This window comes from Acetobacter senegalensis, from assembly GCF_001580995.1.
Taxonomy (GTDB): domain Bacteria; phylum Pseudomonadota; class Alphaproteobacteria; order Acetobacterales; family Acetobacteraceae; genus Acetobacter; species Acetobacter senegalensis.
In genome coordinates this window covers 1-57,671 of the sequence record NZ_LHZU01000139.1, presented here as the reverse complement: position 1 = coordinate 57,671, position 57,671 = coordinate 1, and the positions used below count along the sequence as shown (strand labels likewise).

Here is a 57,671-nt window from a genome sequence, read left to right as displayed (position 1 = left end):
AAGCCAGTACCCGTGTGCCCTGATCTGCAACCCGCCTGGCCTCCGCATAAGAAGAAAATGCTCCTACCTGCACCATGGATGCCGTTCCGGTTCCAGACATGCCTGTGCTGGAAAAATCTGCTTTCTGCCTAACTGATGGCAGAGCCAGAACATGCGCAGGATGTCCTACGCTACCAGAAGCAGTTTTGGGCGCGACCCCATAAGGCACAAATGCCACCGCAGGCTGAAGACGGGCCGCAGCCTCCCGCCTCTGCTCCGCCAACGCAGCGGCTCGCCCTTCTGTTCCTGCCGGATTGGCAGGAGCCGTAAGAGACGCAGTTACAATCTGTGCCCGATCGGCTTGGGCGGGAAACGCTGCCTGATCTGGCGCAGTCTCTTCAGCAACCAGAACCGGTGCAGCCGTATCAGGCACAGGATCAGGATGCGGAGTATCCCTGTCCATCAGGCAAGGACCTGTTGGATCATAGGCTGCGTTAGGATCACGCAGACAGCCATCGGCTGTACGCGTAAGGTCCGCACGGGCATAGAACGCATCAGGTTCCGTGCTCGTGGCACCAGTCTCACTTGCTGGCACAGGGGCCCATTGCCCTCTTACAGCAACGCCACCGCCCAGATTGGGCGTAATGGCTGCAACGTAATTGACTGTTTCATCCGGCAAGGGGCGGCCTGAATTGAGATAGGCATCTACCCTGTCCGGCCCCGCATTATAGGCAGCCAGAAAACCCGGTGCGCCGTACCGATCATACATCAGACGAATATAAGCCGCTCCTGCCCGAATATTGTCTCGTGGATCGTACGGGTCAGAACCCAGACCGTACTGGCTCTGCATATCCGCATAGGTTGCGGGCATAAGCTGCATCAGCCCCATTGCCCCTGCCCCGGATGTTGTCAAATCTCCATTCAGATACTGCTTTCCACCCGATTCCTGATGCATGACGGCACGAATCCATGTTTCGGGAATAGAAAACCGCCGGGCCGCATCCTGAATATACGGCCCCCATGGATCACTGGCAGGCCCGGGTGGGCGGTACGTTGGAGAAGATGGGCGCGCCACAAAGCCTCTTGAAGCCCACGCTTGAGAAACTGACTGATACAGACTGTAAGACGCCGCATATCCCCGCACAGGCACCACGGTCGCACAGACCAGAAGGGCCAACGCACCTGCTATCCGCCTTTCTTTCGGCGCGCCTGCAATTCCTTTTTTCTCTGTCGGCCTGTGCATTATCATACACCATTTTTTATGTCTGCCTTATGCAGGCTATCTGTGTTGGCTGATCTTTCCGGCAAATTTTCGGCAGCCAGCACGCCATAGCGTCATACTAACCCTGCATGGTGTATCACACAGAAACGTGACGTTACCTTTATTGCATACCAGCCATTATACTGTGCGACCTTCCTCGTGCAGGAAGCAACACTGCCTTGAAGAGACGCTTATGTTTACCCAGCCTCTTGTGCCTGTTGGGAACAATCTTGTTCTCTCTTTTCTTCTTGCTGCCTCGCCTATTATCGTCACGCTTATTTTAATGGGTGTTTTACGCCGCCCGGCATGGCAAGCCACCCTTGGGGGGCTGATTATTGGCCTTGTCATGGCTGTTGCCGTGTGGGGCATTCCGTCATCTCTGGCATTTGCAAGCGTCAGCAATGGCATGGTGTTTTCCATCCTGCCTGTCATGTGGATTGCGCTCAGTGCCCTGTTCCTGTTCAACATTGCCATCCAGACAGGCCGGTTTGATGCCTTTCGCATGTGGATCATCACCCACCTGCCCAATGACAGGCGTATTATGCTGGTTGTTCTGGGCTTCTGCTTCAGCGCGGCACTTGAAGGCGTGGCGGGATTTGGCACGCCGGTCGCCATTACCAGCGCCCTGCTGATCATGCTTGGCTTCCCCGCGCTGGAAGCCCTGACATATGTGCTGATTTTCAATTCCGCGCCGGTCGCCTTTGGCGGGCTGGGCATCCCCATTACGGTTTTGGCGTCCATTACCGGCCTGCCTGCCACCACACTGGGCAGCACCATCGGCCTACAGCTTGCACCGTTTGCGTGCCTGATCCCGTTTTACGTAATGGCGCTTTATGCTGGCTGGCGTTCCGTCAAGCAGTTGTGGCCCGTTCTGCTTGTGGCTGGCGGTAGTTTTGCCGTCACCATGGTGGTTGTCTCTACATGGATCACCTACAGCCTGAGCAACGTGCTGTCTTCCAGCATTTCTCTGGTGGCCACCATTCTGTTCCTCAAATTCTGGCAGCCCGTGCCTGATCCGGCCTACGCCGTTGATGAAGCCTATCTGGCTCAGGCTCCGGCCCAGACAGGACACTGGAGCGGACCACACTGGCAGGGCTGGATTCCGTGGATTGTTGTCGTTCTGGTTGTGATCGTGTGGGATTCCCTCCACATCGCCAAGATTGGGGCGACACCTGTGCACTGGCCGGGGCTGGACCAGCAGGTCTTTATCTCCCTCTATCAAAAACCCTACGCAGCCGTGTGGAACTTTGAGCCTCTGGGCACCGGCACGGCCATTCTGGTTTCTGCGTTGCTGACGGCGCTGATCACCCGCATTTCTCCCCAGAAATTCTGGGCTGCACTAAAAACAACCGCCAGACAGGGGTGGCTGGCAGTTATCACCGTAGCGCTCACCATCGGGTTGGCCTTCCTGATGAATTACTCAGGCATGACCTACACACTCGGTTATGCCGTAGCCTCCACCGGTATCCTCTTTCCCTTTGTTTCCGTTTTTCTGGGATGGATCGCCGTTTTTCTTACGGGGAGCGATACCTCTGGCAACGCGCTCTTTGGCAATCTGCAGGTTGCTGCGGCACACCAGCTTTCTCTGGACCCCGTGCTGTTCGCCTCCGCCAACTCTGCCGGTGGCGTTATGGGTAAAATGATTTCACCCCAGAACATCACCACAGGCGTGGCTGTCACCTCCCTCAAAGGGCAGGAGGGCGTAGTCCTGGCCCGTACCTTCAAGCACAGTATTTTCCTTACGCTGCTGATGGGCCTTGTGGTTGTTTTTCAGCAATACGTTCTGCATTAACGCCTACCTACGGCTGGTAGAACCCAACTAAACAGCACAAAAAAACCGGGCAAAGCCTTGTGGCCATGCCCGGTTTGAAAGTGGCTTCACAGCCCCGGCCCGACAGAAACAAAGGCCATACCTTGCCCCGCCGACCTGTTCCGCCCTCTGCTTTTATTATTCGGCTACCAACGGTTGCAGAATGCGCAAGGAGATCGGTTCAGCTACGCTGTCTTTAATGCTTTCGGCCAATGTCTTGAAATGCGGCGTTTCCATATGGTCCTGCAACGCCTGCCGGCTGGCCCAACGTTCAATAAAGACAAAGGTCTGCGGATCATCCAGATCACGGTTGGGAACGTACTGAATGTTGGTCGCTTCTGCGCGTGACGCCGGAACACAGGCTGCCATGGCGTCCGCCACAATTTTTTCCTGACCCTTCTTGGCCTTGACCACAGCCACGACGGTAATTTCCTGAGACATCGTTTTCCCCTGTTCTTGCAACCTAGTCTGATCATGGCAGGCCAGTTGGCCTGATGGTCCTTTACGGCCCCAGAACCACCTCACCCGCCTTCTTCTGCTGAGATATCAAATACCTATCGGCCAGCTACGCCCTGTATATTACGGGCAAGCCAGCCAGATCACCACCGCACTGTGCTCTCACCAGCTATCCCGTGCGCCGCCCCCGCCGGAATCCCCTCCGCCGGGCCGGAATGGATCAGATGGCCCGCTGCTGCCTCCTCCACCGCCGCCACGACGGCCTCCGCCGCTTTGCAAAAACGCAGAGAGAAGGTTGAGCCCTATATTCAACGCCAGAGACCAACCCGGGCTGGGTTGACGGTTTTCCGGCGGCACATATCCACCCGGATACCGCATGGCCCGCTTTCTGGCGCGGCGCATCATGATGAAGGGCAGCACAACAAACAGGCCAATCACCACAACCAGCCCCACAAGCGCTTCCACCGCATCTGTTGACGGATCAACCTGCGATGCCGCACTCACACTGGCAGGATTGGACGGTTCGGCATGGACCAGAATATCTGCCAGCGCATTCACTATTCCGTTCAGCGCCTGCGCATACTGGCCTGCTTGAAGCGCTGGCCGTGCGGCGCGGAGAATGTCGGAACTCTGAAGGTCCGTCAGAACGCCTTCCAGTCCGTATCCCACTTCTATGCGGGACTGACGGTCTGGAATATCCAGAACAATCAGAACGCCATTATCTTCGCCCTTGCGGCCCAACCCCGTGGCGTGGAAGGCCTCATTCGCATAGCTGTCAATATCATCCACATGCCCCGGCAGAGAGACGGCAATCTGCGGATGACCGGGAAGTGTCTGAGAGAGAGAAAACAGCTTGTGAGTCAACGCCTCCGCATCCTGCGCGGAGAGCACCTGCTGCGGATCATTCACCCATTGGCTTAATGGAGCGGCATCCTGCGCCTGTGCAGGCAGCAAGGACAAAACCCCCGCCACCGAGAGAACGCACAGCACCAGAGCAACGCGAAGCACGCCGCATAGAATACGCACAGGCCGGAGCACGGCATCACGGGATATGGAAACCTGCAACATGGCCTGCGCCCTACTGAACAGCACGGATCAGTGCTTGGAGAAATCAACCACCGGCGGTGTCTGCGCTGCCGGAGAAGCTTCATAATAAACGCGGGTATGGTAGCCCAGAATGCCAGCCAGCAGATTACCGGGGAAACGCGCTACTGTCTGGTTATAGGCCAGAATGGCCTGCTGCAGCCGCTGACGTGCAACGGTAATGCGGTTCTGTGAGCCTTCAAGCTGCACCATCAGGCGGGTAAAATCCTGATTGGCCTGCAACTGGGGAGACTGCTCCACCACAGCGTTGATGGCCTTGATTTCCTGGGCGTTACGGGTCTGAGCCTCCAGAATTTTTTCCTGCAGGGTTTTGTCATCCACAGTGCGCGGATCAATCTTGTTCAGCGCGGTCTCACCCGTGCGGGCCCCCGCATAATCTGTCAGCGTGTCATGCTCATGCGTGGCATAGCCCTTTACCGTATTCACCAGATTGGGAATCAGGTCAGACTGGCGCTGCACTTCGTTCTGCAACTGCCCCATCTGTTCCTGCACGCGCTGATCCGCGCTCATGAACCGGTTATAACTTGTTCCAAATATAAAAATCAGACCGACGATGAGAATCGCGGGAACAAGAAGCTTCTTCATCAAGAAATCCTTTAGAAACAGAGGAGGCGCACCTGATTACGGAGCCATGTAAAGCCCGGTGATGCCCCCATTCCGCTCTTCATTAAGGCAAAAACCGCTCAAACGCCTCCCAATTCTGACTATCCTTGCCTATTGGCCCACCCTGATGCAGGCACACCACAGCGGTTCAGAAGCCAAAAACAGTCCAGGCCCCCTTGGCAGCTTGGAGCGCGCGAGAGACCCCTTTATACTCCGCCGCCATGATTATCATCACCGGTGGCGCCGGTTTCATTGGCTCCTGTCTTCAGGCTGCTCTCGCCAAGCGAGGGCAGGATACTCTTGTTGTGGATTGGCTGGGCTCCGACCTCAAATGGCGGAATCTGGCCCGGCACGCTCCCGCGCGGCTCATTCCCCCCGAAGAGCTTGACGCTTTTCTGGAAACCAACCCCAAAGTGGACGCCGTGTTCCATATGGGAGCGATCAGTGAAACCACCGCGCGGGATGCGGATCTGGTGTGGCGCACCAACATCGCCCTTTCCCGCCGCCTCTGGCACTGGTGTGCGCGCAATAACACCCGCTTCATCTATGCCTCCTCCGCTGCCACCTATGGCGCGGCAGACAGGCCGGAACTGTTTTCGGATGACCCCGCCAAGCTGAACACGCTTGAACCGCTGAACCTGTACGGGTGGTCCAAGCATGTCTTTGACCAACACGTCATGAAAGCACTGAAGCAGCGCGCTCCACGGCCTCCGCAATGGGCGGGGCTGAAGTTCTTCAACGTTTATGGCCCTAACGAATACCACAAAGGCAAGATGATCTCTGTGGTGAAGGTGAAGTATGATGAGGTGATGGCCGGAAACCCAGCCCGCCTGTTCCGCTCTGATCGCCCGGACATTGCCAATGGTGCGCAGGCGCGTGATTTCATCTGGGTGGAAGATGTGGTGAAGGTCATGCTCTGGCTGTATGACAACCCCGCCGTTTGCGGCCTGTTCAACTGCGGCAGCGGCACGGCGCGCACCTATCTGGATCTGGCCCACGCCGTGTGTGATGCGGCAGGCGTTGCCCGCAAGGTGGAGTTCATAGACATGCCGGAAAGTCTGCGCGGACAGTATCAGTCCTACACACAGGCGGACCTTACGCGCCTGCGCGCTGCAGGCTATACGGAGGCGTTTACACCCCTTGGAGAGGGAATCCGCCGGTACGTGCAGGACTATCTGGCCACCGGCAATCCATACCTGTAACGCCTGCCCTTCCTCCTCAGCCCTACTGGATCATCCTCTGCATGCTGCCTGTTCTTCTCTTTCCCCAGTTTGACCCTGTACTGGTGCATCTGGGGCCGCTTACCATCCGCTGGTATGCTCTCTCCTATATTGCAGGCATCGTGCTGGGCATCGCCCTGCTTCGGCGGCTCGTCAGGCTGGCGCCCCGAGCGGGCACAGCAGAACAGGCTGACGATTTTCTAGGGTGGGTCACCCTTGGCGTGCTGTTGGGCGGACGGCTCGGCTATATCCTCTTCTACCAGCCGGGCTATTACCTCACGCATCCTCTCGCCATTCTCAAAGTCTGGCAGGGTGGCATGTCCTTCCATGGTGGAGCACTTGGCGTGATTATCGCGATGGCGCTGTTTACCTGGTACAATCGCATCAATTTTCTTGCCTTTGCTGACCGCGTTACGGTGGCCGTGCCAATCGGGCTGGGGCTGGGCCGGATTGCCAACTTCATCAATGGCGAACTCTGGGGGCGGGAAGCGCCAGCCAGCTTGCCCTGGGCCATGATTTTTCCGGATGCCGGAGGCATTCCCCGCCATCCCTCCGAACTGTATGAAGCGCTGACAGAAGGGCTGCTGCTGTTTCTGGTCATGTTCGCAGCCTCTCGCAAACAGAGCCTGCGCGAACGCCCCGGCTTTCTGGCCGGGCTGTTTCTTGTGGGTTACGGCTGTGCCCGCAGTTTCTGCGAATTTTTCCGTGAACCAGATTCCTTTCTCGGTTTCCTGCCGGGCGGGCTGACCATGGGGCAATTGCTGTGCATTCCCATGATTATCGCTGGTGGTGCGCTGATCATGCATGCCCGCCGCAGCCCCGCTTATGCAGGCTTGCCGCTTACGGATGCTGAAACCGCTGAATCCTGAGACTGCGAACCATGCCTCCCCTCCCCCCCGAAGCCGAACGGCTGGATGTGTTCATGGCGCGCGCCAATGCCCGCTATTACGCAACGCACCCCTTGCTATCGGACTTCATCACTGCGCCTGAAATCTCGCAGGTCTTCGGGGAACTTCTGGGGGCATGGGCCGCCATGGTCTGGGTTAGCATGGGCCGCCCGAACCGCATCATTCTTGCAGAAGCAGGACCCGGGCGCGGCACCTTGATGGCGGATGCCCTGCGGTTGATTTCCAAGCAGGTGCCAGCTTTTGCCCAGTCCCTTGAGGTGCATCTGATTGAAACCTCGCCGCTGATGCGAAAAGCTCAGCAGACCGCCCTGGCACGCTACACGCACCCCACCTGGCATGACACGCTGGAAAGCCTGCCTGACGGACCGATGATCCTGCTGGCCAATGAATTTCTCGATGCCCTCCCCATCCGCCAGTTTGAACACACCCCAAAGGACGGCTGGCAGGAACGCTATGTACAAGGTGCATCGTTCTGCCTGGCTCCCTGCGCCCCACCAGTTCTGCCAGATGGCCGAACATTGGAAGACAACAGCGTGGTGGAGGTTTGTGAACCTGCCCTCGCCGTGGCCCAGATGCTCGGCCAGCGCTTCTGCCACACACCGGGAGCAGCTCTGTTTCTTGATTACGGCCATTCTTCCAGCCTGACCGGAGACTCCTTGCAGGCATTGCGGCATGCTCGGCCGGCCCACCCCCTTGAAGCCGCCGGGGAAGCCGACCTGACCGCCCATGTTGATTTCACAGCTTTTGCCGCACAAGCACGGCAAGCAGGTGCTCAAACTTACGGGGCGGTCACACAAGGGACGTTTTTACGTGCTCTAGGACTGATGGAACGGACCGAACAGCTTGCAACCCATGCCAGCGAGGAAGACGCCGCCATGCTCCGCAGTGGTGCTCAACGCTTGGCGGCACCGGAAAAAATGGGGCACCTTTTCCGCGTTCTGGCGCTCACCAGCCCCACCCTGCCTGCGCCTCCCGGCTTTATGAAAGGACCGGCTGCATGACCTCCGGCATCCGCCCCAGCACCTCTCAGCCTTTTGGCACTAAGCCTTCTCCTTTAACCAGCCCCTTGCTGTCCGGCACGCGGCACGGGTTTTTTACGCGTGAAGGCGGGGTCTCCACCGGCCCCTACGCCAGCCTTAACTGTTCAACCCGCGCGGGGGATGATCCGGCCAATCTGGCGGAAAACCGCCGCCGTGTTGCGCAGTGGATCGGCGTATCCGCAGACAATCTGCTCGGCGTTACGCAGGTTCACGGCAAGCGCGTTATCACGGTAACTGAGCCCTGGCCGTTTGGAGCGGGAGAAGAAGCTGATGCCATGGTCACCACACGCCCGGATGTTGCGCTAGGCACCATAACCGCAGATTGCGCTCCCGTGCTGTTTGCCTCGGCCGATGGCCGTGTGGTGGGGGCTGCCCATGCCGGATGGCGTGGTGCATTGGCCGGAGTTCTTGAAGCAACCCTGAACGCCATGCAGGATCTGGGCGCAACCCCGGCAGACATACGGGCCGTAGTTGGCCCCTGTATTGCACAGGAAAGCTATGAAACAGGCGAGGACATGCACCACGCCATTGTCTCCGCTGACCCACAGGCTGCTCGTTTTTTTGCACCGGGCCAACGCCCTAACCATTACCAGTTTGACCTGGCCGGATGGTGCGTGTTCCGGCTTGAACGTGCAGGCATTGGCCATGCCGTAGCTCTGGGTGTTGATACGATGCGTGATGACAAACGCTTTTTCAGCCATCGGAGACGTACACTGGCTGGTGGCGGGCCTATCGGCCACCAGATTTCCGTTATTGCACCAGGAGTCCTGAACGGATGACATCTTTCTTGCGTCAGACAGCCCTTCCTCTCTCGGCTCTGCTTCTGCTGGCTGGCTGTCTGGATGTCCCTCATCCGTTTTCCAACCCGGGGAAAGAAGCCAAGCAGCTTGCGGCGAATGCTCCGCCTTCCCGCCTGGATATTCCTACCCCTGCGGACTCTCTTCTCCCCAATGATGGCGCGCAGGTGTGGGCCAAGGATCTGGCAACAGAACTGCTGCAACAGACCATTCCCGCCATGGCCCAGCCGGTACGCAAGGGGGACTGGTGGCTAAAAGTGCGGGCGGAAATGCGCGGCGATCAAGTTGTACCTGTTTATATGGTCATGACGCCCAAAAACGAGATCCGCGCGACGCAGGAAGGCGCACCTGTGCCCGCGCAACAATGGTCAACAGCCGATGCCCAGATGCTGAACCTTGTGGCAGCGGATGCCGCCCCCCGCATTGCTTCTGTTTTGACCGGCATTCAGGCGGACGACATGGAAAAAGACCCGCATAGCCTGAAGCATCGTGCCGCACGGGTTTATTTTACCGGAGTTACCGGCGCACCGGGGGATGGTGATATCTCCCTCTCCCGCGCGTTCGCCGCATCCTTCCGCAATACGCCAGACACGTTGCAGAACTCACCTGAAAATGCGGATTTCACGGTGAAGGGACACGTCAAGCTCACACCTGGCCCCACAGGCACCACAGGCCACCCGCAAGATCACATTGAGATTGTGTGGCAGGTTCTGGATAAAGCAGGCAAGGAAGCCGGTGCCGCCACCCAGTTGCATGATATTGATGCTCATTCTCTAGACCAGTATTGGGGCGATGTCGCGGTTGTGGCCGCGCAGGAAGCCGCGGCTGCGGTGGACCAGATTATTGACCGCTATTCAGGCAGGGAAAACGCGCCCTTGCCAGCAGGAACTCCAAAATCCAAAAATCAGGACAAGAAATAAGACTCTCACTCGTCACGGTCGAACTGTGGAGCATAAAGCCGCCACCATGCTCCACAGGTGGCGTTCCCGGCAGTTTGCCCTCATCAAGGCTGCCGTTGCTGCCCCCTCGCCCTTGGCAAGCGATATTTCCTGTCCGGCATCTCCCCTTGCTCCGCTTGAGCCATGCTCCATTCCCAAAAAATGGAATAAGTCATCGGGTCGGTCCACTTGATCGGTGCAGGGCCATAAAAAAGCCTGTCAGGTGATCTGACAGGCTTTTCAAGAAGTCTGACCTAAAAGGTAGGTATCTCTTTAAACACCGTAAGGGGCGTTGGCTTTTCGCTCTGCCTCTCTTCTTCAAACCGGCCCGAGAAAGTTCAGGACCGGGAAGACGGAGAAACCACCACACACCCGCTTAGACGACGACACGCCGCAACCGCATCTTCATGCGAAAGATTTGTGAGCCGCGCGCGATAAAGACGGCTTTTGTTCACCTGCACCGCCGCTACCTGCGCCTTGGCCCCAGAGAGCGAGGCGTTTGCACGCGTTCTCGCCTGCCCTGTGGCCTGCTGAGCCATGGATGCTGACCCGAATGCGCCCACCTGAATGGCCCAGTCCCGCGCCGCGACTGTACGGGCTTTGCGGGTCAGCAAAGGAGCCGGTTCGGCCATGGCTGGCGTGACCAGATGAAAATTATGGCTGCTTTGCTGGGCAGAAGGCGCCGGCGTAGAAGCTGCTACGCGCACAACATGCGCTGGGACCGCCTCTTCCTGCTCAGGGTCCGCAATGGGGTTATCGACAGGTTCGGAAGAATCGACCGCCTGAGCCACCTGAACCGGCTCGGACTCTGTTGCGGCTGCGCCCGCTCCCAGCCGTTTGGCCCATGCGGCGCTTACATCATTCCGGGCAGTGGCTGCTGCAATGCTGGACCCCGAATGCCCAACTGGATGCCAGTCCGCCCCATAGGAAGGCGTTACAGGCGGATTACCATCACTGGCGGCTTCAGCCACCTGTACTGGCTGCGTGCTGGCAGCACTTCCACCCTGTCGGCGGGCCCATGCCGTGCGCACGGCACTTGTTTCAGGATTGGTCTGCACAGGCTGATAGGCAAGGGCCATGGAATCGTGGCTGGCGACCAGAATATCTGCCTGAGACCGATTGGACGGAGAAATCCCGACAATCTTGCGCCCGATGGAGGCCACATAATTGCGGGTCTCACGCGGCAGAGTGCGGTTGCGCGTCAAAAAATCTTCAAGCCGCCCCGGTCCCGCATTGTAGGCGGCCAGAAAACCGGGAGACCCGTAGATATCATACATCTGCCGCAGATAAGCCGTTCCCGCCATGATGTTGTCATGCGGTTCATAGGGGTCATCCCCCAGATTGTAGGCGTAACGCATTTCATCATAGGTGGGCGGCATCAACTGCATCAGCCCCATGGCACCGGGAACCGATGTAACAAACTGACCGTTATGGAACAGGCGACCTCCTGATTCCTGCTGCATTACAGCCCGAACCCAGGCTTCCGGCACGTCAAACCGTTTGGCGGCCTCCTGAATATACGGCCCCCACGGGTCTTCCGGCGGCCCGGGCGGCGCATAATAGGACCGTGCATGCGCCCGGTATTGGGCAGCTTCCTCGGCTACTGGCATGGACGGAGCATCACCAGGGCGAGGCTGGCCCGCGCACGCCGCCAGCAAGGCCAGAAGCCCAAGTGCTGGAGATGTGCTGAGAACACGACGCAGCATTCTGCCACTGCGCCGGGCCAGAAAAGCGCCGGAACAGAAAGATGGCCTGGATGTCATGGATTATATCCGCCCTGCCTGAAAGACGAGGAGCACCGGCCGACCCGGAAACCCTCCTGAAAGTGTTTGGAAAAAATCTTTTTTAAATGTTTATAACGCCATTCTTTTCCATGCAACACGTCATGCGCACAGAGCATAGGGCGTAAGAGCCGAGAGTTGCAGGCACAAGCCTGATCGGATAGGCGAGAAGGCATGATGGTCAGTTCCTCCCCCCCTGAGCAGACATTCGGAGCAGATCTTTCTGCCCCTGCCCCACACAACTCTGGAGAACCGGAGAAATGGGGCGTGAAAAAATCCCGCATTCTGCTTGCCTGCCAGGATATCGCAGATGCATGTGCTCTGTGGCGTCTGGCAACAACGCTGGGGTGGCTGGATGTCCGGCTGCAATATAGCGGCTCAACCTTCGGGCCTTTCTGGCTCACGCTTACAACAGCGGTTATGGTTGGTGCCATGGGGGTTATCTATTCCCAGCTTTTTCATCTAAACATTCACGATTACCTGCCCTACATCTCAATTTCGCTGATTCTGTGGCAGAATGGGCTCTCCACACTTATTCAGGAAAGCTGCAATACGTTCACCAACGCAGCCAATACACTGCGCTCTGTCACAATGCCGTATACCGTGCAGGCTTTGCGCACCACCATCCGCTGCGGCATCATGTTCAGCTATACTGTTGTTGTGCCGGTGGGGGTCTTCATCATGATGGGGGTCTGGCCGGGTGTCACCATGCTCCTTTCCCTCCCGGCCCTTGCCTTATGGCTTCTGGACTGTGTGGCGTTCTGCCTGCTTCTGGGCTCAGTCTGCGCACGCTTTCGGGATATTCCACCTATTGTGGGCAGCCTTCTTCAGATCCTGTTTTACGTGACACCCATCATTTGGGAGCCCAAGCAGATTGGCGCTGCAGCATGGTGGCTTTATCTGAACCCCTTCTATTCGCTGCTGGAAATCGTGCGCAGGCCCTTTCTGGGTCAGCTGCCTAGCGGAATGGCATGGATAATCGCCCTTGCCGCCAGCGTGCTGCTGTGCCTGCTGGCACTGTTCACATTCTCCCGCTCCCGCAACAGGCTGGCATTCTGGGTATGAGCACATCTCCTCTTGAGGCGCGGCGCGTACCCCGCGGCACATCCCGCATTGATATTGATCACCTCTCCCTTGATTTTCCCATTTTTCATGGGGGAGCACGTTCCCTCAAGAAAATGCTGTTCAAGCGGGGCAAGTCCATTCTGAACCACGCCACCGGCCCCCGTACCGGCGGCCAGGTGCAGATGAGGCCAGGGGAAAGCGGCACGGTTTACGTGCAGGCGCTGGAAGATGTCTCACTGCATATCCGCGCAGGGGAACGCGTGGGGCTGATTGGCCATAACGGGGCCGGAAAATCCACCCTGCTGCGTGTTCTGGCCAGCATCTACATGCCCGATGCCCCGAATGTGCACATTCACGGTCAGGTTGCGGCTCTGCTGGATGTCAATTCCGGAATGAATCAGGAACTGACAGGGCGGGAGAACATCACCCTGATGGGCCGCCACAAGGGGATGACAACCGCGCAGATCAAACAGTTGGAGCAGGATGTAGAAGCCTTTGCCCAACTTGAAACCTTTCTGGATCTGCCGGTTCGCCTTTATTCCACCGGCATGCGCATTCGGCTGGGGTTTGGGATTGCCACCACCATGACCCCGCAAATCCTGCTGATGGATGAATGGTTCATGGCAGGCGATGCCCATTTTCAGAAACGGGCTGAAGAACGTCTCGCCACCGTGGTAAACGGCACCGATATTCTGGTCATCACCTCCCATGCGCTGGATGTGCTGGAAAAATGGTGTACCCGGCTGGTGTGGATGGAAGCAGGCCGCATCCATATGGATGGTCCGACCCAAGACGTCATGCAGGCTTATCGCGCGTCTGCCGCCCCTCCAGCCTGAAAGACGGGTTTGATGCTACTCCTGAAACCTCTGATTATTTATCTAGCAGCAGGTTTTGCCGAAATTGCCGGATGTTTTGCCGTCTGGCTGTGGCTCAAGGAAGGCCGTTCAGTCTGGCTTCTGGTTCCGGGGCTGTTGAGCCTTATCCTGTTTGCCACACTGCTCACCCGTATTGAGTCAGACAGCGCAGGCCGCGCCTATGCCGCTTACGGCGGTGTCTATATCACCGCTTCCCTGCTGTGGATGCGGCTGGTGGAAGGCAGAAGCCCAGACAGGTGGGAAATACTGGGTGCGCTGATCTGCCTGGGGGGCGCCCTGATGATCCTTCTGGCTCCACGCAGCGCGTAACGCTCTCTCTGCCCACGCTTTTCAAATTTGAACGCTTTTCCGGACACTTGACCTGCTGAGACTTCTTGCCTCTGCACACCTGTTCGCCACCTTACCGAGATGGAAGCCCCGTCGGCCGGAGGAGTGAGGGCCTCTTTTGTCCTCTCGTGGTGGCCATTTAAAAAATCAGCATGTGAGAACAGGCAGGTGTGCTTTGAGCCAAAGGGTAAGCTTGAAGGCACGATACAGGGCCATCGAAACGGAATTCCAACGTATTCAGCCTCAGCCCCTCCCGTGCCTAAACAATGCGCCGTTCAAAACAACCTCCGTCCCTAAAATGCAGTAACCTGACGACCGCGACAGGCAAGAAAAAACCCTGCCTGACAAAGTCAGACAGGGTTCCAAAATGCAGTCATTGCACCTGTGCAGGCACGCCTGTTGTTACATGCTCATGACATAAAACAGAGAAGCTGCAATCGCGATGGTAATGGGCAATGTGAAAATCCACGCCAGCGCAATTTTGGTCAGCATGGCCGGGTTGATGCCGCTTCCTGAACCTATCATGGTGCCAGCAATACCAGCCGTGATGATGTGCGTGGTTGATACGGGCAGGCCAGTATAACCAGCCGTGGCGATCAGACCTGCACCCACCAGTTCTGCCGAAGCGCCCTGTGCCGGTGTAAGATGGGTGTTGCCAATTTTCTCACCCAACGTATGCACGATGCGCTTGTAGCCGATCATCGTGCCCAGACCGAGGCACAGCGCGCTGAGCAGACGCACCCACCAAGGGGCATATTCCACCGTGGGACGCAGGGTAGCACTGATATCCTTGGCTGTTTTCTTATCAGCAGCAGAGGCATCCGGATTGTTGGTCACGGCTTTCAGGCCAGCAATAACCTCGTAAATATCAGCCCGCAGCATGGAAGGAATAACCTTTGCAGGGTCCGTGTTCTGCAAACGGTTGGCTGAAAGCACAGCTTCATCACGCAGGCCATCATGATCGTACTTGTCGATCAGCGGAGCAGCAATGACGGCCTGAGGCGCGATCTGGGCAATATGCGGTGCCGCATTGGGGCTGAGCGCAAAGGTAGCGGGCAGAATACCGATAATGGTCAACATGATCAGGCCGATACTTTTCTGGCCATCATTGCTGCCGTGGGAGAAGCTGACACCCGTGCAGGTCAGGATCAGCAGACCACGCACAAATTTATGCGGCGGCTTTTCACCCTGCGGCGGCTGATACAGTTCCGGGTCCTTTATCACCAGTTTCATGAGGGTGTAGAGCAGCCCGGCTCCCACCAACCCAAGAATGGGGGAAATTGCCAGCGCCCGCAGCACTTTCCAGATCTGGGACCAGTCAACACTGTTGCCCAGTCCACGGGCATGCAGAAACGCATCCCCAATCGCCACACCAATCAGAGCGCCAATAACGCAGTGTGAACTGGAATTGGGAATACCAAACCACCAGGTAAACAGGTTCCACGCCAGCGCTGTGCCAAACAAGGCGATCAGCATGGGCACGGCGGGGTCACCGTTAGGGGGCGAGAGTACGTCTGCGGGAAGCAGTTCAACAAGGCCGTAAGCCACGCTGATACCGCCAGCCAACACCCCGATGAAGTTCATGAGGCCAGACCAGAGCACGGCCTGCTTGGGCTTGAGGGAATGCGTGTAAATAACCGTTGCAACGGCATTGGCCGTATCATGAAAGCCGTTAACAAATTCAAAAACACAGACCAACAGGAAACAGATGGTCAGTGCCAGAAGGGAAAGCACCGAGTACGGAGCAAAATGGAGCATGGGAACCACGAGCTGAGTTGCGATGCCCGTATTAAACGCGGAATACCGCGCATTTCACCTGTACCACCCGGTATTTCATAAAAGATTAACCGACCCTTTACCTCTCGGTCAGCAGAACATTCCCTGTCTCAAAACACCTGATTTGCAGTCTCAAAAGAAAAAAACCGATTTTTCTTCTTTTGTCAGAAGTGATTATCAGGTTTCCGATACGTTCTCTCCCTGAGAACATCGCATATGTCAGCATTCCCCTGACATGCGTGCGGAACCACTGGTCGCAAGCCCGCGTTTAGCAGACACGCAGCACTGTGAAGCGCACGAATCCGTGCGCTGACGTCCTGCTCAGAGCAGCTTTGTCACCTTGAGAACCAGCCAGGTGCCAAGCATGATGATGAAGCACAGCCCTCCGGCCTCTACCGTGCCCCAGGATCCATCGGTCAGAAACATGCCGCCCGTATTCATACCGAAAAAGCCGGTTACAAACGTGGCAGGCAGCATCAATGTTGTGCCGACGGACACGATATACAGCCGACGGTTGGTTTCTTCCGCCTGATTGGATGTCAGTTCGTCCTGAAGAGAACGGGCACGGTCCTGCAACGCCAGAAGGTCATCCAGTGCAGCATGAACCTGCCGTTGGGAACGGTCACGCAGGTCATCCTCCGCCCATTCCGGCAGCTCAAGTTCTTCATCACGAAAAATACGGTCAACAGGAGCCAGAACGCGCCGCAGTTCCGTCGAGCGCCGTCTGACAAGACCAAGAAGCCCGCTCATACGTCCCAGGTCCGTATCCCGGTCCAGCATCAGCAGAACATCTTCCGCCCGGTCTAACTGATCATCCAGTCGGGCAAAATCACGGCGCAACGTATCGGCAAATTCCAGCAGGGCTCGGTCAACAAGATTGGCCGGAGAACGCGGCACAAGCCCACGCTGCAATTCATGATACACCACCCCCAGCGCAGGGATGGGATGCCGGCGGGTAGTGATCAGCAAATCAGGCTGAAGCGCAAACCGCCATGTGCTGACATTGCGGTCATCATCCGTGGTGGTGTCATCAAACGCGGGTAGCGCGCCAAACACCGTTTCCTCTTCATTGTCCAGACGGATGCTGCGTTCCAGATTGGTGAGAACCTGCCGCACTTCTTCCGGCAGGGAGGGAATACTTTCGATCTGTGCGCGGGAGAGGGTATGGACAATATCAAAATGGAACCATGCCCAGCCTTCCATGGCTGCAATTTCAGGCGGGAAAACGCCTGTCGCCAGCCTATGGGAGACCACATCCCGGTCAAGCTCCAGGGGCTCCTGCCCGGCCCGGCAGAAAATGGCCCAGATCAGGCCATCACGCAGCAAAGTGCCGCCTTCTGAGAGAAAGTCAGGCATAGCGGACGAGGTGGTTCCGGCCATCACTCTACTCCTACTTCCCGAAATGATGACCTTTGCTCCCGAGACGACTGAACCGCTTTCTGAAAAACCAGTCCAGCCTGCCTTTGCAGAGTCGCCCGCTACATATCACGAGGTGGCGGGGTTACAAAATGGCTGTACCCCGCCCGGCCTCTTATTTTCCCCGCACAGGCCGGCGCCCCTGCGGCGCTCCCGTCCCCTGACGAGGGGCAGAAGCTTTCTTGGCAGATTTCAAGACCGGAGCCGCGCTGATTTCCGCTTCAAGCTGGGCAATACGCTTCCGCACGCTCTCCTTCAGGGCCGGAGAGGTGTGAGACTTCATGCCCGCCAGAGTTTCCTTGAGATCGCGCAACTGTTTCTGCTTTTCAGCCAGATTGCGCCGAATGGGCTGGTTGTCAGAAAGCTGACCATGAAAGGCACGCATGGGGGTAAACTCCATCTCTCAAACACGCCCTTATGTGGCACCACACCACACAGAGCACACAAATAACGAGCTTCCTCTCCCGCTTTTGGCAAAGGGGAGAAAAAACATCCTGATTATTGATACAGAAAACACGCCCGACCGCCGGAGCCTGATCTGGCCGACGGTAAAAGCGTGCTCAGGTATTGCGGTGCAGGATATCCCGCAAGGCAGAGAGCAGCATAGCGCACTGCTGGTCTGTCCCAACCGTAATACGCAACCACGATGATGTGCGCGGACCACGCAAGTGGCGAACAATTATGGCGCGCTCCCGCAGGGCCGCCGCCAGTTGCACCGCATCACGATCAGCATGATGAGCATAAACAAAATTGGCTTGTGAAGGCAAGACGTCAAACCCCAGTCCCTGTAAGCCGGAGGTCAAACTGGTGCGGGACGCGATAACCTTCTGAACGGACTGCTCAAACCACGCTTCATCTTCAACGGAAGCCGTTGCACCCGCCTGCGCAATGCGGTCAAGCGGGTAGGAATTAAAGCTGTCCTTGACGCGCACCAGCGCTTCAATCAGGTCCGGCTGACCGAATGCAAACCCCACGCGCGCACCAGCCAGTGCCCGAGACTTGGAGAACGTCTGCACCACCAGAAGATTGGGATAGTCTTTCACCAAGGTTACAGTGCTTTCCGCACCAAAATCCACATAGGCTTCATCCACCAGCACAACGCGGTCAGGATGCATGGCCAACAAGGCCTTGATATCATCAAGCCCCAGAGCAACCCCGGTAGGCGCATTGGGGTTGGCCAGGACAACGCCACTGCATGGTCCGGTGTAATCCTGCACCCGAACACGCATGTCTTCCGTCAGCGGCACAAGCCGGTATGGCAGGGAATAGAGACCACAGTAAACTTTGTAGAAACTGTAGGTCACATCCGCAAACAACAGCGGGTCCCCATGTGCGAACAACGCCTGAAACGCATGCGCCAGCACCTCATCAGACCCGTTCCCGACAAACACATACTCGGGCGGCAACCCAACACGCTTCCCCAGCGCCGTGCGCAGGGCCAGACATTCCGGGTCAGGATACAGGCGCATGCTCTCATCCGCTGTGGCCCGCATGGCCTCCAACGCACGCGGAGACGGACCATAGGGAGATTCATTAGTGTTCAGCTTGATCAGATCAGCCAGTTTGGGCTGCTCACCCGGCACATAGGGCGTCAGACTATGGACAAGGGGGCTCCAGAAACGGCTCATGCTGAACTATCCGCAAAAAAAGAGGCGACCCAAAAGTGGCCGCCCTTTCCCCTACCTGATGCCGCCCCGACTGAAAACCCTGCCAATCAAGAAGCAGATCCCTCCGCCCTATATCCTACGCGGACAATGGGCTCTGTTACGCCTGCCAGCATTCTGATCACCCAAAGACGCTGCCAGAAAATCTGCGACACAGGCGTGAGGAAGGATTTTGCAGAACCTAAAAAAGTAGTTTTAAAGACCCCACGAACCATGAGGACAAAAACCTTCAGCATTCAGCCACGGACACCCCGCCAGACCAGCCTGACGGCTCTTCCAAACTGACGGACGATCTTTTCAATCCGCTTCTCAACACGCCCAGTTCCGTCAGGAGGCTGCGCGTGTTTCCTGTTTCATGAGTCCTGCAAGAACGGTGTTCCCCTGCCTGCGTGCAAGATCCTGCGCGTTCAGCCCTTCTCCATCACGGCGGGTTGGGCAGGCGCCGGCTTTCAGCAGCAGCTTGGCCATGTCATCCCGCCCGAACATTACGGCAAACATCAGCGGCGTACGGCCAACACTATTGGGCACATCGACCCCGGCCCCTGCTTCCAGCAGAAGGCGCGCGATCGGCAGATTGCCTTTAAAGGCCACCCCAGCCAGTGCAGTTGCCCCTTTTTCATCTTGCAGATCAGGCTTGGCCCCGCCTTTCAGCAAGGCTGAAACAGCATCTATATTGCCGTTGTAAGCCGCCAGAATAAGGGGAGTATATCCTTTTTCAGCGCGCAGGTTGGGGTCCATTCCGGCTTCAAGAAAACTTGCCAGAAGTTCTGCATCCCCTTCACGCGCGGCGTTAATGAACAAAGCTTCAATCTGCTGTTGTGTAAACCCACTTGCCGCGGCCTCTGCGCCTGCGGGCATGGAGTCCTGCAAACGGGGGTCCTGAGAAGAAACCTCTGTCATGACCAACCTCCGGTTAAAGTGTTTACGGGTTGCAAAACAAGCGCGCAGTCAGCGACGCACCCCAAGGCAAGCATTGCACCGCGCATAAAACTCTATAACGCAAACGCACCATCCTGTGCAGCGTTTCCTTCCTGCAGAGCAGATTACACTCTCGCGAGTATGATGCGTCACACTTCCCCAGACCATCATCACGGGTTTGTGATAACATCACCCACCCCTCAATCTTCCCTCACCTGATCAGGCTATCCGCCCCAACAAAGGCACCAAGCTCCCATTAAAGAGGGCTCCCCTAGTTTTCTTCCGCGCCCCACCCAGTTTCAGATGCAGAAAAATAACGGCCCCATGCCCTGAGTTCTCATGCAGCCCGCAGGTTTTTCGGGCGTTACATCAGAAGACCATTCCGCATTTTATGTCCCTGCTTCATCAGGATTGCGCCTGCTCTCTTGCCGAGCAACACCTGACCGTGTGAATGTGCGGAGCCTTGAGGAGCCAGCAGCCGCTTTTTGTTCTATAAAGCGGTGTACGGGCTCCAGAATATTTTGCGGGCCGGAAGAAGCCCACTCTGGAGGATAGGTTAGCATGCGTGCCTTATTTCCCACCCCTCTCCGCGCACCAGACGGTGCGGAAGCCGGCGGGACGGCCAGTCTCGATAACCTGTGCATCAACACCATCCGCACCCTTTCCATGGATGCTGTGCAGAAAGCCAATTCCGGGCACCCGGGCACGGCCATGGCCTTGGCTCCTGTTGCCTATACCCTGTGGCAGGATGTGCTGAATTACGATCCAGCAGACCCGCTGTGGCCGAACCGTGACCGCTTTGTGCTGTCCATCGGCCATGCGTCCATGCTGATCTATTCCCTCATTTATCTGGCCGGTGTTCGGCAGGTCAAACAGGGCAAAGTCACCAACGCCCCTGCCCTGACGGTGGAAGACCTTGAGCAGTTCCGCCAGCTTGATTCCAAAACACCCGGGCATCCGGAATACGGCCACACCACGGGCGTTGAAACCACAACCGGCCCGCTGGGTCAGGGCTGTGGCAATTCGGTGGGGATGGCCATGGCCGAGAAATGGCTGGCCGCCCGCTACAACAAGCCGGGTTTTGAGCTGTTCAACCACCATGTCTATACCCTGTGTGGGGATGGCGACATGATGGAAGGAATCTCCAGCGAGGCCGCCTCAACTGCCGGACATCTGAAACTGGGCAACCTGATCTGGATGTACGATGCCAACCGCATCTCCATTGAAGGGTCCACCGATATCGCCCTGACAGAAAATGTGGGTGAACGGTTTGCCGCCTATGGCTGGCAGGTGCTGGAACTGAAGGATGCGAACGATACCGCAGCCCTGAAAGACCTTCTGGCCAAAGCCAAAGCAGAGACAACCCGCCCCACCTTTATCCTTGTACATTCTGTTATTGCCTGGGGCGCACCGCATAAGGCTGGCACGGCCGCAGCCCATGGCGAGCCGCTGGGTGTGGAAGAAATTCGGGAAACCAAGAAAGCCTACGGCTGGCCGGAAGACAAAAGCTTCTATGTGCCTGATGGCGTTCTGCCCCACATGCAGCAGGGTCTTGGCACACGTGGCGCAACCGCCCGCGCAGCGTGGGAAAAACTGTTCGCGGCTTACCGCAAGGATTACCCGGAACTGGCCGCTGAACTGGATGGTATTTTCAGCGGCACCCTGCCGGAGGGCTGGGATGCAGACATCCCGACCTATGAGGCCAGCGAAAAAGGCATTGCCTCCCGCGCCAGCTCTGGTGAAGTGCTGAATGCCGTGGCGGGTCGCCTGCCGTGGCTGCTGGGGGGCTCTGCTGACCTTGCCCCTTCCACCAAAACCCTCCTCAAAGGCGAGCAAAGCTTCCAGCCCAAGGAATGGAACGGCTCCTATGCAGGGCGGAACCTCCACTTTGGTGTACGTGAACACGCCATGGGAGCCATTGTAAACGGCATGGCCCTCTATGGTCTGCGTCCGTTCTGCGCCGGGTTCCTGATTTTCTCTGATTACATGAAGGCACCCATCCGTCTGGCGTCCCTCATGCAGCAGCCGGTCACGTATGTGTTCACCCATGATTCCATCGGGGTGGGAGAAGACGGGCCAACCCATCAGCCAATCGAACAGCTTGTGCAGCTTCGTGCCACACCGGGCATGACCACCATCCGCCCCGGTGATGCAAATGAAGTTGCGGAAGCGTGGCGCTTTCTGATTGCCAAGCAGGATGGCCCGGTCGCTCTGGCACTCAGCCGCCAGAACCTGCCCACGCTGGACCGCAGTCGCTACGCTCCGGCCTCCGGCGTTGCGAAGGGCGCTTATGTGCTGGCAGACAGCAAGGAAACACCCAAGGTAATCCTGATTGCATCGGGCAGTGAACTGTCTCTGGCTGTCTCTGCCTATGAAGCCCTGAGCAAAGACGGCATTCCGGCCCGCGTGGTCTCCATGCCAAGCTGGGAGCTGTTTGAAGCCCAGCCACAATCCTACCGTGATAGCGTGCTACCGCCTTCCATAACGGGCCGTGTCGCCATTGAAGCTGCCTCCCCTATCGGGTGGGACCGCTACACTGGCTTCAGTGGTGAGATCATTGCCATGCACGGATTTGGGGCCTCCGCCCCGGCGGGCAAACTGATGGCAAAGTTTGGCTTTACACCAGAAGCCGTTCTGGAAGCCGCGCGCCGTCAGGCCCGTTAAAGCCGGGCGTGGTTCCACCACGCGCCATACAGAATGCACGTAGAATGCGCTCCTGCCCGCCATTTCAGGCGGGAGCGCAGCAGAGAAGGGACGTTACGCATGACTGCTTCACACACTCAGGTGGCAAACCCGCTACAGGCTCTGGCAGCGGTTCAACAGTCTCCATGGCTGGACTTCATCCGCCGCTCCTTTGTGGAAGATGGGTCTCTGGCACGTCTGGTGCAGACTGATGATGTGCGTGGCGTGACGTCCAACCCGGCCATCTTCCAGAAAGCCATGGGAGAAGGCACGGAATACGACCCCCAGATCAAAACCATTCTGGCGGAAGAAATCGTCTCCCCCGGTGAGCTGTATGAAAAACTCGCCGTGCAGGACATCAAGAAGGCCGCCCATGTTCTGGCACCGGTTTATGAGCAGACCAAGCGGCGAGATGGCTTTGTAAGCCTTGAAGTCTCCCCCTATCTCGCGCGGGACGAAAAAGGCACGGCCCATGAAGCAGCCCGCCTGTGGGCCGATGTGGCTGAACCCAATCTGATGATCAAAATTCCGGCCACACCGGAAAGTATCCCTGCCATTCGGGAAACCATCGCAGCGGGCATCAATGTCAACGTAACGCTCATTTTTGCGCTTTCCGCCTACAAAGCGGTGGTGGATGCATGGCTCTCCGGGTTGGAAGACCTGCATAAAAAAGGGGGAGACATCTCCCGTGTGGCCTCCGTGGCCTCCTTCTTTGTCAGCCGCATTGATGGCAAGATTGATGCGGAAATAGACCGCCGCGTCAAAGCCGGAGATGCGGAAGCCGAGGCCCTGAAGGTCCTGCGTGGCAAGGTGGCCATCGCCAACGCCAAACTGGCTTACGTGTATTGGCAGGAAATTATCCAGACCCCGCGCTGGAAAACGCTGGAAGCAGCCGGTGCACAGCCACAGCGCCTGTTGTGGGCGTCTACCGGCACCAAGGATAAGGCTTACAGCGATGTGCTGTATGTAGACAGCCTGATCGGCCCGCACACGGTTAACACCCTGCCCCCCGCTACCATGGATGCCTTCCGTGATCATGGTACGGTCAAGGAAACCCTGGGCACCGGAATTGATGCCGCACGCCACGTTCTGGCGGAAGCTGAACGGCTTGGCCTGAACCTGGATGGCGTTACGCGCATTCTGGTTGATGAAGGTGTGACCTCCTTTGCGGAGGCTTTTGATGGTCTTCTGGGGTCTGTGGCCGCCAAGCAGAAGGCCCTGCTGGGTGAGAAGCTGACGGACATCAAGACAGCCCTTCCGGCAGACCTCGAAAACGCCGTGCAAAAAGGTCTGAAAGACTGGTGCAAGGATGGCACTATCCGCAAACTGTGGAACAAGGATGCCTCCGTCTGGACCGGCGGTGAAGAAGCCAAATGGCTGAAATGGCTGGACACGGTTGATGAACGCCTTGCCCACGTTGCCGAACTGGAAAGCTTTCAGGCTGAAGTTAAAGCCCGTGGTTTCAAACAGGTTCTGCTGATGGGCATGGGCGGCTCAAGCCTTGGTCCGGAAGTGCTGGCGGAAACATTCGGCAAGCATGAAGGCTTTGGCCACCTGTATGTGCTGGACAGCACGGACCCGCAGCAGGTTGCGACCTACGCCAAGAAGATTGACCCGGCCAATACGCTGTTCATCGTTGCCTCCAAATCTGGCGGCACGCTTGAACCCAACATCATGCTGGCCTATTTTCATGACCTCGCCAAAAAGGCGCTGGGCGAGAAAGTTGGCAGCCATTTTGTCGCGATTACAGACCCCGGATCCAAGCTGGAAGCCCTTGCCAAGAAAGAAGGTTTCTGGAAAATTTTTGCTGGCGAACCGCAGATTGGTGGCCGGTATTCCGTGCTCTCTAATTTCGGTCTGGTTCCCGCCGCAGCCTCTGGCATTCCGGTCAAACTGTTTCTGGAAGACGCTCTGCGCGGCGTGCGCATGAGCGATGCCAGCGTGCCCCCTGCCCAGAACCCCGGCGTATTGCTTGGCACCATTCTGGGCGTTGCCGCAACGCAGTTCGGGCATGACAAGCTGACCGTTATTGCCACACCGCAGATTGCCGATTTTGGCGCCTGGCTGGAACAGCTTGTTGCGGAATCCACCGGCAAGCACGGCAAGGGCATTATCCCCATTGATGAAGAAACACTGGGCGGCCCCAAACGCTATGGCACGGATCGTCTGTTTGTGTACCTACGTCTGGCACCAGAACACCGGCATGAACAGGATGAAGCCATTGCCACGTTGATTGACGCCGGGCAGCCGGTAGTGACCATCACGTTGCACAGCAAACGCCAGATTGCGCAGGAATTCTTCCGGTGGGAACTGGCTACCGCGGTCGCAGGCGCGTTTCTGGGCATTGATCCGTTTGACCAGCCTGATGTGGAAGCCAGCAAGGTTGAAACCCGCAAGCTGACAGATGCCTACAACAAAACCGGCAAACTGCCTGCCGAACAGCCTTTTGCGGAACACGGCCCGTTTGCCTTCTTTGCAGACAAGACCAATGCCGCTGCCCTGAAAGGCGATAGCGCTGAAGCCATTCTGAAGGCCCATTTCGATCGTGTAAAAGCCGGGGATTATGTCGCCCTGCTGGCCTATATCGAACGGGACGCCTCAACGCGGGAATGGATTCAGCACACACGTCTGAAAATCCGTGACGCCAAAACCGTAGCAACAGCGGCCGAGTTCGGTCCCCGTTTTCTGCACTCCACCGGGCAGGCCTACAAAGGCGGCCCCAACACCGGCGTTTTCCTGCAAATTACAGCCGATGATGCCCATGACCTGCCGGTTCCTGGCGAGAACTACTCCTTCGGGGTTGTCAAAGCGGCTCAGGCGCGGGGAGACTTTGATGTGCTGGCCGAACGTGGCCGCCGGGCTCTGCGCGTGCATATTCGGGGCAGCCTGAAAGACGGTCTGGCCGAACTGGCCAAAGCCGTGCACCAAGTAGTCTGATAACAGAACAGAAGGAACGCAGCATGCAGATCGGCATCGTCGGGCTTGGTAGAATGGGCGGCAATATTGCCGTCCGCCTGACACGACACGGGCATGACGTGGTGGTGTATGATCGTGACACCTCCGCCGTGGAAAAAATTGTGGCCCGAGCAGAAGCTGGACGCGCCACAGCAGCCAGCAATCTGGCCGACGTGGTGGCCAAGCTGAACGGCCCGAAAAAAATTGTCTGGTCCATGCTGCCTGCTGGCGAGATTACGGAAGAAACCGTGATGTCTCTGTGCGGCCTGCTACAGCGCGGCGATATCGTGATTGATGGGGGCAACACCTATTACAAGGACGATATCCGCCGCGCCAAAGTTCTGGGCGAAAAAGGCATTGATTATATTGATGTCGGCACATCCGGCGGCGTGTGGGGTCTGGAACGCGGCTATTGCATGATGTATGGCGGCCCCAAGGCCGCAGCCGACCATATTGATCCGATCCTTGCCGCACTGGCACCCGGAATTGGCGATATTCCGCGCACCCCCGGCCGTGACGAAGGGGAAAACCTCGATCCTCGGGCTGAGCAGGGTTATCTGTATTGTGGCCCGGCGGGATCAGGCCATTTTGTCAAAATGGTTCATAACGGCATTGAATACGGCATGATGCAGGCCTTTGCGGAAGGGTTTGACGTCATGTACCGCAAGGACTCCCCACTTCTGGCTGAAGACGAACGTTTCTCTCTGAACATGGCGGATATTGCCGAAGTCTGGCGCCGTGGAAGTGTTGTCTCCTCCTGGCTACTTGACCTCACGGCGCAGGCCATGACCAAAAATGGTGAACTCTCCGAATTCTCCGGGGAAGTGAATGATTCCGGCGAAGGCCGCTGGACCATTGAAGCCGCTATTGAGGAAGCCGTGCCCGTTCCGGTCATGACAGCAGCCCTCTTTACCCGTTTCCGTTCACGCTCCGGCAATACCTACGCGGAAAAAGTGTTGTCTGCCATGCGCTTCGGCTTTGGTGGCCATGTTGAAACCAAAGACTAACGCGGTATTTTAACCGCATCCTTTACCGGTGCGGCTTTCCTTTCAGCCTGACAGGCAAAGCCGCACCCTATTTTTGATGTGATCGGGAGTTGAAGCTGCATGATGGTTAACGAAAACGCCCGTCAGGCTGCCCTCCCACCCCCGGCATCCCGCATCAAACTTGTGGTGTCCGATATGGACGGCACATTGCTCACGCCAGAAAAACAGGTCACGCACCACAGCATTGCAGCGATCAAAGCCTTGAAAGAGGCTGGCGTTCCGGTCTGTCTTGTCAGCAGCCGTCCGCCCAATGGCATGGAAATGTATTTTGAAGTGCTGGGCATTGATACACCCTATGGCGCGCTGAATGGCGGCACCATTTTCAACGCCGACCGCACCATTCGCTCCCAGCTTTCTCTCGACCCGGAAGCCGTGCAGGAAGCGCTGGACATGCTGAAAGTGCATCACATTGATGCGTGGCTGTTCCGCGGCCATGAATGGCTGGTGGAAAACGAAACAGGGGCCTACGTGGAGCCCGAAAAACGCGCCATTCACATGCAGCCTCATATTGTGTCCTCATTCGCCGGTTCCCTGAACGGAATTGGCAAAATCACCGGCTCCAGCGCAGATTATGAGGCCCTTGAACGGCAGGAACTGGAAATTGGCTCCCTGCTGGAAGGCCGCGCCAGCGTTGCGCGGTCCAGTTCATGGTTTCTGGATATAACCCCATCCGACGCCAACAAAGGCCACGCCCTGCGTCAGCTTGCGGCCTTCTACGGTATTTCCCCATCGGAAGTGGCATGCATCGGGGACATGAATAACGATATCCCCATGCTGAAACTGGCCGGCCTGGCCATCGCCATGGGGCAGGCAACGGACCATGTGCGCTCTCACGCGCATTTCGTGACCGACAGCAACGATCACGACGGCTGGGCCAAGGCCATGGAGCAACTGGTTCTGCCGCGCGTGGAAAAACCCACGTCCGACAAAACAGCCCCTGAGGCCACTACTCCCCACGGAGCCTGACATCATGGCCACTCCCCAGCATGATATCCGTCTTGTGCTGGCGGATGTCGATGGCACGCTGGTCACGCGGGAAAAAATCCTGACGCCGCGTGCCATTCGGGCCGTTCATGCACTGCGGGAAAAGAATATCATTTTCGCCATTACCTCCGGCAGGCCTCCGCGAGGAATGGAAATGCTGGTGCAGCCCCTAGCACTTTCCGCCCCTTTGGCCGGGTTCAACGGTGGCATGATGGTACATCCGGACCTCAGCCTGATTGAGGCCCTCCGCCTGCCCCGCAGCACTGCGCAAAAAACATTGGACCTGTTGAAAGACCATCAGGTTCCCGCCTGGATTTACACCAGCACGGAATGGCTGGTGCCTGATGCCCATGGCCCGCATGTGGCGCGGGAAGAATGGACCGTGAAGTTCCCCCCGCGTGAAACACAGGATCTTGACGCAGCGCTTGATGACGTCGTGAAAATTACCGGCGTGAGTGATGATGCTGCTCTGATGCTGTCAGTGGCGAGCACATTGCAGCGAGAACTGGGAACAGAAGCCTCCGCCGCGCTTTCTCAGCCCTACTATGTTGACATCACTCACCCGCACGCCAACAAGGGCGGCGTTGTGCATACACTTGAACGGCTGCTGGGCGTTCCGGCCACCGCCATGCTGACAGTGGGTGATCAACCCAATGATGTGCTGATGTTCCATGCCAGTGGCGTATCCATTGCCATGGGGCAGGCCACAGAAGACGTGAAGGCAAGTGCCACATGGACAACCGCATCCTCTGAGGAGGAAGGGTTTGCCCGAGGCATAGAGCGCTTTGTGCTAGGAGAGGACTAAAACCATGGCAGGACAGGATACTCGGACAGGAAGTGTGAGTGTTTTTGCAGACCGGGAGGAAGCCACACGGCATCTGGCAGACTGGCTGCTGCAACTTGCCACGGAAAAAACCGAAGGCCCTTTCGCCATCGCCCTTTCAGGAGGCAGTACGCCACAAAGCCTGTATAGCCTGATGGCGACCGAACCCTATGCCAGCCGTTTTCCATGGGCGCGGATGCAGTTCTTTCTGGGCGATGACCGTTTCCTGCCGCATGACCATGAGGACAGCAATTTCGGCATGATGCAGCGCCTGCTCTTCTCGCGCGTGCCAGTACCCGCAGAAAACCTGCACCCCATGCCCGGCGTTGGCACAGCCGAAGATGCCGCCCGCTCTTATGAAACGCGATTGAAGCAGTTCTATGGGGCAGACACGTTTGAAGCTGATCGTCCGCTCTTTGACGTCAACCTGCTCGGGTTGGGCAGTGACGGCCATACCGCCTCCCTCTTTCCGGGCCAGCCGGTTCTGAAGGAACAGACAGCCTGGGTTGCCACCTGTGTCCCGCCTGCTGCCCCTTATACCCGCATCACCCTCACCTATCCGGCCATTCATGCAAGCCGCCATGTGGTGTTTCTGGTAGAAGGCGCAGGCAAGAAAGAGGCTGTTGCCAAAGTGCGTGCGCAAGACCCCTCCTGCCCGGCCAGCGCCATTACTGCTATGGGGGACTTGCGCTGGGTGCTGGACCGCGCCGCCAGCCCTGACGCATAACGAGACCAAGAAGAAAAAACTAGGAAAACGCCATGACCGGAACGCAACTTGACCCTGCCGCACAGTTCAAACAGCAGGCTGCCATCAGAGCAGCTTCCCTGGTGCAGGATGGCATGGCCGTAGGCCTGGGCACAGGATCAACAGCGGTCTTTGTTGTAGCGGAACTTGGCCGCCGTATGCGGGAAGAAGGGTTGCGCATCTGCGCCATTCCAACCTCTGACGCCACAGAAGCGCAGGCCCGCGAGGAAGGGATTCCTCTTACCGATTTTGGCCGACACCCAGATCTGGACATTGCCATTGATGGCGCGGATGAAATCGAACCCGGCACATTAAATCTGGTCAAGGGCCGCGGCGGTGCGTTGCTGCGTGAAAAAATTGTGGCTTCTGCCGCCCGCCAGTTTGTGGTTGTGGCCGACAACAGCAAATATGTGGACCATCTGGGCACACTCTGCCCCGTTCCTGTTGAGGTTGTGCCGTTTGGATGGGAAAGTGCCGCCGCCCGGCTTGCGCGCCTTGGCGCACAGGTGGCACCCCGTAAAAAACGGGATGGCTCCTTCTATCTGACAGATGAAAAAAATCTGATCATGGATTGTGTGTTCGGTCGCATTGAAGACCCTGATACGCTGAGCCAGAACATTTACAATATTGTGGGCGTTATTGAGCACGGCCTGTTTCTCCACATGGCCACCCAGACCATTACAGCCGGGCCAGAAGGCATCCGCATTCTGCATCCCGGCGAGAGATCCGCCGCCCAGTTAAGCAGCGAAATTCTGGGCAGCCAGCAGGTTCTACCCACCCAACCAGCGGCAGAAGGCATCAAGAAGCATCTTCTGGTCATCATGGGGGTATCCGGCTGCGGCAAAACCACAGTCGCTGAAGGGCTGCGCAATGAACTGGGCTGGCCGTTTCAGGAAGGAGACGCCCTGCACCCCTCCGCCAATGTGCAGAAAATGGCCGCAGGCATTCCTTTGAACGATGAGGATCGCTGGCCGTGGCTGGAACGTTGCCACGCATGGCTGGCGCAATGTGAGCAGAACGGAACAGGCGGCATTCTGACATGCTCCGCCCTCAAACGCTCCTACCGTGATGTGCTCCGGCGGGAGGGGCTGAATCCGTTGTTTATCTATCTGCATGTCGATCAAGCCGTTCTGGCCCAGCGCCTGCAAACACGCACCGGGCATTACATGCCGGCCAGCCTGCTTCCCAGCCAGTTGCAAACACTGGAACCCCCGGCAGCCGATGAACACGCCATCAGCGTATCCGTGGCCACCCCGCCGCCCCAGACCATTGCGGAAATTCTCTCAAAACTGAAAAGCCTTTAAAACTTTAAAAGAAGTAAGGCTGACTGACAGCCTTACACCATCACTGTTCGGTTACGCCGCCAGGTGTCTTCCAGGGCATCGGCGGGGTCCATATGCTCATCACTCCATGCGCCATCGGTATCCGGCGCATGAGCAAGGGCTCGCCATGCCGCAGTCCCTGTCTGGCGCTCCAGCTTGATTACCCATGATGGTGGAATACGGCTGAGAAGACGTTCCATTTTTTGGCCTGATGTCAGCGGTTTTGCGTAATTATGGCCCATGGCGTTGCCTCGGTCTTTGTTCGGTGCTGCTTCTGGTTCAAAAGCCCTGCCAAATCTGCAAGGCCAGCTAAGGCAGTATGCATGCCCTCTTGCGCGGGAAAAGGGGGCTCGAAGCACATCTGGGTCTTGGCAACGTTCTCGGGGCAAGGGTCCTGACGCTTCTGAAATACACCCCGCTGTCAACTCACGAGGCACTATCGTCCGTAGCTGAACGGTGCGGGCCAGCTCCATTCCGACATGATGGCTTCTTATAGGGCTGACCTGTCAGGGAGTTGATGCGGACACTCCTCGGTTTCTTTACCGTGGTATCCGGCACCACATAACAGGCCACCCCTTCTGCCTGACGCGCCTGAGCAAAACGCCTAGCGTGAGAAAGCTGAGCCGCCTGATACAGCACCTTATCTCCCAACATCACTTTGTGCTGGCGCATGCTTTACTCTCCTTTTACCGGGCAACAGTCTGGTGGTGCCGCACATTGCACCCCGCCGCACCATATTCTATAATATATACTTAAATCTTATTGAGGTTCGTATGCGCGCCCTTCCGCTCTCAGGCTCAAAAAATCGCCGTTCTTTTCTTCTGGCTGGCCTGTTGGGCACGGCACTGGCTGGCGTCCTCCTTTCTCCTCTTTCTGCCCATTCCGCGCAGGCCCGTACTGTTGTGGATATGAGCGGCACCCCCGTTGAGATCAAGGATAACCCCACCGCCATTGCTGATCTGTGGTTTGCGCATAATGAGCTTCTGGTCATGTTGGGGGCTGCTGACAAAATAAAGGTGACTGCGGAAAAACCGTCAGACCGCCCTTGGCTATTCAAAATCGCCCCAGTGTTGCTGAAAGCCGAAACTGGTGTTCACCCGGATACGGTCAATCCGGAAGACCTTCTCGCCCGCCATATTGATCTGGTCATCGTGCCCCAGCGTGGGCAGGCGGATGCCTTGCGCAAACTGGGGCTGCCAACTCTGCACGCGCAATACACCACCGTGCCCCAGATGCTCCAGTCAATTGACATGACTGCCGAAGCTCTCGGCACCCAGCAGGCCCGTGAGGTCGCGGGCATCTATCGGCAGAAAATGGACGCCCTCACCACCCTGCTGCACAGCCGGGTTGCCAAACTGCCAGCCGCAAGCCGCCCACGGGTGCTGCATATCGCCACTCTGAACCCGCTCCAGATAGATGGTCAGAACACCATGATTGATACATGGATCAAAGCAGCAGGAGGGGAAAATGCAGCGACTGTCTCCGGCAACCATCGCCCCACCACGTTTGAGCAGATTGCAACCTGGAATCCGGATATCGTTATTGTAGGACCAACGGTGGGAGAGCTTGATGCCTCTTCCCCCTTCCGTTCCCTTCCGGCTTTTCAGAAAGGGAAATGGGTTCGTAATCCACAAGGTGTCTTTCCGTGGGACCGCTACGGGTGTGAAGAACTGCTTCAGTTGGAATGGGCGGCCAAGCTGTTCCATCCCGCAGAATTTGCTGATCTGGATATGCGGCAGGATCTCCGCAATTTCTATCAGACCTTCTTCCATTACGCTCTGAGTGATGATGACATCACCCGGATTCTGGCCGCCCAACCGCCAGCATCCACGCCCTGAAGCGCGTCCTCTTTTCTTCTTCTCTTTCCATGCTGAATGAACGCCTCTGAACCGGCGGCTCTCTTCCGGTTCAGCTTTTGGTTTTCAACCGCAGAGGAACGAAAATCGGCTAATTATCTGTCAGCATGAGCCTGACACGCGGCTTTCTTCACATTCTCACAGCCCGCAGCCAGAATATTTTTAAAATATCACTCAATTCAGAGCGTATCTCGCGCTATCAGGCCGATATGCGCAAAAAACCTTTGCTCCTCTGCCCCAAAACAGGCACCGTCATCCCCGTGACACAGTGGATGGACCTTCACCAGCCAGTCCTGCCGCAACCATGACGGGCTTTCTGGGCCACATACGCACCCACGCCACCCTGCCCGGTTTTCTGGCAGCGGTCAGAGCACTTGTGCGCACGGATACCCTCTGGCTGGTTGCCCTCGCCGCCGTTGTCGGCCTTCTGGCGGGGGGAACTGTCAGCCTCATGACAGCCGCCACCTTTCTGGCACACCATTTGCTGGCGCCCGGATCAAACCGCCTTTCCGGGCTGACATCCATCATGCCCGCGCGTGCCCTGCTGGTGCCAAGCCTTGGCGGCCTGCTGCTGGGGCTGGGAGGATATGCGCTTGCCCGCAAAACACGGTTCAGACCGGTAGACCCCGTGGAAGCCAATGCTTTGCATGGGGGGCGCATGTCCCTGCGTGACAGTCTGATCGTAGGTGCGCAGACCGTGCTGTCCAACGGTTGCGGTGCCTCACTTGGGCTGGAAGCCGGATTCAGTCAGCTTGGTGCCGCCTTCGGGTCCCGCCTTGGCCGCCAGTTGCGCATGCATCGGGCGGATGTACGCCTGTTGGTCGGATGCGGCGCGGCTGGCGCGATCGGCGCGGCGTTTGATGCTCCTCTGGCTGGCTCGTTCTATGCTTTTGAGCTGATTATCGGTTCCTACACCTTTACGGCCTTGGCCCCCGTAGCTCTTGCCGCAGTGGTCGCCATTGGTGTGGTGCATCTGACCGGTATGGTGCTGCCACCAGTCAGCGTACTGACGCCTCCCGCCATTCCACCCCTAGCCTATCTTCCCATCACGTTGCTCGGGGCCGTGGCCGCACTGGTCGCTGTTGCGCTTATGAAAGGCGTCACCCTTACAGAACGAGCCCTGCACGCCCTGCCCGTTCCCATCTGGCTACGGCCCGCCATCGGGGGGCTGCTGGTTGGGCTGCTGGCGCTTATCTCCCCCTCCGTGCTGTCCTCCGGGCACATGGCCATGCGCTCCAGCTTGAGCGACACCCCTCCCTTTCTGATAGCACTCGGCCTGTTAGGGCTTAAGGCTCTGGCATCCGCCATTTCCATCGGGTCAGGTTTCCGGGGTGGGCTATTTTTTGCTTCGCTTTATCTTGGCGTGCTCACGGGCGCTGTTTTTGCCGGGATCATCTCACCTCTCATCACGCTGCCGGTTTCGGTCTGTGCCGTGGTTGGAATGTGCGCTCTGGCGGTAGCCGTCATCGGCGGCCCCATGACCATGATCTTTCTGGCGCTGGAAACAACAGGCAGCCTGCCGCTGACAAGCGCCGTCATGGTCTCGGCCATTGTCTCTTCCATCACTGTAAGGCGTACGTTTGGCTATTCCTTCGCCACATGGCGTTTCCATCTGCGGGGGGAAAATATCCGCTCCGGGGTCGATATCGGGTGGATGCGCAGCCTGACCGTGGAGCGGATGATGCGCACGGAAGTGGTAACGTTCCCTGCCAGCGAGACTGTTGCCGGGGCACGTCTGGCTTTTCCCTCCCATACGCCGCGTTACATCATTCTGCGTGACGAACAGGGCCACTATAAAGGGCTGGTGGAAAACGTTTCCTTCCACGCCACCCGCTACACAGACACGACACCCCTGCTGGATCTGGTTCCGGCGGATGATGAAGCGCTTCTGCCAGAAACATCTCTTTCCGCCGCTCTGGCCTGTTTCGAGCGCACCAGCCGCCCGGCCTGCGCTGTCATCAACCAAAAGAAACAGGTGCTCGGCCTGCTGAGCGAGCGCTATGTCCTGCGCCGCTATGCGGAAGAACTGGAACGCACCCGCCGCGAACTGGCGGGAGAGAAATACAGACCCTGAGCCTTGCGGAAAGGCTCACTCTCTGCGCTTTCGCCTCACCTCCCTATCCGAGACGTGAAGCCCCCGGCCCTTTTGGTTTGAAACAAAATAAGGCTTGATGCGCTTCCTGCTCTGTTCAACCGGTAGGCATATCATGACCGTTTCAACCAACACGCACCCGTCAGGCACGATGAAAGCCGTCTGTTTTACAGAACCCGGCGCGCCCGACGTCATGCAGATTGAAACACTCCCCATTCCACAGCCAGGGCGGGGGGAGGTTCTGGTGCGCGTAATCGCCGCAGGTGTTAACCGCCCGGATATCATGCAACGGAAAGGGCTGTACCCCCCTCCGCCGGGAGCCAACCCGCGTCTAGGCCTGGAAATTGCAGGCGAAGTTGTTTCCTGCGGTGCAGCCTTGGCAGATCAGACCATGCCCGCCATAGGCAGCAAAGTGTGTGCTCTGGCCAATGGCGGTGGCTATGCGGAATATTGCCTTGTGCCCGCAGGCCAATGCCTGCCATGGCCGGAGGGGTTTGACGCCGTGCAGGCGGCCGCTCTGCCAGAAACATTTTTCACGGTGTGGTCCAACCTCTTCATGCCCGCCCCCATCTCCAAAGGGGAAAAGGTGCTTATCCATGGTGGTTCAAGCGGAATCGGCACCACAGCCATCCAGCTTGTCAAAGCATTTGGGGGCATTCCTTACGTCACCGCAGGCACAGCCGAGAAATGCGCCCTGTGCGAAACGCTGGGTGCCACCGCCATTAACTACAAGGACGAAGACTTTGCCGAGCGCCTGCGCGAGCTGACGGAAGGCAAAGGCGTTAACCTCATTCTGGATATGATTGGGGGCGCCTATCTGGACCGCAATCTCCGCTCTCTTGCCGTGGATGGCAAGCTGGTGATCATCGCCCTGCAGGGGGGAGCCAAAGCGGAAAAAGCGGATCTTGCCCGGATCATGACCCGGCGGCTGATTGTTACGGGCAGCACCTTGCGGGCGCGCGATATCACCACCAAAAGCCGTATTGCACGCCAGCTTGAAGAACAGGCCTGGCCGCTGCTGGCAAACGGCACCATTCGCCCCATTATCCATGCCACTTTTCCGTTCACGGATGTCGTCAAGGCCCATCAGGAAATGGAAAGTGGGCAGCATTCCGGCAAAATCATTCTCACATTCGATCCTCCGCCCAAAACCTGAATAACAGTCTCTCAGCACAGCCACGGAGAGGGAGGGTGCCCTTCTCGGCCATTGTCGGCTAAAGTGGCACAAGAAGGACGTGCCGGCCTTTTCCTTGCCCATTTTCCAGATGGTCAGGGAAGATGGAGCACGGCCTTATCCTTGTTGTTTGAGAAGCTTTGTTTTTATGGCCCCATCATCCTCCCTTGCGGACAGGCTTGAACATGTCCGCGCCAGTATTGACGCCGCCGCGCGCAATGCCGGGCGAGACCCCGCCTCCGTAACACTGGTGGCTGTTTCCAAATTCCATCCCGCCAGCAGCATTCAAGATGCCATAGCGGCGGGCCAACGCGTTTTTGGTGAAAACCGGGTGCAGGAAGCAGCCGCCAAGTTTCCGCCATTGCGGGAAGAGACGCCTGATCTGCGCCTCCATCTGATTGGAGGCCTGCAAACCAACAAGGCGCGCGATGCTGTGCGGTTGGCGGACATGATTGAAAGTCTGGACCGCCCTGCCCTAGCCGATGCTCTGGCCCATGCGGCAGAAGCCGTGGGCCGCCTGCCTGACCTTCTGATTGAAGTAAACACGGGCGATGAACCACAGAAATTCGGCGTCCCGCGTGAGGACGCTGATGCGTTCATCCGCACCTGCCGCCAGCGTTTTGGAAACAAACTGCGGGGATTGATGTGTATTCCCCCGGCGCAGGAAGACCCCACACCCCACTTCCAGCTTCTCCGCAGCATGGCGCACGAACATGGCCTGCCTGTGCTCTCTATGGGTATGTCCGCTGATTATCCTGTGGCCATTGCACAGGGGGCAACCATGGTCCGGGTGGGAACCGCCATTTTTGGCCCCCGCCCTGCTTCCCCCTGACGGATAGCCAGTGATGACTTGCCTCTTTATGGAAACCCGCCTTATGCAGACCGCCGGGAGTGACCTCCCACGCGCCACGTGGAGCCAGAACTGACATGACCGATCCAACCAGCACACCCGCCGGGGCCGATTCCGGTAAATCCACGCAGCCCCATACGGCCGAGCAGCCAGCGCCACGTCATATTACCGAATTTGATGCGGACCAGCCACAACACACCGCCGCCCCCGTGGGGTTTGCTGCTCTTCTGGGCGTGCTGGGCGTGGTGTATGGCGATATCGGCACCAGCCCGCTCTACGCCTTCCGCTCCACTGTGGAGGTCATCTCCGGCCACCACTCCGTGGCACCGTGGGAGATCATGGGCGTCGCCAGTCTGATTTTCTGGACGCTCATCCTCATCGTGACGGTCAAATATGTCCTGCTCATCATGCGGGCCGACCATAATGGAGAGGGCGGCATTCTTGCCATCACCTCTCTCGCCCAGCGCGTGGCCACCAGCACCAAGGTCAGAACCGCATTGGGGCTGGTTGGTATTGTCGGGGCCTGTCTGTTCTTTGGGGATGGCATCATTACTCCTGCCATCTCGGTGCTCTCCGCCATTGAAGGGGTGGAGGTCAGTGTTCCGGCGGCGCATGATTTTGTCATCCCCCTCGCCATCATCGTCATCATAAGCCTGTTCAGTGTCCAGTGGATCGGCACAGGCAAGGTTGGGGCCATATTCGGGCCTGTGATGCTGCTATGGTTCGGCACGCTGGGCGTTCTGGGGCTGCTGGAAATCCTGCATCACCCGGCCATTCTCATGGCGCTTTCTCCTACCTATGCGCTGGAGTTCGTCTTTTATCACGGCAAGCTTTCCTTCCTTGCCCTAGGGTCCGTGGTGCTGTGCGTAACCGGGGCGGAAGCCTTGTATGCCGATATGGGGCATTTTGGCCGTGCGCCCATCCGTTATGCATGGCTGTTTTTTGTGCTGCCCATGCTGGTGCTGAACTATTTCGGGCAGGCGGCGCTGGTCATTTCCGACCCCAAAGCATTGGTGAACCCGTTCTTCCTGCTGTGCCCGCACTGGATGCAGGCCCCCATGATCGTGCTGTCCACACTGGCAACGGTTATTGCCAGCCAGGCCGGTATTTCTGGCGGGTTCTCCATCTGCCGTCAGCTTATCCAGCTTGGTTACATGCCGCGGCTGCGCATTACCCACACCAATGCGGAAGAAGAAGGCCAGATCTACCTGCCCGACTTCAACCGCTTTCTGGCTGTGGGAGCCGTGCTGCTGGTTGTAGCCTTCCGTAGTTCTGATGCGCTGGCCTCAGCTTACGGCATCGCGGTTACCGGCACCTTCATTTGCACCTCCATTCTGGCCATTGTGGTCTTCCGCCGCCACTTCAACTGGTCACGCTACAAAGTGGCCGCTGTGTTCGGCAGCTTCCTGCTGCTTGACCTCACCTTCTTTTCCGCCAACGCGCTCAAAATTCCAGATGGTGGCTGGGTGCCGGTCCTGCTGGGCTGTGTTCTGACCCTGATGATGACCACATGGAAAAAAGGACGCGGCCTGATTGTCAGCCGTCAACGGCAGGACAGTCTGCCTATGGGCTCCTTTATTGCGCGGCTGCCCCAGTCCCGCATTATCCGCGTGCCCGGCATGGCCGTGTTCATGACAGGTACGCCAGACTTTGTGCCCCCCTGCCTGCTGCACAACCTGCGGCATAACAAGATCCTGCATGACCATGTGCTGTTTGTGACTGTGCAGAACCTTGATCAGCCGGAAGCAGACCGAGGCCACCGTGTTTCTGTTGAAGAACTGGCTCCCAACATTTACCGCGTGATCCTGCGTTACGGGTTTATGGAAATGCCCAATATCCCGCGTGCACTGGAAGATCTGAAGGCCAATGGCGTGGATTTTGACGCGCTCCAGGCCTCCTATTTCACGTCACGCGAACTCATCACCCGGTCTTCCGTGCCGCGCCTGTCCCACTGGCGCATGTCCCTGTTCATGTTCATGGCGCGCAATTCCACATCCAGCATGGAGTTCTTCCGCATCCCGCCTGATCGCGTGGTGCAGTTGGGCGTCAAGGTGGCTATCTGACCCAGTCCACCGAACCCCTTGCGCTCTACATCCACTGGCCATTCTGTCTGGCCAAGTGCCCGTACTGTGATTTCAACTCACACGTACGGGAAAGGATGCCGGAAGCCCGCTTTGCTCAAGCGCTGCGCACAGAACTTGCGCACGATGCCGCACGCCTTGGTCGTCGTAAGCTGGGCTCCATCTTCTTTGGCGGAGGCACGCCATCCCTGATGGCACCGGAGAACGTGGCGGCCCTGATAGAAGACGCCACCAGCCTGTTTGATCCCCTGCCGGACATGGAAATCACACTGGAGGCCAACCCCACCAGTGTGGAAGCAAGCCGCCTGAGCGCCTTCCGTCAGGCAGGCGTCAACCGGGTTTCTCTGGGCATACAGGCGCTAGATGATGCGTCACTCCAGTTTCTGGGCCGGCAGCATTCCGCCCGGCAGGCACTCGCCGCACTGGAAACAGCCCGCACCCTGTTCCCGCGCATCACGTTTGATCTGATCTACGCCCGCCCCGGCCAATCTCTGGCAGACTGGAAAGCCGAACTGGATACCGCCCTGCAACTGGTGGCGGACCATGTTTCTCTCTACCAACTGACCATCGAACCCGGCACCAAATTTGAAGCCCTGTACCGCACCGGCGCCTTTACCCTACCAGATGAAGATCAGGCCGCCGCCTTATATGAGGAAACCGCAACCGTCACCGGCCGCCATGGGCTCGCCGGGTATGAGGTCTCCAATTATGCAAAGCCGGGCAGTGAAAGCCGCCATAACCTGACATACTGGCGCTACGGAGATTATCTGGGGCTTGGCCCCGGCGCACACGGGCGCGTCACGCAAGGCACGGACCTGTTCGCCACCCGCCGCCACCGCGCCCCGGAACCATGGGCTGATCTGGTAGAACGCACAGGCACCGGCCAGACCTCTCAGGAAGCCCTCGTGCCATTGGAACGTGCGCGTGAAATGCTGCTGATGGGCCTACGTGTCAGCGAGGGCCTGACACTTCCCCGCTTTGAAGCGCGTACAGGCCTGAAACTGGAACAGGCCACAGACCCAACCATTCTGGCCGCCGCCATTGAAGAAGGGTATCTGCAACGCAGCGCCACAACCCTACGCGCTACGCCGGAAGGCCGCCTGCGACTGGAAGCCCTTCTACACGCGCTGGTGCTGTAAAAAGTTCCAAGGGCGCAAGAAAACCACCACACATCTTTTTACAAAGGCAGACGCACCCCGCGCCTCCTGCCTTCAGGCGCGGCTATGACCAGCCTCTTCCTGATCATGCTTTCCTCATCCAGATCAGCCTTTATCCCCACTCACGTTATGAGGCGAGCCGGGCCTCTGCGCTTTTTTGCCGCCTTTCTCGTGATACTGCTTTTGATGCCCCTCCACATCTCTCTATAGTGCGTCTCGGTTCTCTCCGGAGGGCTGTCATTCTTCTCAAAACCGAGGCTCCGCATGCGTTCGCCCTCTTTCTTTCGTCGTTCAGCTCTGCGGTTGACAACCGCCCTTGCAACCGCACTGGCTCTGCTCTCCACAGCGCAGCCCCATGCCCACGCCGAGGGAACGCAGGAGCCCGCCCTTGTCATTGAAGATAATGACTTTCTGGGGCCAGGTGGGTCAGATATCCAGTCTGTCATCCCCCTGTTGGCCAACCCGCATATCAAGGTGCTGGGCTTTACTGTCAGCACAGGAGATGACTGGGAAAACGCAGAGTCCGCACATCTGCGGCGCTTTCTGGAAATTGCCAACAAAAGCGAGATTCCGGTCGCGGATGGCGCAGTCTATCCTCTAATCAACAGCGTTCCGCTCATGAAACTGCGTGAACAGCAGTTCGGTCGTATTCCGTGGAAAGGCGCGTGGGGCGGCCTGGGCTCCATGGACAAAGTGCCTGACACACAGCCGGATCTCCCAAAACTGGCCGAAGGCGCACCCAAAACGCCTGCCGCGGCAGAAAGCGCCGCCCTGTTCATGATTCGCATGGTGCATGAACATCCGCATCAGGTCACCATTCTTGAAGCCGGGCCCATGACCAATCTGGCGCTTGCCATTCGGCTTGATCCCTCTTTTGCCGCCACCGCCAAACAGCTTGTTTTTATGGGTGGGCTGCTGGACACCAACATGATGTCCATTACCGGCAACGCGGATTTCGCTTCTGATTTCAATATGATTTTTGACCCGGAAGCAGCCCATATTACCCTGACCGCGCCGTGGGCTTCCATCACCGTGGTGGGCAATATCTCGAACGATGTGATGATGACCAAAGATTACATGGCCAAAATTACCAAAAAGGCGACACCTGTTACCGGCTACCTGAGCAAATACTACTCCCCCTTACCCATGTGGGATGAAATGGCAGCCGCGATTACCGCAGACCCTTCTCTGGTGCAGCAGTCCGTCAAAGCCTACATGGATATTGATATCAGCAAGGGTATCCACTATGGCCACGCCCATGTCTGGCCCAAGGATCTCGCTCCACGCGCCATGCATGTGCGCGAAGTAACCATTGTGCAGAAAATTGATGCAGAGCGCTTCCTGACCAGCTTTGTGCAACAGGCGCAATCTCTCTAATACACCCGACACACCCCTCCCTCCGCTGCCTTGATAAAAAGACAGCGGAGCATGACTGCAAAATCGGAATGTTCCTTGGTCCCGGTTTGTTCTAGACTAAGACCATGCTTAACCTGATCAAACTTGTTGTGGGTGTCAGTTCACTGGAAGAGTTGATAGAGCGGCAGAAAAAGCCGCTCAACAGCCGCCTCCACCCGGAGCACGGCGCTCTGCCGGTAGTTCATACCCGCTCCTACCCTCGCCGTGCCGCCGACATTCTGGAAGGTGGCTCTCTCTATCGGGTTATCAGCGGCCTTATCCAATGCCGCCAGCGCGTCTTGGACATTCAGACAGAAACGCGTCCCGATGGCACTCAGGGCACACTTTTTCTGCTTTCTCCAGAAATTATCCGCGTGGAACCCCGCGCCCTGCGCCCCTTTCAGGGCTGGCGGTATCTGGAAAGCAAAGATGCGCCCAAAGACCTGACAGCATCCCAGATCTCCAACCTACCACCACATCTGCAAAAAGAGCTTACGCTGCTGGGGCTTTAACAATAATGAACTCATCTTACCCGAAGCGAGAGAGATAAAAACAAGCAGTATACTCTCTGCTGTTTATATTGGTTCGATGATGAGAGGATAGAAGCGAGCGTCTATCCTGTGTGATCAAAATTCTCGATCACACAAAAAGATATTTTAAAATCACAATAAAAAACCTAAACCTCCCGGCTTTTCAGCCGGGAGGTCATAGGTCAGAAATTCATGCCTGCCTGCAAAAGAAAGGTGCGGCCTGCATACCAACCACCATAAGTGGAGTCATTACTGTTACTTGACGTATTAACAAGGAACGGAGGCTGCTTGTCCGTCAGGTTCTGAATCTCGAACTGGAAGTTCCAACGCTTCAGGTTGTAGTTGAATGTCAGATCCTGCAACACCATTGAGGGTGTGCTGACACGACCGTAACCATCAGCCTTATGAATGGTATAGGTGCCGTCATTCCAGTGCATGCCGCTGATATACTGCATCATGTACGTTACACTGAAGTTGTTATGGTGCCAGCTCAATGTTGCGTAGTCACGTACTGTTGGGTTGGAAGTGCCCTGAGACTGATAAGTAATGGACCCAAGATAGTTATAATGGGGGCCACCAGGTGTCATCTGCTGCTTAAAGCTTACAAGGCGCTGGAAATTATTCTCAACCATAAACCAGTCGGCCTCTGAAACCCGGAAGCGATAGCTCAGGTCCCAATCCACACCGCTGGTCGTCATGCTACCCAAGTTAGCATTCAATGCAGAAACCGTATTGATCTGACCGTTGGACAAACGAGTAATATTATTACACATGCTGGGGTCACTACCCGTGTAGCAGCTATCAAGCACATACTGTGTGCTCAGTGCGCTAATGGTATGAGACACATTGTAATGCCAGAAAGATGCACTGGTGCTCAAACCCGGGATCCAATGTGGCGTAAAGGTTGCACCAAATGTGTAGGTACGGCCAGTTTCAGGCTGGAGCTTGGAGTTGCCACCATTGAGAGTCGGCACCTGACCTGAGCCAGACTGCTGGAAAGTAGATGGGTTAATGCCCCTCTTCATGCAGTTTGCCATAACAGCAGCCTGACGACCACCGTAAGTGGTGATCTGCGACATATCGCACGGATCATTTGCGCCGTTATAGCTCATGAGCGTGCCGCCATACAGCTCAGACACACTTGGCTGACGGAAGGACGTACCCAATGTACCGCGGAAAGCAACATCACGCACTGGCGCCCAGTTTATACCGGCTTTCCAGTTATAGGTGCTGCCAAAGGTATTGTAGCTGGAATAACGGCCCTGACCATCAACAGAAAGGTTTTTGGCAAATGGCACGTTGTGCAATAGGGTCAGGTTACCTTCAAGGTACGCTTCTGACACGTTAAAACCGCCGCCTGTTGGCAGGACAGTATTGGTTAGAGAGCCACCCGACGCAATAAGCGGGTCCGGATGGTAGCTCATTTGCTCGCCACGATGTTCCATACCAAGAGCGATACCAAGATCACCACCGCCCTTATAAGGCATTTTCACAACGTGATCGTTATGAATGCGTGCGTTAAAATCACGCATGGTGTACTGTGAGTGATCGTGTTCCGTGTAGTTGGCGTATTTTGCTGCTTCTGGAGACAGCGCTGCCAATGCGCTTGACTGCACGCAACCAGCATAACCAACGCATGAATTCGGGTTATACATCAGGTCCGAGCCGGAATCACCAGGGGTTACGGCATCAAGGCCCCATTCGCGCAGCAGTTTAGAGTAGTCACCCACACCAGAGGTCTGAAAGCTGGACATGGTGGAACCAAAGGTAAAGGACGCATCATACATCCAGTTCGCAATGATCTCTCCACTGGCACCGACTTTGGCGGTCAGACTGTCCACAGCCGTTTCGGTTTTACGGTTACCAAACTCAGCCATACGGCGGTACATCTGGAGTTCTTCACCAGACGTGTTTCCAGGATAATTTTCTGGGATCCAAATAGCACTTGGCAACGTAGAAGGCGCCACACTACCCATTGCAGGCATAGGGGCCATCTGGGTCCAAGAGGTTTTGTGGCTGTACATAACGTTAGAGTACAGCGTGAAGTGCTTGTTGAAGTCATAATGGGCATCACCCATCAGGCTTCCGTTCTGCGTATTATTCAGCAGAGACGTGTCTTTGTTGTAATTGTAACGGTTAGCCGCGCTATACGGCACCAAACCACCTTGGTTGTTGCTGTTCCACGTATCGCTACCAAAGTAAGTACCACGAGTTGAAATGATAGACCCGTAGCTGACACTGGCAGGATCGGCTGGATCGTTTGACTGCGGATTACGGGACCAAGCGCGATCTTTCATCATCACGCCACCTTGGGTGTCGTACTGCCCCATAATGGTGATGTTGCCGCGGTCATGGTCAAAATTCCAGCCTTTGTAACCAGAAATCAGACCTGTACGATTATCGCCGCGCTGCGTGATGTTGCCACGCACGTTAATGCCGCCGGTGTTGATATTATGGCGCATCTTGATGTTAATAACGCCAGAAACAGCGTCAGCACCATACAATTCAGAACCACCATCTTTCAGGATCTCAATAGACTGAATCGCCATAACAGGAATGGTGTTCATGTCTACGCAGGAGCCGCCGCTCATGCCGGTCTGAGTTACGCGCTTACCATCAATCAGGACCAAAACACGACTGCTGCCAAGGTTGCGCAAATCTGTACAAGACACCCCATCGCCACCGTTGGTATCCGCATTGCCTAGACCGCTGGAACCAATGGAAGGCATCCGCTGCAAGAAGTCCCCTACGTTCGTGATACCAGTCTGCTGAATATCTTTTGAACTGATAATCTGCACGGGATTAGGGCTAGTATTACGCCCCTGCCGCAGGAAAGAACCTGTAACCGTTACAGCTTCAGTACCGCCCGCTGCGCTATCTGCAGTACGAGCCTGCTGGATTGTTTTAGAAGAAGAGGGGACCACCTTTGACGGGGCTACTTTCTTCGCAGTCAATTTTTTAGGTGTAGAAGCCGACGTTGCTGTGCTGTCAGACTGAGCAGTAGCAGTCGTAGCCGCATTCACTGCACTGGGCAAACCAGCTACCAGAACGGGCAAAACGTAGAGCAAAGAGAAGGAAAGCGAACTCCCCTTCTTCCTACGATGTCCATGTATCATTCAAAACAGTCCCGAAACTTAAAGGTTAAATGCTTTTTAAAAAGCGGTGCCCCTATTAAGAGGCAATTTCCCAATCGGTCGATCCCAAAATTCCGGGTGTGCAATATTTTGCTCAAGAAATGCTGCATTTTTGACACAGTTTTCGTCATCGCAATGCATAGCTATAGGGAATTCATGCACTCTATTCATGTCTCGAGAAGCATCTAACGCTCGAAATAGAGTGTGCAGAGCGTCTTTATTCAATTTTTCTGCTTTTTGCGAGGCCCAAAAGGCCTGATTCTCTCCGTTCTTTTATCCTGTATCATAAAAGACACAGGGCTGCCTTGACACCCTTGTTTCTGCCCCATAACTCGGAGGAAGCATGCCTTGGAATGACTGACGTTATACCGGATTGACCAAGGGTCCGGGCCTCAAGGAGAACAGTATGATCCGCCGTTCCTGGCTGTCCGCCATGACAGCCGCCACCTGCCTGACAGGCTGGACTTTCACTGCGAATGCCGCCCCCCTACCGGCCTCAAATCCGTTCGCGGCAGAAAGCACCCTCCCCTACCACGCCCCTCCCTTTAATCTGATCAAGGATTCAGATTACCAACCCGCGTTTGAACAGGGCATGGTGGTGCAGGCGGAAGAAATAAACCGCATCGCCAACAACCCGGAAGCCGCAAGCTTTGAAAACACCATTGCCGCCATGGAGCGCTCCGGGCGGTTGCTTGACCGGGTGAATGAAGCCTTTAGCGGCGTGTACTCCGCCAACACGAATCCGACTCTGGACAAAGTGCAGGAAATCATTGGGCCCAAGCTCTCTGCGCATGAGGACAGTATTTACCTCAACCCCAAACTGTTCGCCCGCGTACAATATCTGCACGCACGGCAGGACGCGCTGGGCCTGAATGCCGAACAAAAGCAGGTGCTGGATGTCTATTATCAGGCCTTCATCCACGCAGGTGCTCAGCTTTCTGATGCAGACAAAGCCAAACTGCGCGATCTGAACACCCGGCTTTCCAAGCTGGAAACACTCTTCCAGCAAAAGCTTCTGGCAGCCACAAAAGCCGCCGCTCTGGTTGTTTCAGACAAAGCCAAACTGGCAGGGCTTGATGATGCTGCCCTGACCAATGCCCTGAACGCCGCCAAAGACCGCAAGCTAACGGACAAATGGCTCCTGCCCTTACAGAACACCACGCAGCAACCTCAACTGGCAGCGCTGACAGACCGGGAAACGCGTCAGGCGCTGTTCGAGCAATCCTGGAACCGTGCAGAAAAGGGTGGGGAGAACGACACCCGTGAAACCATTGCCACTTTGGAGCAACTGCGCGCGCAAAAGGCGGCTCTGTTCGGCTACCCGAATTACGCCAGCTATGTTCTTTTTGACCAGATGGCCAAAACGCCAGAAGCCGTTCACAGCTTCATTTCACAAATCGTTCCTGCCCTTGCCACAGAGCAAAAACGGGAAGTCCGTGACCTACAAAGCTTGATAGAGCGAAGCACCCCCAAGGGCAGCACGTCTTTCCAGCTCAAGCCCTGGGACTGGTCTTACTATGCAGACCAGCTCCGCAAGGAAAAGTTCAACTTTGATGAAAATCAGGTCAAACCATATTTTCAACTGAATACTGTACTTCAGGATGGTGTTTTCTTTGCCGCCAACCGTCTATACGGTATTACTTTCAAACGCCGCACGGATATTCCCGTCTATAATCCCGATGTGATGGTTTTTGAAGTTTTTGACAAAGATGGTTCGGCACTGGGGCTGATCTATTTTGATTACTTCCAGCGTGACAATAAAAATGGCGGCGCCTGGATGTCCAACTTTGTTGGCCAGTCCACTCTGCTGGGCACAAAGCCGGTTGTCTATAACGTCGCCAACTTTGCCAAACCAGCCACAGGCCAGCCTGCCCTCATCTCGTTTGATGATGTCACAACCATGTTTCATGAATTCGGGCATGCGCTGCATGGGCTGTTTGCCAGCCAGACCTACCCGATTGTTTCGGGCACATCCGTGGCACGAGACTTTGTGGAATTCCCCTCCCAGTTCAATGAACACTGGGCGCTAGATGCCACAGTGCTGAATCACTACGCCCGCCATTACAAGACAGGGGCAGCCATGCCCGCCACCCTCGTTACGCAGTTAAAAAAGGCTGCAAAATTCAATCAGGGTTACAAATTTGGTGAAGTTGTGAGCGCAGCGGAACTGGATATGGACTGGCACAGCCTAAGCGCTTCAGCACCCAAACAGGATGTGGATACGTTTGAAAAAACAGCCCTTGCCAAAATGGGTCTTGATACAGAAAACGTTCCTCCCCGTTACCGCTCCAGCTACTTCCTGCATATCTGGGCTAACGGTTATTCCGCAGGCTATTACGCCTATCTGTGGACAGAGATGCTGGATGACGACACATTCGCATGGTTTGAAAAGCACGGTGGTCTGACACGCCAGAACGGTCAACGCTTCCGTGACATGATCCTCTCTCGTGGCCATACGCAGGACTACGGCCCCATGTTCCGCGCTTTCTATGGCAAAGATCCAGATATTGGCCCCATGCTGGCCTCTCGCGGTCTGGCTGACGACACCCAAAAATAGTTCAGGCACACAAAGGCGGTCATTGCAACTCCGGTTGCAAGACCGCCCTTCCTGTATAAGGACCATAGCAAAATCGGATCTGGCCTAGCGTCATATCGCATTGCTCATAAAGGCCTGATTGCACTTTTATCAGACTTCGCCCTGTGTACGGAGCCTGACAAAAAGAAACAGCCCCAAGGCTGATCTTGCAAACACGAAATACACCTGACTGTTTTATCACTGCCTGCCCAGAATAGGGTTGTTGGCAGAAAACAGGCTGCCCCAGAGAAAAGTGGCACGTCCGTATAGGGACGTTACGCAAAATATCTTCGGCATAAGCGGGTATCCTGGCACCCATTATCAAAAGCAAATGTGCGAGCAACAAAAAGTCCCACGGGTTCCAACGTAACAAGATGCTGTTCATTCCCCAGCATACTCTGCTCTTTCGGCCGAAACAGGTCTTTCCCCAAACAACCATCCGTCAGGCTCCCGTAAAAAACCAGCCTCATCATAAGCTGCCTGACTATCCTGCTCCGCGCCCGACAAAGAGCAAACGGTAGGTGTGTCACCAGTTCAGAAGCAAAAAGCGGGGCGCTCCTGATCACCGTCTCTACATCTGGGTTCTCATGACCGACACCCTACCGATCACCCAGACACACAACAAAAACGCGTGGCCTACGCCTGAGCTACTGATGAAGCCACCAGAATATCTGTCAAAGAAGCCCCAATTAAAAAATAGCAGCCACTACGGTTTCTGATGGACGCAACACAGCCCCCTTTGCAGAAGAAACCCAAAAGGATGGCGCACCTAGGAAATCGTGTCGTACAGCAGCTTGAAGTTAAGAAGCAAGATAAGCGATGCAACAACCCAAGAGAGAACGGCACTTTTACGAGAGATAACAAACTCCCCCATTTTTCTCCGGTCAGAAACGAACATGACCAGCGGAATAACCGCAAATGGCAGTTGCATGGACAGAATAACCTGACTGAGCAGCAGCAGTTCTCCTACCCCCTTGCTACCGTACAGAGCTGTCACCACAATCACCGGAACAATCGCCAGCCCCCGCGTCAATAAACGGCGCGCCCAATGCGGAATATGCAGGCGTAGAAAGCCTTCCATAATGATCTGGCCAGCCAATGTGCCGGTTATGGTGGAGTTGGTCCCTGCGGCAAGAAGAGCGACTGCAAAAAGGGTAGACGCAATACCAAGCCCCAGAATGGGTGAAAGAAGCCGATAGGCATCCTCAATTTCCGCAACATCCTGATGGCCAGTCGTATGAAAGGCAGCGGCAGCGACAATCAGTATTGAAGCGTTAATAAAAAGGGCAAGCATCAGCGCTATGGTGCTGTCCCATGTTGCCCAGCGAATGGCCTCACGCCGCCCGGAAGATGTACGTTCGAACGCACGCGTCTGCACAATGGAGGAATGGAGGTAAAGATTATGGGGCATAACTGTCGCCCCAATAATACCAATAGCAATATAAAGCATTCGGCTATTGGTCACGATCTGCAAAGACGGCAGAAACCCCTTCATTATTCCCGCCAATGGTGGAGCCGCCGCCACAACCTGCACCGCAAAGCAGATGGCAATAATGCTCAAAAGTCCGATGATAAAGGCTTCCAGATAGCGAAAGCCACGGTTCATCAGAAACAGGACAATAAAGGCATCCAGCACAGAAATAACGGCACCACCCACCAAGGGAATACCAAAAAGCAATTGCAGGGCCACAGCCGTACCAATGACCTCTGCCAGATCACACGCAATGATCGCCAGTTCACATGCCAGCCACAAGACAATATTCAGGCCGGGTGGAAAATGGTCGCGGCAGGCTTGCGCCAGATCACGGCCCGTCGCAATCCCCAACCGTGCAGATAGAGCCTGAAGCAGAATAGCCATCAGGTTGGACAGCATGATCACAGCCAGCAGCGTGTAGCCAAACTGCGCGCCACCTTGCAGATCTGTCGCCCAGTTTCCCGGATCCATATACCCGACGGAAACCATATAACCCGGCCCCACGAATGCCAGAAAACGCCGGAACCAGGACGCATTTTCCCCCGGCAGCCGCACACTGGCAAAAACTTCAGGCAGGCTACTGCTATCGGCTTCAGTAGGCCTGGCAAAACGCCAGCCAGATTTTTCTGAAGCAGCACAATTGGGAGGAGAGGAGTTAGACATAATGACAGACTAGAGCTTAACTCGCCATGATATGCAATATGCTATATTAAAAAGTATTGGCAAAGCACCATCAAAATGACGTCACATCTCCTTCAGCTTGATATTCCATGCGTGATAAATTATTCTCTCGGGAATAATGATGGACAGGCTGTCTCTCCACGTTCTCCGGCGTCCGTCCTCCACAGACTAAGATCAATAGGTCGCAACACGGTATGCATTCATTCGATATTCTCCCCGATGCAGAAACACATTCGGAAGGATTTCGCGCCAACCGCGCAGCAAGGCAGAATGTTCTGGTAGAAGACTACGTGGAACTGATTGCCGACCTTCTGGATGAAGGCCAGGAAGCACGGCAGGTCGATCTAGCTGAACGTCTTGGTGTTTCCCAACCAACAGTCGCCAAAATGCTCACTCGCCTTACAGATGAAGGGTTTGTCGCCCGTAAGCCATACCGAGGCATCTTTCTCACGCCTACCGGCCGAAAACTAGCGGAAGAAGTCCGCAACCGTCATCGTATTGTTGAAGCATTCCTCCTCGCACTTGGTGTAAGTCCTGAAAACGCACGCATTGATGCAGAAGGCTTGGAACATTATGTGGGAGCAGAAACTCTTGCTGCATTCCAGACAGCCATTAACGCGGATCTTAGCCAGTTCATGACAAACGCCCGAAACAAGGGACCATTATAAAAACGCCCCCTTTCTCTGCTTACGTAAGCGATCCCCACTCAACCAAACAAAACATCTTTCCATCCCCAAAAGACCATCTCCTGCACCTCCCTCTTACAATACCAGCAAGTTACATTTTCATTATGTCGTATCATCCAGGCGTGATGAACAACAGCGTCAGCCGCCGCAAATTGGTCGACATGCCTCGGACCACAGTATGACCGATCTTCTGTTCAGAAAAAGTATTGTAGACCTTCCGAAATCATCAGAAAAATTTTCATCCTTATTTATTTTAAATAATAATTCAAATTCACAACAATATAACGCTTATTATTTACATATAATCATATCCCCCTAAATATACATAATATTACTCCCCATCACCGTCTCAGAACCATCACCTCTCCTATTTCTGACAAAAACCACACAAGACGGCTTGACGACCGTTTCAAACATCTCTAGATCAAAGCCCAACGCAGCCTCCAGTCCCGTTCGTCTAGAGGCCTAGGACACCGCCCTTTCACGGCGGCAACACGGGTTCGAATCCCGTACGGGACGCCAATCTTTCCAATGATTTAGAGTTTTGGTCACGGAATGATTGACTGCTTTTGGGCCCACCTCGGGCCCATCGCCAAAAAAGACGATAAGCACATGGTCCCAATGGGCCCATGAAAAGGCTATGCTGGGCCCAGGCGAGGCTCACCATGAAAGATCGAATCACTTCTGCCAAAATTGATCCGGCGACAGGCCGTCCGCTCCCCGCCGGAGTTGAATATCGCGGCAAGGGCCAGTATCGGGCCCGCAAGCGCATCGCAGGCGGAGAGCGGATCCATCAGACCTTCGGCTCGGCCAAACTGGCCCGGCGCTGGCTGGACGCGACGTCCGCCAAACTGGAACTCGGACAGTTTGAGGACACGCGACCGCTGGAACGTCAGACTGTCCGCGAACTGGTCGACCGTTATGTGCGCGAAGAGATGCAGACCCGGGAGAATGATCGCAAAGGTCACATCCCCGCTATCCTTCAGGACGAGATCGCGCAGCTTGCATTGGTCGATCTGACCTCCACAGCAGTCCGGGGGTTCCGGGATCGGATGGCTGAGAAATACAGCGCTGCAACGGTGGTCAAACGTCTCAACCTGCTCGCTGCGATCTGCCAGCATGCGATCGCAGAGTGGGACCTGCCCTTTTCAAAAAATCCGGCTGCCGCAACGGCGGTCAAGCGACCCGCTGGCGCAGACAAGAAACGCAACCGCCGTCTCATTGGCGATGAATACGACCGCCTTCTGGAAGCCATGGCAACATCGCCCTGGCCTGATGATGTAACCTTCGTCCAGTTTGCCATTGAACAAGGTACCCGACGGGAGGAAACCCTGACACTCCGCTGGCGTGACATTGACTTTGATCGTCATGCCTTGTCCTTGGGAAAAACGAAGACCATGCACCGCGCCATTGAACGTGGTCCGGAAATCCGCCCGCTAACCCCCGGTGCGGCCCGCCTGCTGCGGGCCCTTCAGGCACAACGCAAATTCAGTCGCCCCGGAGATCTCGTCTTTGATATTGGCAGCAAGGACGCGTTCTCCGTCCGGTTCGGGCGGATGACAAAGAAAGCAGGCCTCAGGGACCTTACCTTCCATGACCTTCGACATGAGGCGACAAGCCGCCTCGCACGGATTTACACCAACCTACTCGAACTTCGTCGCGTGACAGGTCACAAGGATATCAAATCCCTGGACAGGTACTATCAACCCCACACGGAAGATCTGGCCGCAAAAGCCATCGCATATGAGAAACATAACTTTTCCGATAAAGAATAGCGTTTCCGTCAGGCTGTCAGAAATGACAGCCTGATCAGAGCCAGAAGAAGGAGTGCTACAATCACAATCCAGAAGCTGAGATCCAAACTGAGGACCAGACTCTCCCCGCGACCCCGCCGCTTTTTCCGGAGTTGCTTTCTCTCAGTTTCCAGAATCTTCCGTTCAATAAAATCATCAAGCGCCGCCACCGGAAAACACCGTACCCGACCAATTTTCACCGACTGAATTCCCAGATTTTCATGCTGGTTCCGTAGCGTCCCTTCTGCAAGACCAACATACGCCGCTGCGGCAGAGTAACGCAGCAGACCACGAAACTCTCTTGCCGGAACTGTGCTTTTATCCGACGACATAGTACATCCCGTCCTGTTTTGAAGATATGGTCAGAGATATGCGCTGGCAGAGCGCACCTCCCAGATTCCATTTATCTATTCTTGTATTGAACATTCCCTCAGCCTCCACGATGAGAAACTGGCTTCAACCGATGGCTGGAGCCTGAACATCGAATCAACCACCACTTCCACTGGTCTGTTCAGGGTATGAGACCTTCCTGAAACAGCAAGACGGTTTTTTCGCAATTTCTGACACCGTTTGGCTCCACTCCGGATACCAAACCCGATGTCGTGCGCTACCATTCCTGGCGCGGGGACTCCGGTTCCGGTCATCCCACGCCTCAGACATCGATCCTTGTCCTTAGAGCGGCATCTCACAGTCACGCCCATCGTCAGCGATCCGGCCCACCAGGGACTGACAAAGCGCCTTCAGGTCTTCCGGACGCGCAAGCAGGTCGAGAAAGATACAGACCGGAGTGATTCCGACACGGCGGTAGAAGGCTTCCCGTCTCTCGAACCGCTCCAGCCCCCGCAACTCGTGGCCGTTCCGGGTAATGCGGTTGGATCCACAAGAAGCGATAACCTCGATAAAGCAGGCAGCACTTCTCCTGCGCAATGTCAGGTCCGCCTTCTCCGCCCCAAGGTCAGCCATGATCGGCTGATGGAGATCGATTTCCATATCGTCGTGCTTCAAAGACTCAAGGATCTGGTAAACGACACGTTCGGGAAGGGATTCCAGTGTCTTGCCGTTGGACGCGATCTTCCCTGTCGGCGGCAGATCAGGCCAGCGAGCCCTTGCCTGGGCATCGACGCGGGCCCAGTCCCGCTGGCCGGATTCTCCAATGAAGACCAAATGTTGGCCGGCCGGGCCGACATACCGGCAGATGGCCTCGCTCGGTGGAGCGCCGAGCGCACGGGCGAGATCCCGATAGGTGATGAGATCAGCTTCGGTGGGGTAAAAACGGGACGGCATAGCGTCGTCTGAAGAGCGAAACATTCTTTATTTTCCCAATGAAACGAGAACAGGCGTGATTTGAGCGCGCCTGTTAATGGAAGAAAGGGATATGAGTGAGGAGGAGTGCGTCAGTCGCAGCCGGAGCCTTCGCCATCCAGAATCTTGCTGGTCACGCACCGGACCTTGCGTCCGATCATGCGGGTCAGGATAACGACGCCTTCCAGGATGCGGTCGTCCGTGTTGCCGGCAAGGGACTGACTGATGGCAAAGTCGAGCAACCGGTGCAGTGCTACAAGCTGCATAAGATCCGCCTCTACAGCGGAAGAAGTAGTTGTATGATCAGACATTGATGTTCTCGTTTACAAGTATTGCGGGAGGAGGAACCCACACGCCAAAAACCGATACCAGATCGGAAAAGAACAAAATCCTTTGGGGAATTTAGGGTGTGAGACCTCAAAGTCCCGGAAAAACCATGATCAGATCACACAATAAAAACAGACCAAGAAATACTACACCGTTAACCGTACCAGAGCTCACAAGACTCGTTTCTGAAAAATACCTTCTTAATCCGTTATAGATTCGAACTGATCGTGCCGACCTGAAAAGCGTTACTATTTTTTGGAGCGAGGGACTACCCGCTTCCGCATTGCCGCGAACTGGGCGTTCTTTGCAACTTCCGCCCGCAGGGCTTCAGACATCAGGGCGGCGATCACACGGTTTCGTACACTGGCATCCGTCCCCTCGATACGCCTGCCGGCAATCCCAGCCTTTTCGTCGAGGATCGTGTTGATGTTGGCAAGTTTTTCAATCAGCACCTTGGCCACATACTCATCCAGATTCTGCCTGTCCGGCATATGCGCCAGCAGAGTGATGATGTGATAGCCTTTCGCCGTCTGACCTGCCCGGTGTCCGCGATCCTCGGCCTGATGCATCGTTGCCGGCACCCAGTCCAGTTCGACAAACACACAAGTATCAGCACGATGTCGGGTCAGAGCCTCACCCGCTGCATTGATCGAACCCAGAAAGATCTCGACTTCCCCTTTCTGAAACACTCGTTCCGCTTCCGCGCGCTCACGATCGGGCGTCTCGCCATGGGCCGTCACAACGGATCGGCCGCGCCTGCGAAGCTGTTTTTCCAGTTCCGCAATCACGCCACGATGATGCGCGAAGACTAGACATGCCCCTTTCGCCTCGACCACGTCATCAATCAGATCCACCGTGGCCGGATTGGCAATCTTGGCAAGACCCAGCCATTTGCGAGCAGATGAGAGGAGACCCATGATGGCCTTTGCAATACCGCCGGATGTAGCGCCCCTCGCAATCGCCTGCCCAAGGGTCTGAGCGATCTGAGCCATAACCTCGTCATAGCGCCACAGGGCTTCCCCTTGTGGTGCGATCTCCATCCATTGCCGGATCTTGTCCGGCAGATCGAGCACATCAGCCTTGAGCCGTCTCACCATGATCGTTTTGAAGATTTCCGCTACCGCTGCATCCTGCGCGGCATTTCGGTCTAAACGTCGATGACCCTGGGCCAACGTTCCCGCGAGACGATCCCGGGCACCGGGAAGAATGGCCTCGATCAGGCTGGCACCTTCTCCCCCAAGCGTTGCGGGTTAGCACGAATCTGGTCACGTCGCATAACGATCTCGTGGTCGAACTATGCCGTTTCGCCCTGAGCACAAGCAGTTCGAATCACACCTGAGCAGGATCTGTGATTCCCACATTTCAGCCTGTGGATAAGTCTAATTTGAGGCAGATTTTAAGCGCTACCGCTGGGACGCCCCAAAAAGGGGGGGGTAGAAAACCGTCACTTTTTTTTTCCGGATTTGGTACATGAAATACAGGGCAAGTGCCTTTTTTGCCCCCGCTCGGTTGGGATGGTGTGTTGCGTGTTACGGTGCCGCATCGAAAAGGGAGCCGAATTTATTCGGCGATAGAGGAAAGAAGAAAAGAGAAAAAGCGTAGCGATTTCATATGCATCCGAAGGGTGCGTATGAAATTGCGGTAGCGTGCCTTCACACACCCCGAGAACAGGTTCCCATGTAAGGCTCTAAAAGTCTCTTTTATGTCTCTATTTTTTACTCTTATCGACCTTAATCGGCTTGACAGAATGTGATAGTCTCATCCCGTTTCATGTCTGTTCCTGACCAATGAAGCTTCCCATCATGAATGCGAAAAACAAAAAAGCCGTTATCAGACCAGCTGCTTCAGGCGGTGTTCCACGCAAACGGCGTCCTGTCGCTGAGGTGTTTCACGAGGCCGATCTTACCGTTGACCAGGGTTCTCTCATCCGATGGGTCCGACAGAATTTCGATGAACTCGACAGCCAATGGCAGAATGGCCGGGTCTGCTGCCCCTTTTTATGGAGGTCATCACCAATCTGGACCTGAAAGATTCCAGAGGGCACTCTCCCTCTCTAGGAAGTGTCAAAAAACTATGGCAGCGCGCAAAAGCCGAACGCCAAGCCGAGAAAAAATTCACGTCCGCTCTCGCAAAAAAGCAGCACTCCCAAACCGTGAAAAACAGACCGGGCCACCGTGCTGGAGAAGCCGAGCCTCAGGGTGAGCGTAAAGCATCCCCTCAGGCACCCTTAGCACCTGCTCCCCAGCCTTCTGCCGATATGGGAATCGACGACCTGTTCCGGACAATTGACCGCCATACACTGCCCATGCCAGGCCGTCAGAAAAAGCGCTAACAAAGACTACGAAATTTTAATACTTTATTTCATCTTCTGTCAGTCTATCACTGACTGTCACTCTCTCTCATCCTGTATCACTGACGATCACGATGCCTGACAGGGCCATCCTTCGGAGCGGGTTTCTCTCCGAATATTTCTATTGCTTTCAAAGACAGAGTTCATGCTGAACTGTCGACGAAAGGAAGCAAGCATGTCCTCACGCAAATCAGCGGCGCCCTCCGACAACGACAAACAGCAGCAGCCGCGTTTTCTTATGGGAAGCGGACGAGGTGGTTCCGGCAAAAGCCTTTGTCTCAGCTATATGATTGAACGGTGTCTTCAGCATAGTCGAAGACCGCTGATAGCTGATCTGGACCGAACGAACCGTACGCTAAGCCAGCTCTACCCCGAAGCCTTCACATGCGAGGAGGCTTCGGATTCCGCCGTCATGCACAGCTGCATTCAGTTCCTCGATAGTATGATTGCTGCACAGACAAGTGCCGTCATGGATATCGGTGGTGGCGACTTCATCGGTCTGAAAATACTGACAGAACTTTCAATCGTAGAATTGCTGCAAGCGAACAATTTTAAGGTTACATTCCTGTTTCCCGTAGGAAGCGACCCCGACTATCTGGCACCTGTCGCCCGTCTTTTAGACATGAACCTTCTTGATGGGGCTGATATCATTATGGCCCTTAACGGTGCTCTGGCAGATGAATCCTCAACAGGTATTGCTGGCTTTAAAAGCCTTGCAGACGCTCCTGAGATAAAAGCCATCCGGAAGATGGGCGGTCAGCTCGTGTTTGTGCCGAAACTGCCTGGGGCCAGAGTCCTGGCCGAACACCGGCTGACCTTATCACAGGCAGCGGCAGATCACCCTGCGGAGGATGGCTTCAGGCTGGGTGTGACACGATCTTTCCAGGTGAGACGCTGGTTGGCGGAGATGGATCACTCCTTCGGCCACATAGCAGACATTCTCCCATGAAGTTGCCCGCCGCCCTGCCGCCGTTGCGGCAGAAATCTGCCGAAGACCTCTTCGACGAGGCCTGTCGCGAAGCCAATCTCCCACCAAAGGATCCCTTGCATATCATTCTGCAGGAAGTGCGTGGTCAAGTTGCCACCCTTTCCGTGATGGTCCAGGCGACACGGGATCGCAATCAGTTGCTTGAAACAAGACTGGCCGTCGTTCTGGAGCAGGCCCGCAGACAGGACGAGTTGCGCGTCAATCGGAACAGGAGTGAGATAGAACGCCTCATCAGTCAGAGGATGACAGGTTTCTCGATCAGAGGCTTCTTCGGCAACTCAATGGGAGATGCCCTGTTTTCTTTTTTGTTGCTGTTGGCTGTAGCAGGTCTGGTTTTTGTCTTGGGCACACTCAGCGAACGCCAGCGCGGTCTGGTTCAGACCGCCTACGAGCATCCTCTTTTTCTGCGGGATATCAACGATATTGCAGTCGACGTCTCCCAGAACGAGCGGGACGTGAAAAACTGGGCCACCATATTGGAAATGTCGCGCGGACACACCCAGGATATGATGCGGGAATGCAGGGAAACCGCACAGGAAACAAAAGAAGGCGTCAGATGCACCGTGCATTTTACGCTCACACAACCAAAAGCACCCTCTTAAGGCTAGGGCCAATCGACATTCAGGATTTCCAAATAGGCTAATCGCTGCTTCATAGGTCTCCGTGTTGATGGGGGGAACGGGCGATGGGGATCAAGCGATACGAATTGAGCACAGCGCAGTGGGAGCAGA

48 protein-coding genes, 1 tRNA gene and 1 pseudogene (1 of these 50 running past the window's edge) are annotated in these 57,671 nt (G+C 56.2%); 32 read left to right on the top strand and 18 right to left on the bottom strand.

Going from position 1 to position 57,671, the window contains the following annotated elements:
- Nucleotides 1-1,222, bottom strand: the 5' portion of a protein-coding gene (locus AD948_RS12245) for a lytic transglycosylase domain-containing protein (protein ID WP_248846013.1). 161 nt of this gene lie to the left of the window's left edge; only the first 1,222 of its 1,383 coding nucleotides appear in the window; its start codon is at nucleotides 1,220-1,222; the stop codon falls past the left edge of the window.
- A gap of 211 nt (nucleotides 1,223-1,433) precedes the next feature.
- Here AD948_RS12245 and AD948_RS12240 point away from each other — a divergent pair, with 211 nt between their 5' ends.
- Entirely contained in the window at nucleotides 1,434-3,032 is a 1,599-nt protein-coding gene (locus tag AD948_RS12240; RefSeq protein ID WP_058988350.1) for an L-lactate permease, read from the top strand.
- Between the two features lie 156 nt (nucleotides 3,033-3,188).
- Here AD948_RS12240 and AD948_RS12235 read toward each other — a convergent pair whose 3' ends face one another.
- From AD948_RS12235 to AD948_RS12225, 3 genes are all read right to left on the bottom strand, one after another.
- Nucleotides 3,189-3,491, bottom strand: coding sequence for a putative quinol monooxygenase (locus AD948_RS12235; protein WP_006558342.1), 303 nt, complete (start codon nucleotides 3,489-3,491; stop codon nucleotides 3,189-3,191).
- Nucleotides 3,492-3,668: 177 nt separating this feature from the next.
- On the bottom strand, nucleotides 3,669-4,598 hold the full coding sequence (locus AD948_RS12230; RefSeq protein WP_156479021.1) for a TPM domain-containing protein: 930 nt from the start codon (nucleotides 4,596-4,598) through the stop codon (nucleotides 3,669-3,671).
- Nucleotides 4,599-4,601: 3 nt separating this feature from the next.
- The gene (locus AD948_RS12225; RefSeq protein WP_035378161.1) at nucleotides 4,602-5,195 is read right to left on the bottom strand and encodes a LemA family protein; all 594 of its coding nucleotides are present in this window, start codon (nucleotides 5,193-5,195) and stop codon (nucleotides 4,602-4,604) included.
- Between the two features lie 239 nt (nucleotides 5,196-5,434).
- Here AD948_RS12225 and rfaD point away from each other — a divergent pair, with 239 nt between their 5' ends.
- From rfaD to AD948_RS12200, 5 genes are read left to right on the top strand one after another with little or no spacing between them, the layout of a single operon-like run.
- A complete protein-coding gene (rfaD, locus tag AD948_RS12220; protein WP_061472204.1) occupies nucleotides 5,435-6,415 on the top strand; it encodes an ADP-glyceromanno-heptose 6-epimerase in 981 nt (326 codons plus the stop codon).
- Nucleotides 6,416-6,456: 41 nt separating this feature from the next.
- Nucleotides 6,457-7,302 carry a prolipoprotein diacylglyceryl transferase gene (gene lgt, locus AD948_RS12215; RefSeq protein ID WP_061472203.1) on the top strand — a complete coding sequence of 282 codons (846 nt, stop codon included), beginning with the start codon at nucleotides 6,457-6,459 and terminating at the stop codon, nucleotides 7,300-7,302.
- An 11-nt stretch (nucleotides 7,303-7,313) separates the two neighbouring features.
- On the top strand, nucleotides 7,314-8,342 hold the full coding sequence (locus AD948_RS12210; RefSeq protein WP_061472202.1) for a class I SAM-dependent methyltransferase: 1,029 nt from the start codon (nucleotides 7,314-7,316) through the stop codon (nucleotides 8,340-8,342).
- Entirely contained in the window at nucleotides 8,339-9,160 is an 822-nt protein-coding gene (gene pgeF, locus AD948_RS12205) for a peptidoglycan editing factor PgeF (RefSeq protein WP_061472201.1), read from the top strand. Before AD948_RS12210 ends, pgeF begins: the two co-directional genes overlap by 4 nt.
- On the top strand, nucleotides 9,157-10,098 hold the full coding sequence (locus AD948_RS12200) for a hypothetical protein (protein ID WP_058988346.1): 942 nt from the start codon (nucleotides 9,157-9,159) through the stop codon (nucleotides 10,096-10,098). Before pgeF ends, AD948_RS12200 begins: the two co-directional genes overlap by 4 nt.
- A gap of 356 nt (nucleotides 10,099-10,454) precedes the next feature.
- Here the strand turns inward: AD948_RS12200 and AD948_RS12195 are convergent, their stop codons facing one another.
- The gene (locus tag AD948_RS12195) at nucleotides 10,455-11,879 is read right to left on the bottom strand and encodes a transglycosylase SLT domain-containing protein (RefSeq protein WP_082782434.1); all 1,425 of its coding nucleotides are present in this window, start codon (nucleotides 11,877-11,879) and stop codon (nucleotides 10,455-10,457) included.
- A gap of 192 nt (nucleotides 11,880-12,071) precedes the next feature.
- On the opposite strand from AD948_RS12195, the gene AD948_RS12190 reads away from it, so the two are divergent.
- Genes AD948_RS12190 through AD948_RS12180 form a run of 3 tightly spaced genes read left to right on the top strand, consistent with a single transcriptional unit; the run spans nucleotide 12,072 to nucleotide 14,146 of the window.
- Complete coding sequence (locus tag AD948_RS12190; RefSeq protein ID WP_061472200.1) at nucleotides 12,072-12,962, top strand: ABC transporter permease; 891 nt, start codon at nucleotides 12,072-12,074, stop codon at nucleotides 12,960-12,962.
- Nucleotides 12,959-13,798, top strand: a complete 840-nt coding sequence (locus tag AD948_RS12185) for an ABC transporter ATP-binding protein (protein ID WP_006558330.1) — start codon at nucleotides 12,959-12,961, stop codon at nucleotides 13,796-13,798. The genes AD948_RS12190 and AD948_RS12185 overlap by 4 nt, the downstream gene beginning before the upstream one ends.
- A 12-nt stretch (nucleotides 13,799-13,810) precedes the next feature.
- On the top strand, nucleotides 13,811-14,146 hold the full coding sequence (locus AD948_RS12180) for a YnfA family protein (protein ID WP_061472199.1): 336 nt from the start codon (nucleotides 13,811-13,813) through the stop codon (nucleotides 14,144-14,146).
- Between the two features lie 420 nt (nucleotides 14,147-14,566).
- Here AD948_RS12180 and AD948_RS12175 read toward each other — a convergent pair whose 3' ends face one another.
- From AD948_RS12175 to AD948_RS12145, 5 genes are all read right to left on the bottom strand, one after another.
- Nucleotides 14,567-15,922, bottom strand: coding sequence for an inorganic phosphate transporter (locus AD948_RS12175; RefSeq protein ID WP_058988343.1), 1,356 nt, complete (start codon nucleotides 15,920-15,922; stop codon nucleotides 14,567-14,569).
- Nucleotides 15,923-16,261: 339 nt separating this feature from the next.
- On the bottom strand, nucleotides 16,262-17,320 hold the full coding sequence (locus AD948_RS12165; protein WP_039904248.1) for a transporter: 1,059 nt from the start codon (nucleotides 17,318-17,320) through the stop codon (nucleotides 16,262-16,264).
- A 151-nt stretch (nucleotides 17,321-17,471) separates the two neighbouring features.
- A complete protein-coding gene (locus AD948_RS12160) occupies nucleotides 17,472-17,741 on the bottom strand; it encodes a hypothetical protein (RefSeq protein ID WP_039904264.1) in 270 nt (89 codons plus the stop codon).
- Nucleotides 17,742-17,916: 175 nt separating this feature from the next.
- Nucleotides 17,917-18,984: a histidinol-phosphate transaminase gene (gene hisC, locus AD948_RS12155; protein WP_061472198.1), complete on the bottom strand. Its 1,068-nt coding sequence runs from the start codon at nucleotides 18,982-18,984 to the stop codon at nucleotides 17,917-17,919.
- 363 nt (nucleotides 18,985-19,347) lie between these two features.
- Nucleotides 19,348-19,920 (bottom strand): ankyrin repeat domain-containing protein, encoded by a 573-nt coding sequence (locus AD948_RS12145; RefSeq protein WP_081938934.1) that lies wholly within the window; start codon nucleotides 19,918-19,920, stop codon nucleotides 19,348-19,350.
- A gap of 579 nt (nucleotides 19,921-20,499) precedes the next feature.
- On the opposite strand from AD948_RS12145, the gene tkt reads away from it, so the two are divergent.
- The 8 genes and pseudogenes from tkt (at nucleotide 20,500) to AD948_RS18750 (ending at nucleotide 30,477) form a co-directional block, all read left to right on the top strand.
- On the top strand, nucleotides 20,500-22,602 hold the full coding sequence (gene tkt / locus AD948_RS12140; RefSeq protein ID WP_061472196.1) for a transketolase: 2,103 nt from the start codon (nucleotides 20,500-20,502) through the stop codon (nucleotides 22,600-22,602).
- A 99-nt stretch (nucleotides 22,603-22,701) separates the two neighbouring features.
- Nucleotides 22,702-25,557, top strand: coding sequence for a bifunctional transaldolase/phosoglucose isomerase (locus AD948_RS12135; RefSeq protein WP_061472195.1), 2,856 nt, complete (start codon nucleotides 22,702-22,704; stop codon nucleotides 25,555-25,557).
- 23 nt (nucleotides 25,558-25,580) lie between these two features.
- The gene (gnd, locus tag AD948_RS12130; protein WP_006558509.1) at nucleotides 25,581-26,582 is read left to right on the top strand and encodes a phosphogluconate dehydrogenase (NAD(+)-dependent, decarboxylating); all 1,002 of its coding nucleotides are present in this window, start codon (nucleotides 25,581-25,583) and stop codon (nucleotides 26,580-26,582) included.
- Nucleotides 26,583-26,681: 99 nt separating this feature from the next.
- Complete coding sequence (locus AD948_RS12125) at nucleotides 26,682-27,587, top strand: Cof-type HAD-IIB family hydrolase (RefSeq protein ID WP_035377851.1); 906 nt, start codon at nucleotides 26,682-26,684, stop codon at nucleotides 27,585-27,587.
- A gap of 4 nt (nucleotides 27,588-27,591) precedes the next feature.
- Entirely contained in the window at nucleotides 27,592-28,410 is an 819-nt protein-coding gene (locus AD948_RS12120) for a Cof-type HAD-IIB family hydrolase (RefSeq protein WP_061472194.1), read from the top strand.
- A gap of 4 nt (nucleotides 28,411-28,414) precedes the next feature.
- Entirely contained in the window at nucleotides 28,415-29,155 is a 741-nt protein-coding gene (gene pgl / locus AD948_RS12115) for a 6-phosphogluconolactonase (RefSeq protein ID WP_006558506.1), read from the top strand.
- 32 nt (nucleotides 29,156-29,187) lie between these two features.
- A pseudogene (gene rpiA / locus AD948_RS12110) lies at nucleotides 29,188-29,889 on the top strand (ribose-5-phosphate isomerase RpiA); the annotation flags it as partial.
- A gap of 105 nt (nucleotides 29,890-29,994) precedes the next feature.
- Nucleotides 29,995-30,477 carry a gluconokinase gene (locus tag AD948_RS18750; protein ID WP_227004819.1) on the top strand — a complete coding sequence of 161 codons (483 nt, stop codon included), beginning with the start codon at nucleotides 29,995-29,997 and terminating at the stop codon, nucleotides 30,475-30,477.
- A gap of 32 nt (nucleotides 30,478-30,509) precedes the next feature.
- On the opposite strand, the gene AD948_RS12105 is transcribed toward AD948_RS18750, so the two are convergent.
- On the bottom strand, nucleotides 30,510-30,695 hold the full coding sequence (locus AD948_RS12105; RefSeq protein ID WP_248846012.1) for a hypothetical protein: 186 nt from the start codon (nucleotides 30,693-30,695) through the stop codon (nucleotides 30,510-30,512).
- 226 nt (nucleotides 30,696-30,921) lie between these two features.
- The gene (locus AD948_RS12100) at nucleotides 30,922-31,167 is read right to left on the bottom strand and encodes a hypothetical protein (RefSeq protein ID WP_061472192.1); all 246 of its coding nucleotides are present in this window, start codon (nucleotides 31,165-31,167) and stop codon (nucleotides 30,922-30,924) included.
- A 101-nt stretch (nucleotides 31,168-31,268) separates the two neighbouring features.
- Between AD948_RS12100 and AD948_RS12095 the strand changes: the two genes are divergently transcribed.
- From AD948_RS12095 to AD948_RS12055, 8 genes are all read left to right on the top strand, one after another.
- A complete protein-coding gene (locus tag AD948_RS12095) occupies nucleotides 31,269-32,333 on the top strand; it encodes an ABC transporter substrate-binding protein (RefSeq protein WP_248846011.1) in 1,065 nt (354 codons plus the stop codon).
- Between the two features lie 322 nt (nucleotides 32,334-32,655).
- The gene (locus AD948_RS12085; protein WP_006558500.1) at nucleotides 32,656-34,425 is read left to right on the top strand and encodes a chloride channel protein; all 1,770 of its coding nucleotides are present in this window, start codon (nucleotides 32,656-32,658) and stop codon (nucleotides 34,423-34,425) included.
- A gap of 133 nt (nucleotides 34,426-34,558) precedes the next feature.
- On the top strand, nucleotides 34,559-35,599 hold the full coding sequence (locus tag AD948_RS12080; protein ID WP_193323419.1) for an NAD(P)H-quinone oxidoreductase: 1,041 nt from the start codon (nucleotides 34,559-34,561) through the stop codon (nucleotides 35,597-35,599).
- 166 nt (nucleotides 35,600-35,765) lie between these two features.
- On the top strand, nucleotides 35,766-36,449 hold the full coding sequence (locus tag AD948_RS12075; RefSeq protein WP_061472189.1) for a YggS family pyridoxal phosphate-dependent enzyme: 684 nt from the start codon (nucleotides 35,766-35,768) through the stop codon (nucleotides 36,447-36,449).
- Between the two features lie 95 nt (nucleotides 36,450-36,544).
- On the top strand, nucleotides 36,545-38,530 hold the full coding sequence (locus tag AD948_RS12070; RefSeq protein ID WP_061472188.1) for a potassium transporter Kup: 1,986 nt from the start codon (nucleotides 36,545-36,547) through the stop codon (nucleotides 38,528-38,530).
- Complete coding sequence (hemW, locus tag AD948_RS12065) at nucleotides 38,527-39,687, top strand: radical SAM family heme chaperone HemW (RefSeq protein ID WP_061472187.1); 1,161 nt, start codon at nucleotides 38,527-38,529, stop codon at nucleotides 39,685-39,687. Before AD948_RS12070 ends, hemW begins: the two co-directional genes overlap by 4 nt.
- Nucleotides 39,688-39,969: 282 nt before the next feature.
- The gene (locus AD948_RS12060; protein ID WP_156479020.1) at nucleotides 39,970-41,082 is read left to right on the top strand and encodes a nucleoside hydrolase; all 1,113 of its coding nucleotides are present in this window, start codon (nucleotides 39,970-39,972) and stop codon (nucleotides 41,080-41,082) included.
- Nucleotides 41,083-41,186: 104 nt separating this feature from the next.
- Nucleotides 41,187-41,612 (top strand): DUF1489 family protein, encoded by a 426-nt coding sequence (locus AD948_RS12055; RefSeq protein WP_058988326.1) that lies wholly within the window; start codon nucleotides 41,187-41,189, stop codon nucleotides 41,610-41,612.
- Between the two features lie 200 nt (nucleotides 41,613-41,812).
- Here AD948_RS12055 and AD948_RS12050 read toward each other — a convergent pair whose 3' ends face one another.
- Nucleotides 41,813-44,554, bottom strand: coding sequence for a TonB-dependent receptor domain-containing protein (locus AD948_RS12050; RefSeq protein WP_082782433.1), 2,742 nt, complete (start codon nucleotides 44,552-44,554; stop codon nucleotides 41,813-41,815).
- A 616-nt stretch (nucleotides 44,555-45,170) separates the two neighbouring features.
- On the opposite strand from AD948_RS12050, the gene AD948_RS12045 reads away from it, so the two are divergent.
- Nucleotides 45,171-47,321 (top strand): M3 family metallopeptidase, encoded by a 2,151-nt coding sequence (locus AD948_RS12045; protein WP_061472185.1) that lies wholly within the window; start codon nucleotides 45,171-45,173, stop codon nucleotides 47,319-47,321.
- A gap of 787 nt (nucleotides 47,322-48,108) precedes the next feature.
- On the opposite strand, the gene AD948_RS12035 is transcribed toward AD948_RS12045, so the two are convergent.
- Nucleotides 48,109-49,476 (bottom strand): Nramp family divalent metal transporter, encoded by a 1,368-nt coding sequence (locus AD948_RS12035; protein ID WP_061472183.1) that lies wholly within the window; start codon nucleotides 49,474-49,476, stop codon nucleotides 48,109-48,111.
- Between the two features lie 212 nt (nucleotides 49,477-49,688).
- On the opposite strand from AD948_RS12035, the gene mntR reads away from it, so the two are divergent.
- The 3 genes from mntR (at nucleotide 49,689) to AD948_RS12020 (ending at nucleotide 51,955) form a co-directional block, all read left to right on the top strand.
- Nucleotides 49,689-50,162, top strand: coding sequence for a manganese-binding transcriptional regulator MntR (gene mntR, locus AD948_RS12030; RefSeq protein WP_061472182.1), 474 nt, complete (start codon nucleotides 49,689-49,691; stop codon nucleotides 50,160-50,162).
- Nucleotides 50,163-50,626: 464 nt separating this feature from the next.
- Nucleotides 50,627-50,702: transfer RNA gene (locus tag AD948_RS12025), tRNA-Glu, on the top strand.
- 143 nt (nucleotides 50,703-50,845) lie between these two features.
- Nucleotides 50,846-51,955 (top strand): integrase, encoded by a 1,110-nt coding sequence (locus AD948_RS12020; RefSeq protein ID WP_061472181.1) that lies wholly within the window; start codon nucleotides 50,846-50,848, stop codon nucleotides 51,953-51,955.
- An 8-nt stretch (nucleotides 51,956-51,963) separates the two neighbouring features.
- Here AD948_RS12020 and AD948_RS12015 read toward each other — a convergent pair whose 3' ends face one another.
- From AD948_RS12015 to AD948_RS12000, 4 genes are all read right to left on the bottom strand, one after another.
- Nucleotides 51,964-52,305, bottom strand: a complete 342-nt coding sequence (locus AD948_RS12015) for a MerR family transcriptional regulator (RefSeq protein WP_061472180.1) — start codon at nucleotides 52,303-52,305, stop codon at nucleotides 51,964-51,966.
- 340 nt (nucleotides 52,306-52,645) lie between these two features.
- On the bottom strand, nucleotides 52,646-53,281 hold the full coding sequence (locus AD948_RS12010) for a hypothetical protein (RefSeq protein ID WP_061472179.1): 636 nt from the start codon (nucleotides 53,279-53,281) through the stop codon (nucleotides 52,646-52,648).
- A gap of 86 nt (nucleotides 53,282-53,367) precedes the next feature.
- A complete protein-coding gene (locus tag AD948_RS12005; protein WP_061472178.1) occupies nucleotides 53,368-53,586 on the bottom strand; it encodes a hypothetical protein in 219 nt (72 codons plus the stop codon).
- 264 nt (nucleotides 53,587-53,850) lie between these two features.
- Nucleotides 53,851-54,774: a helicase-related protein gene (locus tag AD948_RS12000; protein ID WP_156479019.1), complete on the bottom strand. Its 924-nt coding sequence runs from the start codon at nucleotides 54,772-54,774 to the stop codon at nucleotides 53,851-53,853.
- 794 nt (nucleotides 54,775-55,568) lie between these two features.
- On the opposite strand from AD948_RS12000, the gene AD948_RS11995 reads away from it, so the two are divergent.
- From AD948_RS11995 to AD948_RS11985, 3 genes are all read left to right on the top strand, one after another.
- Complete coding sequence (locus tag AD948_RS11995) at nucleotides 55,569-55,934, top strand: hypothetical protein (RefSeq protein WP_061472176.1); 366 nt, start codon at nucleotides 55,569-55,571, stop codon at nucleotides 55,932-55,934.
- 193 nt (nucleotides 55,935-56,127) lie between these two features.
- Entirely contained in the window at nucleotides 56,128-56,901 is a 774-nt protein-coding gene (locus AD948_RS11990) for a hypothetical protein (RefSeq protein WP_061472175.1), read from the top strand.
- Nucleotides 56,898-57,542, top strand: a complete 645-nt coding sequence (locus AD948_RS11985) for a hypothetical protein (protein ID WP_061472174.1) — start codon at nucleotides 56,898-56,900, stop codon at nucleotides 57,540-57,542. The genes AD948_RS11990 and AD948_RS11985 overlap by 4 nt, the downstream gene beginning before the upstream one ends.
- Nucleotides 57,543-57,671 lie beyond the last annotated feature (129 nt).

What these genes read in the sequence shown, in the direction of transcription:
- AD948_RS12240 (WP_058988350.1), top strand. Translation starts at nt 1,434, where the DNA reads ATGTTTACCCAGCCTCTTGTGCCTGTTGGGAACAATCTTGTTCTCTCT.
- AD948_RS12235 (WP_006558342.1), bottom strand. Translation starts at nt 3,491, where the DNA reads ATGTCTCAGGAAATTACCGTCGTGGCTGTGGTCAAGGCCAAGAAGGGT.
- AD948_RS12225 (WP_035378161.1), bottom strand. Translation starts at nt 5,195, where the DNA reads ATGAAGAAGCTTCTTGTTCCCGCGATTCTCATCGTCGGTCTGATTTTT.
- rfaD (WP_061472204.1), top strand. Translation starts at nt 5,435, where the DNA reads ATGATTATCATCACCGGTGGCGCCGGTTTCATTGGCTCCTGTCTTCAG.
- lgt (WP_061472203.1), top strand. Translation starts at nt 6,457, where the DNA reads ATGCTGCCTGTTCTTCTCTTTCCCCAGTTTGACCCTGTACTGGTGCAT.
- AD948_RS12210 (WP_061472202.1), top strand. Translation starts at nt 7,314, where the DNA reads ATGCCTCCCCTCCCCCCCGAAGCCGAACGGCTGGATGTGTTCATGGCG.
- pgeF (WP_061472201.1), top strand. Translation starts at nt 8,339, where the DNA reads ATGACCTCCGGCATCCGCCCCAGCACCTCTCAGCCTTTTGGCACTAAG.
- AD948_RS12200 (WP_058988346.1), top strand. Translation starts at nt 9,157, where the DNA reads ATGACATCTTTCTTGCGTCAGACAGCCCTTCCTCTCTCGGCTCTGCTT.
- AD948_RS12195 (WP_082782434.1), bottom strand. Translation starts at nt 11,879, where the DNA reads ATGACATCCAGGCCATCTTTCTGTTCCGGCGCTTTTCTGGCCCGGCGC.
- AD948_RS12190 (WP_061472200.1), top strand. Translation starts at nt 12,072, where the DNA reads ATGATGGTCAGTTCCTCCCCCCCTGAGCAGACATTCGGAGCAGATCTT.
- AD948_RS12185 (WP_006558330.1), top strand. Translation starts at nt 12,959, where the DNA reads ATGAGCACATCTCCTCTTGAGGCGCGGCGCGTACCCCGCGGCACATCC.
- AD948_RS12180 (WP_061472199.1), top strand. Translation starts at nt 13,811, where the DNA reads ATGCTACTCCTGAAACCTCTGATTATTTATCTAGCAGCAGGTTTTGCC.
- AD948_RS12175 (WP_058988343.1), bottom strand. Translation starts at nt 15,922, where the DNA reads ATGCTCCATTTTGCTCCGTACTCGGTGCTTTCCCTTCTGGCACTGACC.
- AD948_RS12165 (WP_039904248.1), bottom strand. Translation starts at nt 17,320, where the DNA reads ATGGCCGGAACCACCTCGTCCGCTATGCCTGACTTTCTCTCAGAAGGC.
- AD948_RS12160 (WP_039904264.1), bottom strand. Translation starts at nt 17,741, where the DNA reads ATGCGTGCCTTTCATGGTCAGCTTTCTGACAACCAGCCCATTCGGCGC.
- hisC (WP_061472198.1), bottom strand. Translation starts at nt 18,984, where the DNA reads ATGAGCCGTTTCTGGAGCCCCCTTGTCCATAGTCTGACGCCCTATGTG.
- AD948_RS12145 (WP_081938934.1), bottom strand. Translation starts at nt 19,920, where the DNA reads ATGACAGAGGTTTCTTCTCAGGACCCCCGTTTGCAGGACTCCATGCCC.
- tkt (WP_061472196.1), top strand. Translation starts at nt 20,500, where the DNA reads ATGCGTGCCTTATTTCCCACCCCTCTCCGCGCACCAGACGGTGCGGAA.
- AD948_RS12135 (WP_061472195.1), top strand. Translation starts at nt 22,702, where the DNA reads ATGACTGCTTCACACACTCAGGTGGCAAACCCGCTACAGGCTCTGGCA.
- gnd (WP_006558509.1), top strand. Translation starts at nt 25,581, where the DNA reads ATGCAGATCGGCATCGTCGGGCTTGGTAGAATGGGCGGCAATATTGCC.
- AD948_RS12125 (WP_035377851.1), top strand. Translation starts at nt 26,682, where the DNA reads ATGATGGTTAACGAAAACGCCCGTCAGGCTGCCCTCCCACCCCCGGCA.
- AD948_RS12120 (WP_061472194.1), top strand. Translation starts at nt 27,592, where the DNA reads ATGGCCACTCCCCAGCATGATATCCGTCTTGTGCTGGCGGATGTCGAT.
- pgl (WP_006558506.1), top strand. Translation starts at nt 28,415, where the DNA reads ATGGCAGGACAGGATACTCGGACAGGAAGTGTGAGTGTTTTTGCAGAC.
- AD948_RS18750 (WP_227004819.1), top strand. Translation starts at nt 29,995, where the DNA reads ATGGGGGTATCCGGCTGCGGCAAAACCACAGTCGCTGAAGGGCTGCGC.
- AD948_RS12105 (WP_248846012.1), bottom strand. Translation starts at nt 30,695, where the DNA reads ATGGAACGTCTTCTCAGCCGTATTCCACCATCATGGGTAATCAAGCTG.
- AD948_RS12100 (WP_061472192.1), bottom strand. Translation starts at nt 31,167, where the DNA reads ATGCGCCAGCACAAAGTGATGTTGGGAGATAAGGTGCTGTATCAGGCG.
- AD948_RS12095 (WP_248846011.1), top strand. Translation starts at nt 31,269, where the DNA reads ATGCGCGCCCTTCCGCTCTCAGGCTCAAAAAATCGCCGTTCTTTTCTT.
- AD948_RS12085 (WP_006558500.1), top strand. Translation starts at nt 32,656, where the DNA reads ATGACGGGCTTTCTGGGCCACATACGCACCCACGCCACCCTGCCCGGT.
- AD948_RS12080 (WP_193323419.1), top strand. Translation starts at nt 34,559, where the DNA reads ATGACCGTTTCAACCAACACGCACCCGTCAGGCACGATGAAAGCCGTC.
- AD948_RS12075 (WP_061472189.1), top strand. Translation starts at nt 35,766, where the DNA reads ATGGCCCCATCATCCTCCCTTGCGGACAGGCTTGAACATGTCCGCGCC.
- AD948_RS12070 (WP_061472188.1), top strand. Translation starts at nt 36,545, where the DNA reads ATGACCGATCCAACCAGCACACCCGCCGGGGCCGATTCCGGTAAATCC.
- AD948_RS12060 (WP_156479020.1), top strand. Translation starts at nt 39,970, where the DNA reads ATGCGTTCGCCCTCTTTCTTTCGTCGTTCAGCTCTGCGGTTGACAACC.
- AD948_RS12055 (WP_058988326.1), top strand. Translation starts at nt 41,187, where the DNA reads ATGCTTAACCTGATCAAACTTGTTGTGGGTGTCAGTTCACTGGAAGAG.
- AD948_RS12045 (WP_061472185.1), top strand. Translation starts at nt 45,171, where the DNA reads ATGATCCGCCGTTCCTGGCTGTCCGCCATGACAGCCGCCACCTGCCTG.
- AD948_RS12035 (WP_061472183.1), bottom strand. Translation starts at nt 49,476, where the DNA reads ATGTCTAACTCCTCTCCTCCCAATTGTGCTGCTTCAGAAAAATCTGGC.
- mntR (WP_061472182.1), top strand. Translation starts at nt 49,689, where the DNA reads ATGCATTCATTCGATATTCTCCCCGATGCAGAAACACATTCGGAAGGA.
- AD948_RS12020 (WP_061472181.1), top strand. Translation starts at nt 50,846, where the DNA reads ATGAAAGATCGAATCACTTCTGCCAAAATTGATCCGGCGACAGGCCGT.
- AD948_RS12015 (WP_061472180.1), bottom strand. Translation starts at nt 52,305, where the DNA reads ATGTCGTCGGATAAAAGCACAGTTCCGGCAAGAGAGTTTCGTGGTCTG.
- AD948_RS12010 (WP_061472179.1), bottom strand. Translation starts at nt 53,281, where the DNA reads ATGTTTCGCTCTTCAGACGACGCTATGCCGTCCCGTTTTTACCCCACC.
- AD948_RS12005 (WP_061472178.1), bottom strand. Translation starts at nt 53,586, where the DNA reads ATGTCTGATCATACAACTACTTCTTCCGCTGTAGAGGCGGATCTTATG.
- AD948_RS11995 (WP_061472176.1), top strand. Translation starts at nt 55,569, where the DNA reads ATGGCAGAATGGCCGGGTCTGCTGCCCCTTTTTATGGAGGTCATCACC.
- AD948_RS11990 (WP_061472175.1), top strand. Translation starts at nt 56,128, where the DNA reads ATGTCCTCACGCAAATCAGCGGCGCCCTCCGACAACGACAAACAGCAG.
- AD948_RS11985 (WP_061472174.1), top strand. Translation starts at nt 56,898, where the DNA reads ATGAAGTTGCCCGCCGCCCTGCCGCCGTTGCGGCAGAAATCTGCCGAA.